The 57,671-nt window shown below is 36.8% G+C and carries 58 protein-coding genes and 9 pseudogenes (2 of these 67 running past the window's edge); 25 read left to right on the plus strand and 42 right to left on the minus strand.

The features are described 5' to 3' along the window. Positions 1-475 carry the 5' portion of a YqeG family HAD IIIA-type phosphatase gene (locus tag MY9_RS12945; RefSeq protein WP_003226126.1) on the minus strand. 44 nt of this gene lie to the left of the window's left edge, so the window shows 475 of its 519 coding nt (coding positions 1-475); it begins with the start codon at positions 473-475; its stop codon lies off the left edge, out of view. A 361-nt stretch (positions 476-836) separates the two neighbouring features. Here MY9_RS12945 and MY9_RS12950 point away from each other — a divergent pair, with 361 nt between their 5' ends. Beyond that, on the plus strand, positions 837-977 hold the full coding sequence (locus tag MY9_RS12950) for a sporulation histidine kinase inhibitor Sda (RefSeq protein ID WP_003226124.1): 141 nt from the start codon (positions 837-839) through the stop codon (positions 975-977). 305 nt (positions 978-1,282) lie between these two features. Here MY9_RS12950 and MY9_RS12960 read toward each other — a convergent pair whose 3' ends face one another. Beyond that, positions 1,283-2,014, minus strand: a complete 732-nt coding sequence (locus MY9_RS12960; protein ID WP_014664678.1) for an SGNH/GDSL hydrolase family protein — start codon at positions 2,012-2,014, stop codon at positions 1,283-1,285. A 432-nt stretch (positions 2,015-2,446) separates the two neighbouring features. Between MY9_RS12960 and MY9_RS12965 the strand changes: the two genes are divergently transcribed. Continuing rightward, positions 2,447-3,073, plus strand: a complete 627-nt coding sequence (locus MY9_RS12965) for a TVP38/TMEM64 family protein (protein ID WP_014664679.1) — start codon at positions 2,447-2,449, stop codon at positions 3,071-3,073. Between the two features lie 159 nt (positions 3,074-3,232). Here the strand turns inward: MY9_RS12965 and MY9_RS21205 are convergent. Next, positions 3,233-3,525, minus strand: a pseudogene (locus MY9_RS21205) (NAD(P)-binding domain-containing protein); the annotation flags it as partial. A gap of 236 nt (positions 3,526-3,761) precedes the next feature. Between MY9_RS21205 and MY9_RS12975 the strand changes: the two are divergent. Further along, entirely contained in the window at positions 3,762-4,484 is a 723-nt protein-coding gene (locus MY9_RS12975; protein WP_041521522.1) for a YqeB family protein, read from the plus strand. A gap of 32 nt (positions 4,485-4,516) precedes the next feature. Here MY9_RS12975 and nucB read toward each other — a convergent pair whose 3' ends face one another. Further along, a complete protein-coding gene (gene nucB / locus MY9_RS12980) occupies positions 4,517-4,927 on the minus strand; it encodes a sporulation-specific Dnase NucB (protein WP_014664682.1) in 411 nt (136 codons plus the stop codon). 196 nt (positions 4,928-5,123) lie between these two features. Here nucB and sigK point away from each other — a divergent pair, with 196 nt between their 5' ends. Then, positions 5,124-5,852, plus strand: a complete 729-nt coding sequence (sigK, locus tag MY9_RS12985; RefSeq protein ID WP_013308023.1) for an RNA polymerase sporulation sigma factor SigK — start codon at positions 5,124-5,126, stop codon at positions 5,850-5,852. A gap of 50 nt (positions 5,853-5,902) precedes the next feature. Here the strand turns inward: sigK and MY9_RS12990 are convergent, their stop codons facing one another. Beyond that, on the minus strand, positions 5,903-7,711 hold the full coding sequence (locus MY9_RS12990; protein ID WP_014664684.1) for an AIPR family protein: 1,809 nt from the start codon (positions 7,709-7,711) through the stop codon (positions 5,903-5,905). Positions 7,712-8,032: 321 nt separating this feature from the next. Here MY9_RS12990 and MY9_RS12995 point away from each other — a divergent pair, with 321 nt between their 5' ends. After that, complete coding sequence (locus MY9_RS12995; protein WP_014664686.1) at positions 8,033-8,395, plus strand: helix-turn-helix domain-containing protein; 363 nt, start codon at positions 8,033-8,035, stop codon at positions 8,393-8,395. Positions 8,396-8,442: 47 nt separating this feature from the next. Further along, complete coding sequence (locus MY9_RS13000; RefSeq protein ID WP_014664687.1) at positions 8,443-9,129, plus strand: hypothetical protein; 687 nt, start codon at positions 8,443-8,445, stop codon at positions 9,127-9,129. Here the strand turns inward: MY9_RS13000 and MY9_RS13005 are convergent. Next, positions 9,124-9,834 (minus strand): hypothetical protein, encoded by a 711-nt coding sequence (locus tag MY9_RS13005; protein WP_014664688.1) that lies wholly within the window; start codon positions 9,832-9,834, stop codon positions 9,124-9,126. The genes MY9_RS13000 and MY9_RS13005 overlap by 6 nt on opposite strands. A 209-nt stretch (positions 9,835-10,043) precedes the next feature. On the opposite strand from MY9_RS13005, the pseudogene MY9_RS13010 reads away from it, so the two are divergent. Then, positions 10,044-10,352: pseudogene (locus MY9_RS13010) on the plus strand (sigma-70 family RNA polymerase sigma factor); the annotation flags it as partial. 102 nt (positions 10,353-10,454) lie between these two features. Here the strand turns inward: MY9_RS13010 and MY9_RS21450 are convergent. After that, positions 10,455-10,559, minus strand: a pseudogene (locus MY9_RS21450) (recombinase family protein); the annotation flags it as partial. Continuing rightward, positions 10,517-10,695: pseudogene (locus MY9_RS21915) on the minus strand (hypothetical protein). The pseudogenes MY9_RS21450 and MY9_RS21915, both read right to left, overlap by 43 nt. Before the next feature lie 185 nt (positions 10,696-10,880). Here MY9_RS21915 and MY9_RS13025 point away from each other — a divergent pair. Then, the gene (locus tag MY9_RS13025) at positions 10,881-12,314 is read left to right on the plus strand and encodes a HEPN domain-containing protein (protein WP_014664691.1); all 1,434 of its coding nucleotides are present in this window, start codon (positions 10,881-10,883) and stop codon (positions 12,312-12,314) included. Positions 12,315-12,412: 98 nt separating this feature from the next. Here the strand turns inward: MY9_RS13025 and MY9_RS13030 are convergent, their stop codons facing one another. Next, positions 12,413-14,380: a hypothetical protein gene (locus MY9_RS13030; RefSeq protein WP_014664692.1), complete on the minus strand. Its 1,968-nt coding sequence runs from the start codon at positions 14,378-14,380 to the stop codon at positions 12,413-12,415. A 315-nt stretch (positions 14,381-14,695) separates the two neighbouring features. Between MY9_RS13030 and rapE the strand changes: the two genes are divergently transcribed. The 3 genes and pseudogenes from rapE (at position 14,696) to MY9_RS22130 (ending at position 16,470) form a co-directional block, all read left to right on the plus strand. Further along, positions 14,696-15,823: a response regulator aspartate phosphatase RapE gene (gene rapE / locus MY9_RS13035; protein ID WP_014664693.1), complete on the plus strand. Its 1,128-nt coding sequence runs from the start codon at positions 14,696-14,698 to the stop codon at positions 15,821-15,823. Further along, positions 15,813-15,947: a phosphatase RapE inhibitor PhrE gene (gene phrE, locus MY9_RS13040; protein ID WP_014114495.1), complete on the plus strand. Its 135-nt coding sequence runs from the start codon at positions 15,813-15,815 to the stop codon at positions 15,945-15,947. The genes rapE and phrE overlap by 11 nt, the downstream gene beginning before the upstream one ends. Positions 15,948-16,056: 109 nt before the next feature. Beyond that, positions 16,057-16,470, plus strand: a pseudogene (locus tag MY9_RS22130) (CDI toxin immunity protein). Between the two features lie 240 nt (positions 16,471-16,710). Here MY9_RS22130 and MY9_RS13050 read toward each other — a convergent pair. Both MY9_RS13050 and MY9_RS13055 read right to left on the minus strand, forming a co-directional pair. Then, a complete protein-coding gene (locus tag MY9_RS13050) occupies positions 16,711-17,727 on the minus strand; it encodes an NAD-dependent epimerase/dehydratase family protein (RefSeq protein ID WP_014664695.1) in 1,017 nt (338 codons plus the stop codon). A 127-nt stretch (positions 17,728-17,854) separates the two neighbouring features. Further along, positions 17,855-18,436, minus strand: coding sequence for a Crp/Fnr family transcriptional regulator (locus tag MY9_RS13055; RefSeq protein ID WP_041521524.1), 582 nt, complete (start codon positions 18,434-18,436; stop codon positions 17,855-17,857). A gap of 403 nt (positions 18,437-18,839) precedes the next feature. Between MY9_RS13055 and MY9_RS22135 the strand changes: the two genes are divergently transcribed. Both MY9_RS22135 and MY9_RS13065 read left to right on the plus strand, forming a co-directional pair. Beyond that, the gene (locus MY9_RS22135; protein ID WP_014664697.1) at positions 18,840-20,765 is read left to right on the plus strand and encodes a ribonuclease YeeF family protein; all 1,926 of its coding nucleotides are present in this window, start codon (positions 18,840-18,842) and stop codon (positions 20,763-20,765) included. Positions 20,766-20,778: 13 nt separating this feature from the next. Then, positions 20,779-21,066, plus strand: a complete 288-nt coding sequence (locus tag MY9_RS13065) for a hypothetical protein (RefSeq protein ID WP_014664698.1) — start codon at positions 20,779-20,781, stop codon at positions 21,064-21,066. A 192-nt stretch (positions 21,067-21,258) separates the two neighbouring features. Here MY9_RS13065 and MY9_RS13070 read toward each other — a convergent pair whose 3' ends face one another. The 3 genes from MY9_RS13070 to MY9_RS13080 all read right to left on the minus strand — a co-directional run bounded on the left by MY9_RS13070 (position 21,259) and on the right by MY9_RS13080 (position 22,352). Then, entirely contained in the window at positions 21,259-21,534 is a 276-nt protein-coding gene (locus MY9_RS13070) for a barstar family protein (RefSeq protein ID WP_014664699.1), read from the minus strand. 73 nt (positions 21,535-21,607) lie between these two features. Beyond that, complete coding sequence (locus tag MY9_RS22140) at positions 21,608-21,850, minus strand: hypothetical protein (protein ID WP_237711706.1); 243 nt, start codon at positions 21,848-21,850, stop codon at positions 21,608-21,610. A 100-nt stretch (positions 21,851-21,950) separates the two neighbouring features. Then, positions 21,951-22,352 (minus strand): hypothetical protein, encoded by a 402-nt coding sequence (locus MY9_RS13080; protein WP_041521389.1) that lies wholly within the window; start codon positions 22,350-22,352, stop codon positions 21,951-21,953. Between the two features lie 346 nt (positions 22,353-22,698). Here MY9_RS13080 and MY9_RS13085 point away from each other — a divergent pair, with 346 nt between their 5' ends. After that, positions 22,699-23,541: a sialate O-acetylesterase gene (locus MY9_RS13085; RefSeq protein ID WP_014664702.1), complete on the plus strand. Its 843-nt coding sequence runs from the start codon at positions 22,699-22,701 to the stop codon at positions 23,539-23,541. Continuing rightward, entirely contained in the window at positions 23,538-24,065 is a 528-nt protein-coding gene (locus MY9_RS13090) for a PadR family transcriptional regulator (protein ID WP_014664703.1), read from the plus strand. The genes MY9_RS13085 and MY9_RS13090 overlap by 4 nt, the downstream gene beginning before the upstream one ends. A gap of 206 nt (positions 24,066-24,271) precedes the next feature. Here MY9_RS13090 and MY9_RS13095 read toward each other — a convergent pair whose 3' ends face one another. Continuing rightward, positions 24,272-24,808 (minus strand): ATP-binding protein, encoded by a 537-nt coding sequence (locus tag MY9_RS13095; RefSeq protein WP_014664704.1) that lies wholly within the window; start codon positions 24,806-24,808, stop codon positions 24,272-24,274. A 269-nt stretch (positions 24,809-25,077) separates the two neighbouring features. On the opposite strand from MY9_RS13095, the pseudogene MY9_RS13100 reads away from it, so the two are divergent. Together MY9_RS13100 and MY9_RS21930 are read left to right on the plus strand one after the other, a co-directional pair. Continuing rightward, positions 25,078-25,337, plus strand: a pseudogene (locus MY9_RS13100) (ImmA/IrrE family metallo-endopeptidase); the annotation flags it as partial. 600 nt (positions 25,338-25,937) lie between these two features. Continuing rightward, positions 25,938-26,135 (plus strand): annotated as a pseudogene (locus MY9_RS21930) (DUF255 domain-containing protein); the annotation flags it as partial. Positions 26,136-26,594: 459 nt separating this feature from the next. On the opposite strand, the gene MY9_RS13105 reads toward MY9_RS21930, so the two are convergent. From MY9_RS13105 to bltR, 10 genes and pseudogenes are all read right to left on the minus strand, one after another. Then, positions 26,595-27,371: a sulfite exporter TauE/SafE family protein gene (locus MY9_RS13105; protein WP_014664706.1), complete on the minus strand. Its 777-nt coding sequence runs from the start codon at positions 27,369-27,371 to the stop codon at positions 26,595-26,597. Between the two features lie 59 nt (positions 27,372-27,430). Beyond that, complete coding sequence (locus MY9_RS13110; RefSeq protein WP_014664707.1) at positions 27,431-27,658, minus strand: sulfurtransferase TusA family protein; 228 nt, start codon at positions 27,656-27,658, stop codon at positions 27,431-27,433. 33 nt (positions 27,659-27,691) lie between these two features. Then, a pseudogene (locus tag MY9_RS13115) lies at positions 27,692-28,850 on the minus strand (MBL fold metallo-hydrolase). Then, positions 28,822-29,391 (minus strand): sulfurtransferase TusA family protein, encoded by a 570-nt coding sequence (locus MY9_RS13120; protein ID WP_014664709.1) that lies wholly within the window; start codon positions 29,389-29,391, stop codon positions 28,822-28,824. Before MY9_RS13120 ends, MY9_RS13115 begins: the two are co-directional and overlap by 29 nt. A 65-nt stretch (positions 29,392-29,456) precedes the next feature. Next, positions 29,457-29,831 carry a rhodanese-like domain-containing protein gene (locus MY9_RS13125; protein ID WP_014664710.1) on the minus strand — a complete coding sequence of 125 codons (375 nt, stop codon included), beginning with the start codon at positions 29,829-29,831 and terminating at the stop codon, positions 29,457-29,459. Positions 29,832-29,872: 41 nt separating this feature from the next. Next, a complete protein-coding gene (locus MY9_RS13130) occupies positions 29,873-30,355 on the minus strand; it encodes a DsrE/DsrF/DrsH-like family protein (RefSeq protein ID WP_014664711.1) in 483 nt (160 codons plus the stop codon). Between the two features lie 153 nt (positions 30,356-30,508). Then, entirely contained in the window at positions 30,509-30,769 is a 261-nt protein-coding gene (locus MY9_RS13135) for a metal-sensitive transcriptional regulator (RefSeq protein ID WP_003237170.1), read from the minus strand. Between the two features lie 21 nt (positions 30,770-30,790). After that, the gene (locus MY9_RS21935) at positions 30,791-31,108 is read right to left on the minus strand and encodes a sulfurtransferase (RefSeq protein ID WP_081483632.1); all 318 of its coding nucleotides are present in this window, start codon (positions 31,106-31,108) and stop codon (positions 30,791-30,793) included. A 360-nt stretch (positions 31,109-31,468) separates the two neighbouring features. Then, a complete protein-coding gene (locus tag MY9_RS13140) occupies positions 31,469-32,029 on the minus strand; it encodes a cupin domain-containing protein (protein WP_014664712.1) in 561 nt (186 codons plus the stop codon). Between the two features lie 355 nt (positions 32,030-32,384). Then, entirely contained in the window at positions 32,385-33,206 is an 822-nt protein-coding gene (gene bltR, locus MY9_RS13150; protein ID WP_014664713.1) for a multidrug efflux transcriptional regulator BltR, read from the minus strand. Positions 33,207-33,320: 114 nt separating this feature from the next. On the opposite strand from bltR, the gene blt reads away from it, so the two are divergent. Together blt and bltD are read left to right on the plus strand one after the other, a co-directional pair. Further along, on the plus strand, positions 33,321-34,523 hold the full coding sequence (gene blt, locus MY9_RS13155; protein ID WP_014664714.1) for a multidrug efflux MFS transporter Blt: 1,203 nt from the start codon (positions 33,321-33,323) through the stop codon (positions 34,521-34,523). 200 nt (positions 34,524-34,723) lie between these two features. Further along, positions 34,724-35,182, plus strand: coding sequence for a spermine/spermidine acetyltransferase (gene bltD / locus MY9_RS13160; RefSeq protein WP_014664715.1), 459 nt, complete (start codon positions 34,724-34,726; stop codon positions 35,180-35,182). A 201-nt stretch (positions 35,183-35,383) separates the two neighbouring features. Here the strand turns inward: bltD and MY9_RS13165 are convergent, their stop codons facing one another. The 6 genes from MY9_RS13165 to MY9_RS13190 form a co-directional block, all read right to left on the minus strand. After that, the gene (locus MY9_RS13165; RefSeq protein ID WP_014664716.1) at positions 35,384-35,848 is read right to left on the minus strand and encodes a (2Fe-2S)-binding protein; all 465 of its coding nucleotides are present in this window, start codon (positions 35,846-35,848) and stop codon (positions 35,384-35,386) included. Continuing rightward, positions 35,841-36,683 carry an FAD binding domain-containing protein gene (locus tag MY9_RS13170; RefSeq protein WP_014664717.1) on the minus strand — a complete coding sequence of 281 codons (843 nt, stop codon included), beginning with the start codon at positions 36,681-36,683 and terminating at the stop codon, positions 35,841-35,843. The genes MY9_RS13165 and MY9_RS13170 overlap by 8 nt, the downstream gene beginning before the upstream one ends. After that, on the minus strand, positions 36,670-39,000 hold the full coding sequence (locus MY9_RS13175; RefSeq protein ID WP_014664718.1) for a xanthine dehydrogenase family protein molybdopterin-binding subunit: 2,331 nt from the start codon (positions 38,998-39,000) through the stop codon (positions 36,670-36,672). Before MY9_RS13175 ends, MY9_RS13170 begins: the two co-directional genes overlap by 14 nt. A 5-nt stretch (positions 39,001-39,005) precedes the next feature. Next, complete coding sequence (locus tag MY9_RS13180; protein ID WP_014664719.1) at positions 39,006-39,626, minus strand: NTP transferase domain-containing protein; 621 nt, start codon at positions 39,624-39,626, stop codon at positions 39,006-39,008. After that, positions 39,623-40,657, minus strand: coding sequence for an XdhC family protein (locus tag MY9_RS13185; protein ID WP_014664720.1), 1,035 nt, complete (start codon positions 40,655-40,657; stop codon positions 39,623-39,625). Before MY9_RS13185 ends, MY9_RS13180 begins: the two co-directional genes overlap by 4 nt. A gap of 67 nt (positions 40,658-40,724) precedes the next feature. Beyond that, the gene (locus tag MY9_RS13190) at positions 40,725-41,693 is read right to left on the minus strand and encodes an FUSC family protein (RefSeq protein WP_050982303.1); all 969 of its coding nucleotides are present in this window, start codon (positions 41,691-41,693) and stop codon (positions 40,725-40,727) included. A 270-nt stretch (positions 41,694-41,963) separates the two neighbouring features. Here MY9_RS13190 and MY9_RS13195 point away from each other — a divergent pair, with 270 nt between their 5' ends. Beyond that, positions 41,964-42,830, plus strand: coding sequence for a DUF1259 domain-containing protein (locus MY9_RS13195; protein ID WP_014664722.1), 867 nt, complete (start codon positions 41,964-41,966; stop codon positions 42,828-42,830). 278 nt (positions 42,831-43,108) lie between these two features. Here MY9_RS13195 and MY9_RS13200 read toward each other — a convergent pair whose 3' ends face one another. The 8 genes and pseudogenes from MY9_RS13200 to aadK form a co-directional block, all read right to left on the minus strand. Next, the gene (locus tag MY9_RS13200; RefSeq protein ID WP_014664723.1) at positions 43,109-44,146 is read right to left on the minus strand and encodes a flavin-containing monooxygenase; all 1,038 of its coding nucleotides are present in this window, start codon (positions 44,144-44,146) and stop codon (positions 43,109-43,111) included. Positions 44,147-44,233: 87 nt separating this feature from the next. Beyond that, positions 44,234-45,169 carry a cation diffusion facilitator family transporter gene (locus MY9_RS13205; protein WP_014664724.1) on the minus strand — a complete coding sequence of 312 codons (936 nt, stop codon included), beginning with the start codon at positions 45,167-45,169 and terminating at the stop codon, positions 44,234-44,236. Between the two features lie 534 nt (positions 45,170-45,703). Then, positions 45,704-46,117, minus strand: a pseudogene (locus MY9_RS13210) (substrate-binding domain-containing protein); the annotation flags it as partial. A 227-nt stretch (positions 46,118-46,344) separates the two neighbouring features. Further along, positions 46,345-46,911: a cysteine hydrolase family protein gene (locus tag MY9_RS13220; RefSeq protein ID WP_014664728.1), complete on the minus strand. Its 567-nt coding sequence runs from the start codon at positions 46,909-46,911 to the stop codon at positions 46,345-46,347. A 228-nt stretch (positions 46,912-47,139) separates the two neighbouring features. Continuing rightward, a complete protein-coding gene (locus tag MY9_RS13225) occupies positions 47,140-47,511 on the minus strand; it encodes a YrdB family protein (RefSeq protein ID WP_081483681.1) in 372 nt (123 codons plus the stop codon). A 45-nt stretch (positions 47,512-47,556) separates the two neighbouring features. After that, positions 47,557-47,712, minus strand: a complete 156-nt coding sequence (locus tag MY9_RS21790; RefSeq protein ID WP_014664730.1) for a hypothetical protein — start codon at positions 47,710-47,712, stop codon at positions 47,557-47,559. A gap of 411 nt (positions 47,713-48,123) precedes the next feature. Beyond that, positions 48,124-48,627: a DinB family protein gene (locus MY9_RS13230; RefSeq protein WP_014664731.1), complete on the minus strand. Its 504-nt coding sequence runs from the start codon at positions 48,625-48,627 to the stop codon at positions 48,124-48,126. Between the two features lie 280 nt (positions 48,628-48,907). Continuing rightward, positions 48,908-49,762 (minus strand): aminoglycoside 6-adenylyltransferase AadK, encoded by an 855-nt coding sequence (gene aadK, locus MY9_RS13235; protein WP_014664734.1) that lies wholly within the window; start codon positions 49,760-49,762, stop codon positions 48,908-48,910. A 306-nt stretch (positions 49,763-50,068) separates the two neighbouring features. Between aadK and gltR the strand changes: the two genes are divergently transcribed. The 5 genes from gltR (at position 50,069) to MY9_RS13260 (ending at position 55,534) form a co-directional block, all read left to right on the plus strand. Continuing rightward, positions 50,069-50,950, plus strand: a complete 882-nt coding sequence (gltR, locus tag MY9_RS13240; RefSeq protein ID WP_014664735.1) for a glutamate biosynthesis transcriptional regulator GltR — start codon at positions 50,069-50,071, stop codon at positions 50,948-50,950. Between the two features lie 100 nt (positions 50,951-51,050). Beyond that, positions 51,051-52,094 carry a nitronate monooxygenase gene (locus tag MY9_RS13245; protein ID WP_014664736.1) on the plus strand — a complete coding sequence of 348 codons (1,044 nt, stop codon included), beginning with the start codon at positions 51,051-51,053 and terminating at the stop codon, positions 52,092-52,094. A gap of 332 nt (positions 52,095-52,426) precedes the next feature. After that, complete coding sequence (murI, locus tag MY9_RS13250; protein WP_014664737.1) at positions 52,427-53,224, plus strand: glutamate racemase; 798 nt, start codon at positions 52,427-52,429, stop codon at positions 53,222-53,224. Between the two features lie 400 nt (positions 53,225-53,624). Beyond that, positions 53,625-54,332 carry a YrpD family protein gene (locus tag MY9_RS13255; RefSeq protein ID WP_041521391.1) on the plus strand — a complete coding sequence of 236 codons (708 nt, stop codon included), beginning with the start codon at positions 53,625-53,627 and terminating at the stop codon, positions 54,330-54,332. A 500-nt stretch (positions 54,333-54,832) separates the two neighbouring features. Beyond that, entirely contained in the window at positions 54,833-55,534 is a 702-nt protein-coding gene (locus MY9_RS13260; protein WP_038829685.1) for a FadR/GntR family transcriptional regulator, read from the plus strand. 86 nt (positions 55,535-55,620) lie between these two features. On the opposite strand, the gene MY9_RS21615 is transcribed toward MY9_RS13260, so the two are convergent. The 3 genes from MY9_RS21615 to MY9_RS13270 all read right to left on the minus strand — a co-directional run. Next, positions 55,621-55,770, minus strand: coding sequence for a GapA-binding peptide SR1P (locus MY9_RS21615; protein ID WP_014664741.1), 150 nt, complete (start codon positions 55,768-55,770; stop codon positions 55,621-55,623). A 239-nt stretch (positions 55,771-56,009) separates the two neighbouring features. After that, positions 56,010-57,350: an MFS transporter gene (locus MY9_RS13265; protein ID WP_014664742.1), complete on the minus strand. Its 1,341-nt coding sequence runs from the start codon at positions 57,348-57,350 to the stop codon at positions 56,010-56,012. A 189-nt stretch (positions 57,351-57,539) separates the two neighbouring features. Next, positions 57,540-57,671 carry the final stretch of an SDR family NAD(P)-dependent oxidoreductase gene (locus MY9_RS13270; protein WP_014664743.1) on the minus strand. It continues 627 nt past the right edge of the window, so only the last 132 of its 759 coding nucleotides appear in the window; the start codon falls outside the window, past its right edge; it ends in the stop codon at positions 57,540-57,542.

Below are 57,671 nucleotides of genomic sequence, written 5' to 3' on the forward strand. Positions count from 1 at the left end.
GTATTCTGCGTTCAACCTGGCGATTAAAGCGCGTAATGAATCCGTCAGAGGAAGCGACAGGCACGACCAAAATCGTATGGTAGCCGTTTCGGTTTCCCCCGAGTACATCGGTCAGCAGCTGGTCTCCGATGACCACGCAGTCCTCTTTTTTCAGCTCCATATTGCGCACCGCTCTATTAAAGGCTTTACCCATCGGTTTTCTTGCTTTATAGATGAATGGGATTCCAAGCGGTTCAGAGAAAAGTTTCACTCTTCTTTCATTATTATTAGAGACGATTGTCACTTTAATGCCGTGTTCCTTCATTTCTTCAAACCACTCGATCAAGCGCGGCGTCGCGTTCGGCCTGTCCCATTCAACAAGCGTATTATCCAGATCAGTAATAATCCCTTTTACATTTCGTTCCTTTAATTTTTCAGGTGTAATATGAAAAATATTTTTTACAAACTCGTCAGGTAAAAAAAACTTTTTTAACAAAACCCGCACCCTTCCCTTTTCTTTCTCCTTAATATGATTGTCGAAAAAAATCGAACTTGCGCCTAAAGAAAAACTGAGCAAAAAAATTTCGACAAAAATTGGGTTTCTTCACCAGGTGTGGATAAATTTACACACACTATCCACTCTTATTACATCACTCTTTAGACAAATTATAAACACGATACTCACAAGTTATCCACTTTTTGGTGTGGATAACAGAACGATTGTTCTTATATTCATTTCATGGTAGATTAAAGATAACTTCAACCTCAGATAAACGCAACTTATCATTGTATGCGTTAAGATCATGAATGATTCCAACTTTTAAGGAGGTGCCTCTCCCATTAATTGGGTTCCTAGCATGAGAAAACTGTCTGATGAATTACTAATAGAATCTTATTTCAAAGCCACCGAGATGAATTTAAACCGTGACTTTATCGAGTTAATTGAAAACGAAATAAAAAGAAGATCGCTCGGACATATTATTTCCGTATCTTCTTAATAGGAATTTGTCTATTTTTTCCGGGCGTATTTCCTTTTTTTACTCAGATGACTGATATTATATCACTTCGGCTGCGCGCTTTACTACTATTTTCAGCAAAAAACACCCCTAAAAAGAGGTGTTTTAAAGGGCCGGTTATTATGCTAACCAGTATATGCCGCCCACAACCAGGAGAACAACAACTAAAACAACAATAAAAGCGTATCCATATGCTCTGCCTGCGCCATACATGTGAAGCGCCTCCTTAATAAGGTTTTATAACAGCCTATGTAGGAGAAATAAATCGGACTAGGCGGTTGTCCGGCTCAACGCTGCAGAATCTGCCCATCTTGTATTCCTTCATATACGATCCTTGCCCCTTTAGGTGTCATATGATTGCCTGAAGGATCTATAAGACCGGATTGGATAAGCGCTTCATCAGTTGCTTTTCCGCCGTCTGCTTCTATAAAATGCTTCCAGTTATCTACAAGAGGGACATTCAGGCGCTTCGACACATCTCTTGTAATATCGTTGTATGAGTCGTGCCATTTCCTTGCTCCGCCTTTTGGTTCAAAAGCAGCTGCTTTATATCTGGAATAGTAAAACAGATGATGCTTCCCATTACCTTCTATAATCGGAATACACGTCATTAAGATTGGCTTGATCCCGTGTTTTCTGCTTTCTTCAATAAAATAAACCAGATTTTCTCTAAAACGCTGCTTCGACACTCTCGGTTTTCCCTCAGTCAGTATGGCGGCGTCATTTGTGCCGAACATAATAAACAAATACTTCGGTTTTTGATCCAGCACATCTGTCTGAAACCGAAGACGGGCATCCTCTGTCGTCTGTCCTCCGATTCCCGCATTGAGTATATCAAGGTTACCGCGTTCAGCTGTTTTAAGTATATTGACCCACTGCTGTGCTTTTGGATAATCGCGATAATCCCAATTAGAGCCACGCGTATTGCTGTCACCAAATGCTACAACGTCTTCGTATCCCATTCCCTCGCACCCTGCTGTAACGAACAACAGAAGGAAAAGGATGATAAAATGTTTCATCTTTACACCCCCAAAAGCCTCACCTTAATGTTATACCTCTGTTTCCCTTCGTTCAACGAAGAGTTTTTTTGCTAACACTGTTTTTTCCTATAGTTAACGTGTCCCCCTCAGTGAATATCATTCTGCTTTCATTGCGGCGCAGCAGATGACTTTTTATTTTTAAATTCCCTTCTCTCTAATCTGAAAAACACACAAACCAAAGGAAATAAATAGGCTAAGATACAGCTTATCCCTTAAGGTTATGGTTACCCTTTCTATCTTCCCTATGTTAAGAAAACAGAGAGATAGACGGACAGCCTTTTTTATGAACTAAAAAGAATTGTGTTCTTAACCTGGTTTTCAGTTGAACGGCTGAAATGACACCAGTTATACTAATTTAGATGACGGAGATTTTGGCTCCTGACATCATCTAAGTTGGGAGTGACATAGACTATGTTAAAAAAGGGAATAGGTATACTTGTGATTATCGCTATCATTGCAGTCGGTTTTTTTCAAAAAGAAGCTTGGCTTGATGCAATCAAAGCAGGGGGGATATTTTCCGTTTTATTTAGTATGCTGCTGATTGCTGTCGATGTTTTTTTCCCAATAGTGCCGTTTGCTTTAGTTGCAGCTTTAAATGGCGCTGTGTTCGGGACGGCAAATGGAATTTGGATTACACTGACCGGCTCAATGCTTGGTACAATATTGCTGTTTTTTCTCGCCAGGTACAGTTTTAGGGATTGGGCCAGAAGAAAAGTTCAGGCATATCCTGCCATACAAAGCTACGAGGCTTCCTTCAACAAAAATGCTTTTACCGCTGTTTTATTAGGAAGGCTGATACCGGTCATACCTTCCCTTATAATGAACGTGATCTGCGGACTGAGTCAGGTTCGCTGGCATGTTTTTTTCTTTGCATCTTTCATAGGGAAAATCCCCAATATTGTTGTTGTCACCATTGCAGGTGCCAACTTCACCAGCAATAAATTATTGTCTATCAGCATTTACGGTGCGTATATTCTGATCATCATGCTGGTCATATATAAAAAGTTCCCTCATCTTCTGAAGGTGCCAAACAAATAAGGAGGCTTGTTCGCCCCCTTACTTTTTTTCCGTCGCATGGCCTCCAAATTTTGAAGGGCAGCGACATGCGACCACAGGAGTTGCGGTCTGCAGGATCAAGAGTGGTTTCCGCCGTCCGTTTCCCTTCACCTATGGATCATTTTTCAAAAATGTCCGCTTCCCGCTTCCGACGGCGGTGTCCCGAAAAAGCAGTTCTACAATCTCCCATGCTTTATGATCACCCCCCACCATAAAACAGGCTCCATGCCATGCGCCTTCATTCCGCCCGCCGTACCGGCATCGAGATAATGGATACCGCTTCTTTCATTTAATTGTAGCGGTAGATCGATTCTTTTTAATGATAATCATATCGCCTTTTCTTAATAAAGGTCAAACATCACGCAAAACTGCATCATCTCTATGAATTGCTTTCCTATGTTTATTTTCCCTAAGCCGATTAATCCGATTTTCATGCCTGTTCTTCCTGATTGTCAAAAGCCTTTACTTTTTATGTTCCCTTTGTATTTGATACGCAGGAAAACAAATGAAACTACATCTTCTGCCCATTTTAATATGTTTTTCATGACCTGCTGTACCTGCCAGTTCCATTTCAGAACCCTCTTTAAATCCATAATTTTTACTTTATCCTTGATTTACCATCTCGTTGAGTTAAAATATGGGAAGAGAATTTTCAGTAAAAGAAGGTGTCATGTTGCAGAATCAATCTCATACTCTTATTGGTGTTACGAAAACCGCTGTATTCTTTTTATACGCTGCACTTGCAATCATCGGTTTTACCATCGGGTATTTTATCCCGCAGATTGCGAAATGGGCATTATCCCTCCCGTGGATTCCTTTTGAAGGACCGCTTCGGCTCATCACCTCTTTTCAGGGATCAACAGCTGCATTTATCACTGCTCTTCTCGGTATGACTGCAGGGATTTGGTTCGCTCATTCTGTTATTGCAATGCTGCTGTCTGTCAAGATTACAGATCACACAGTGGAATTCATGAAAGGAAAAAAAGTGCAATCAATTCATTCCGGTGACATCGCTCTTGTATTTATGGATCACAAACAGCTTGTCCTCCTAGGAACAGCCGGATATGAATTGGTACGGGAAGAAATTGATGAAAAACCAGTAAACGTTGAGAAGGCCTTTAAACAGCATCATTACGAATGGGCAGCAGATGGTGATCCGTTTACAGATCAATTTCGCCGATGGATTCCTGATGCACCTGACCTATCGCAAGGCGCCCATGCCTTATTAAAAGCTCGTCACAAAGCGCTGGAGGACGAACAAAAAGACGATATTGAAGAATTCCGTCTCGATCTGGCACAGCTGGGCATTGTTGTACGGGACGAAGGCACACGCCAATATTGGCGAAAAGCAGAAACATATCCCCCGAACATTCAGCACGGCGAAGGGTTGTAACAACAGAGGCTCAAGAAAGAGCCTCTTCTTTACTACTGCACAATAAACAGCACTCTGGTGCCGTCAGGATAGCTGCTCATTTGATTCCCTACCCATGAGCCGGCCCCGCGATTATCAGAAGGCGTCACATATCGGACATCAGCTCCTGCGCCGCCTTCCTCGCAGACCGCCATCGGCCACTCATCCCGATCATAGCCCGGCTTCGTCGGAATACCCTTTAATGATTCCTCCCGCCTTTTGTCTGCTCCATCTCTATCTATGGTGCAAATCTCAGAATGTCCCTCTGCAATCGCATCTCTAATATGATCGCCTGTTTCCGGATAACGAGACAGCGGAAAATATAACACTTTGTCATACAAAGAAGCGCCTTGGATCTGCTGCGGAACCATTACACAAAGAAAAACTGCTGCAGCAATAAACAGGCCTGCCATCCATTTTTTCATTCCCATCCCCCCATACATTTGTTCATTTCAATGTATGGGCGCATGATAAAAATTATTGTTAACATTTGAAGTTAATATGCTGTTTACAAAAGCCCAGGCTCCCATGCGAGAAATTTCCCGGTACAGACACAGACAGCCTCCCGCCCACATACATTTACATATAGGCTTTTGCCTACATACTTTTGTGGAGGTGACGATGGTGACAGGTGTTTTCGCAGCGCTCGGCTTTGTTGTTAAAGAGCTTGTCTTTTTAGTATCTTACGTGAAAAACAATGCCTTTCCACAACCGCTCTCAAGCAGCGAGGAAAAAAAATACTTAGAGCTTATGGCTAAAGGGGATGAACATGCCAGAAACATGCTGATTGAGCATAATCTTCGCTTGGTCGCCCATATTGTGAAAAAATTTGAAAATACAGGTGAGGATGCAGAGGACTTAATCTCCATCGGAACGATCGGGCTGATAAAAGGAATTGAAAGCTATTCCGCGGGTAAAGGGACAAAGCTGGCGACGTATGCTGCGAGGTGTATTGAAAATGAAATCCTCATGCATTTGCGCGCATTGAAAAAAACAAAAAAAGATGTGTCCCTTCACGATCCGATCGGGCAGGATAAAGAAGGGAATGAAATAAGCCTGATTGATGTTTTGAAATCAGAAAACGAAGATGTGATAGACACGATCCAGCTCAATATGGAGCTTGAAAAAGTGAAACAATACATTGACATTTTAGATGACCGTGAAAAGGAAGTGATTGTCGGGCGGTTTGGACTTGATTTGAAGAAGGAAAAAACGCAGCGTGAGATTGCCAAAGAACTCGGGATCTCGCGCAGCTATGTATCGCGGATTGAAAAGCGGGCGCTGATGAAGATGTTTCATGAGTTTTATCGGGCAGAGAAGGAAAAGCGGAAGAAGGCGAAGGGGAAATAAGATCGGAAAAGGCCAGGATATTTTAAAATTCTGGCCTTTTAAAGATAGAGTTAAACTGGTGAAGTAACTTTTTTTAGTGTGTCCACATTCTTTTTAAATTCTTCGTATATTGGTTTATTAACAGCTTTTGTAGCTGAAACTAAGCGTATAAACTCTTGGGTTGCATCTTTTAACACATCGGCTTTTTTAAGGTTTCCGTTTACTACTTGTGATGTTCCTTCATCTGTAAAAGAAATGCAAGCTTCCAATATATTTGACCATATGCTTTCATAATGAGACAAAGACTTTCTTGCTTCATTGTTGAAGCTCAAATCAAAGAGATTAACAATTTTTTCATCTAATATGAGATCCATACTGGCAGATATTATTGACATTATGATATATATTGAACCACTATGCGATAAATTGTTTAATAAGATTATCTCATTCTCAAGTAGTTGGTTAGAACTCTTTTTCATTCTTAATTTTTTTTTATAAGATAACAATGCCTGATAAAGTGAAAAAACAAACATTATATGGCTAGCAGACGTATCGTCATTAAATATCTTAGAATATAGTTCATTCCGCTCCCATATTTCTGATTTTTTGTGTGTAGCACTAACAGGATCACCATGAAAAGCCATTAAAGCTTGCGCAACGCGATCAAAAGCTAGTAAATTTCTGTGTCTAGGTATAGCATCACTGTCCCCACCCCTTCGTCCTCCTAAATAGGTAACATCATATACTTCAAACTCAGATCTTAATTTCTTTTGAATTTCATCGTTACTTCGGAAGTCAGAAGGGATTACATCGTTTTGACTATTATTAAATTTTATGATATTTTCTACAACATTTTTATTTTCACAGGCAATAAACCTAACAGGGACTTTAGCTTCCTTGCCAGGAACCTCACCACTATTTCCAATAGCTCCCGTAGTTTGAGCACCGTTAACAATAGACAATCCCTTAATATTTATTGTTTGTATAACTTCCCCTTTTCTAGACTGACGTCTACCTATTCTCATACTATTTACCAAAGCTGTAATTCCATTATTATATACTAAGAAGTTACCTGGTGTTTCTTTTACGGATTTTTTAATATTATGGTTAATATTCGCAGAAGACTTTCTACTTCCTAGATAACCCCTTACATTTGCAGAGTATAAGTCATCACTGTATTCACTATATATCTTATAAATCCAACTTGCAGGAACATTGCAACTATAAACCTCCCACTCAGAAGATTTCTCGTGATATCCTCCTGTAGTCCTTATCTTAAATTCATCTGTAACAAGAATATTGTTTTCTGAAGATCTATACAACCTTTCTAATTTGTTCAAACCAATTTCACTTGCTTCAACTTTAATTTCTTGCATTAGTTCATTTTCTATCATAAACGTATTCATATGTCCTTTTGCACTTAATTCGACGGTTTTAAGTTCTTCAGAAATATTCTCTGATTCTGGACAGTTATGAATATACCAAATCTCAAATTTATTAATGATCCCTTCTTTAATTGCATCTCTAACTTCAAGTGCTCTGGGCTTAATAATGTCAGGTAAGTTTTCATCTGAAGCTAACAGTAACCAATTAAATGCAGTATTTAAATCTGCAGCTTTATTTCCTTTAGCAGTTTTGACCCCTTCTTTTTCTGTATAAAAACTTTGCGCTAATACAACAACTCCTAATTCTCTATCTAAATATATTACATCACATTTTTTGTCGTTAGGACCATCTGTTATAGACTCTGCCGCCACACTATGGATATCCTCTACGGAAAATTTCAACTGTAGACCAAACATTGCAAGAGCTTCCGATCCATAAATCTTCAAATCATCTCTACTATTAAAAGCATGTAAAAAAGCATATTTTTCTCCCAAGTTATTTTCCCCCTATATGTATATATTATGTGTTAAACACACTCTTTTTCACTTACTTAATATCGACAATAAAGAATCAAAATTGAACTTTGTGGGAGAGATGTCGAATTTCTTCTTGCAAAAACTTGTTTTTGGATGAAAATAAAACTTAAAGCTGACTCTTCTTGTTAAGAAAAACAACCCACCTTAAAGCTTCTAGATTCAATCTTATTGCCAAAACAACAAAACCAATATTTATTTTTTGCTATTTAAGCAAAACACGTTTTTCAAAATCAGAAAAATGGTAAAATTTATTTGCTATATTGGAGAGTAGGTGTTTAAATGCCTAATAAAAAAATTGGAAATGTAATAAGGTCACTTAGGGAGAAGAGAAACCTAACACAAAAAGAATTAGCAAGTAGGATTGGATTAAATAACAGCGTTCTTTCAAGAATTGAATCTGGAAATAGGCCTGTTAACGATACAGAAATTAACTTGTTTGCTGATTTTTTTCAAGTTACTACAGATTATCTCCTTGGAAGAACTGAACATGCCAAAAAGTTAGACATAAAATGTGAAATTAGAAATATGGAACTTTTCGATTTAAAACAATGGGATGTTCTAACTAAAGAAGATATTCTTGAAATACAACAACACTTTGAGTGGGTTAAACAAAGAGCAAAAGATAGAAAAAACAATCTTTAATTTAGAAATAAAAAAGACTAAATGACTTTTATACTGGAGTGTTTTTCATGCCTAAAGCCTTTTTAGCCTGTATCGTTCATAAGTTCATGGAAGAAGAATCTTATGTATACCCCACACAGGCAGAATTGTTAAATGAAATTGTAGAAGGAGATCTTTATACGGAGATACACTTAGAAGAAAAAAGTTTCTATAATGGTTTCGCAAAATATAGATGTCATCATGATTTCAAGCAAAATAAAATGGGGAAAGTTTTTGGAAAGACATTCAATTATTATTTTGAGCCATTAAACTTTAATACATATTTTTCATCAAATGACAACCTAGCTTTCATTTCGACAAAAACTGAAGCTTCTTTAGATTTTATGAAATACTTAAATTCATCTAAATATTTTAAGATGGAGCCTATCCAAATTGACTTTTCTAAGATATATCCTCTTATTCTTGAAGTCGCCGGTGCCTGGATTGCAGATATACAAAAAGTTCATCTAAGAACTGCCGGATATTTTGGACCTAATGTTCATAAAAGTGATGAATTTAAAGCTGCCGCGAATGAGGGAAATGTTTCCTCTGTGAACATTAAATTCTGCAGTGCAATTGATAATGAAGAATATCAAATAACAATCTCGAAAAAAGGGTCAATAACTTTATATGATTCTTTTAAAAGTCACTTTGAAGAGTTGAGACTAGTACTTGAAGTTTATAATAGACTGTTAAATCCCCATCAGATTTTATGATGGGGAAATTGTTAAATATTTTTTTGAATAAGTATTCAACTTGTGTAAAGAAGTAGCTGTGAATTTGAATGAATCCTTTGTGATTATAACATTATCCTCATTTGTTTTAAAACTTATATTAAAATCCTTAATGTTTTTATTATTAACTTTTTTTAAATAATACCCATAATAAGGGTTAACTTCTTTAAACTTAATATCAACTGCATATAATGAATTATCTGGTTTTAAAACAGCGCTTATCTCATCTAATAGAGTACCAATCTCATTTTGAATAATTTTCTTTGATCTTCTATAGGATATATCAAGATCATCCATAAAAAAATTCAGTTTATTATGATATTCATCTAAACTGACTTCAAAATGAATTGTATTAACTTTATATCTTCTCCTTGTATTAGAGAGTAAAGACATTTTACAATATGCATCTTTCAACAAGATTAAATCAAGTTTTTCGAAAATATCTCTCGAAAAGTCTCCGGTAAACTCTATATCCATATTCCAAGAACAGTCAGGATTTTTAAAATCAAAATAAATTTTTTGACAAAAAATAAAGAGCTTTTCAGATTTACTATAACTAAGTTGGAGAGCAAATAACATCCATCCTAAAATTGTAGTTCCATTTGCAAAAAATGAATTCGGACTAGCAAAAAGGTTAATGGAAATTAAACTTATGGTCACAATCCACACTAATAATAATAGCCACATCGATAAGCCCTCCTTTCGATCAATTATAGAACAAATTATTTGATTTGTCTCCCTTTACAAGAACATTAGTTCGTTTTTTTTATAATCAAATATCATGTAAATAATCTTATTTTTTTCAAGTAATAATTCTAAAGCAAAAAAGCACCATTAATTATACATCAAACTTTTGTGTTATACCGGAAAGTGAGAAAAACGGATAACCTGTGAGTGGCATTGAAATAAGCCTGATTGATGTCTTGAAATCAGAAAACGAAGATGTGATAGACACGATCCAGCTCAATATGGAGCTTGAAAAAGTGAAACAATACATTGACATTTTAGATGACCGTGAAAAGGAAGTGATTGTCGGGCGGTTTGGACTTGATTTGAAGAAGGAAAAAACGCAGCGTGAGATTGCGAAAGAGCTCGGGATCTCGCGGAGTTATGTGTCGCGGATTGAGAAACGGGCGCTGATGAAGATGTTTCATGAGTTTTATAGGGCGGAGAAGGAGAAGCGGAAGAAGGCGAAGGGGAAATAATGCAGAAGAGGCCGGATCTCATGTTCCGGCTTTCTCTATTTTACTAAAGTTTCTATTAAAAGAAATAGAAAAAGAGTTATGAACATCATTTTTGTTATCACTGATAAGCTCTCCTGAAAATCCTTCATCGGCATACTTCAACACATCCTTAGTCCCTGCTTTCTTTATGCAGGCTTCGATCTGGCTGTCGATGCTCGATCCCTTGATCGCTTGTTCCTCGGTCGATACCCTTACATATATTGCTATCACCCTGGATCTCCTTCCTATAAAGTTTTATTAAATAATGATAGCAATCGTTAATGCATTTGTCAGCTTGCGGTCCCTCGATGATTATTACCTTCATAAAATGCATCCCCCCTTGGGTATGCTATGTAAAAGGTGTTTGTCCAAATGCTGGATTTAAAACACATTAGTTAATATTCTTGGAATGAGTTTAGATATTCTAAATTTTATTGTTATTAGCTTGTAATTAATGGGCTGATTTGAAATAATTTCATAGTAATTTTAACTTTATTAGGAGGGGAAAAAATGAAAGCCAAATTCACCACAACCGGGTCTTGGAGTATAGGAAATTCTAGGTCAGACTATCGAGGAGATCTTTACTTAAATCAAAGCGAAGGAGGAATTGTATTAAATATTCACATCCCCAATAAAAAAAATGCTCCTATGAGCTATTTTAAATTCCCTCTTGATATTCCCTTTATTTCTGGAACAACAAACGATGGTGCTAAAATAACTTTAATAGATTGTTCACGAATTTCAACAAAAAGCATAATTGGATCGGAAGAAATTTATGTATATCAAGCTAAGTTTATGCTACAGGGAGTAAATTTCAAAAAAGAAGACGAAATACTATTTTCTAAAGTAAAGATTAATATCCCAGGAATCATTCAATGGGGTAACGTATCTAATTACGTTAGTTCTTCTATGGAAAGTACAAACGTTTTAATTGGCTTAGAGCAAGTTAACGCCATTAAAATTTATAGTTGTGACGAATATACTTTATCATATGATTTGTCTTTCAGTTTTCCAAGCACTAGTTTAATGAGAGAAGAGATTATACTAAATCAAACCCCATACCTTGTTATTGAATCTAAATTATCGATTAAACCATTAAAATGGTTTGTGAACATAGCTCTAAAAATGAAAAGAATTATTGAAATAGCTATGGGGAGACCATTAGGTTTTAAAACAATGTTTGCTGAATCTCCAGAGTTTTTTTGGGAATTTGGCGAGGGACAAAAACACTTAAGACCTATCGAAGTAACTCACGCTTTAACATTAGATAAAAGCAAGAGACAATATATAGATACTACTGTTACGGAAACTGACTTTCTATTTAACCTAGAAGAGCTTTCTAGAGAAGCAAATTTTTCTTGTTGGCAAGAAATAGCATTAGTGATGGAACCTATAATTGAATTATACATAGACGACTTATACAATAAAGAATTGTCAATCAGCCGCCATTTCTTAAACATGATTCAAGCTTTAGAAACATATCATTCTCGAAGGATTTGTAGTGGAAGTTTGGGAGAATATAAAAAAAGAGTTGAAAGAATTACATCAGATAGAAAGGATGATAAAGCTGAGGCTATAGATTTTCTATTGGGGTTCAGTAAAAACTGGAACAATAAAAAGCAAGTCCCTTTAAGATATAGAATAGCAGACTTAATATTAGCAGATTTTAAATTCTTTTTCTATACAGGTGAAATACACAGACTTGATTTCCCAAAAATAATTACATACACAAGAAATTATTACACCCATTATAGCCTCAGTTTAGAGAATAAGGCTCTTAAAGATGAAGATTTGGTAAATGCGTATTATTTTCTCAAAAATATTCTAGAATTTTATTTACTGAAAGAACTCGGTTTTAATGAAGATTTTATACACAATCGTATTAGAAAAAGAATAGAACCAATTAGAATTGGTATTGAGACAAAAGCAACAAATAAAAATTAGATGTACTTTATATAAATAGAGCAAAAACCATACCTACATAATTTGGTATGGTTTCCCAATGATGATATAGTATCAGTTAATGTATATGCGTTAAAAACTTATGTTTCTAAATAGAATTTCCGAATCAAAGATTTGTCAGTTTTGTTTAATTTAACACCCATGTGTACAGTTTTATTGACTTTAACATTCCTAGTAACATTAAATAATCCTAAAGATAAACTTCTCTCTTTGTACAATTCCTCATATATTTTTATTTGTGGTGGCGAATTTAGAAATTCAATCATTTTCTGGGCTGTTAATTCTCCTTTATACACATCAAACTTTTCACTTTCTATGTTCATTGACGCTCCCTTCCCAAAGTAATCGAGTCTAGGCGGCGTTCTATCTACAAACATTGTAAATGAAGATTCATCTACAATATGCACACCATTAACATACATAGGTCGTCCTATCATGGATGTTGTTAATAAAATTTTATGTATTTTTTTAGGTGTGAAGCTATCTTTTAAATTTAACTGTTCTTTAACTAAATGCAAGTTGACTTCATAAAAGTAAGCTATTCGATTTATCTGAAAAGTTTCATTGTATAATTTGTTTAAATGGTTCGCATGTTGTCTTGTTGTAAAGGGTTGTACATGCGCCTTGCACTCTACGAAAAATAACTCATTATCTAAAACAAATGCTATATCGCATTCATATTCTGTATTATCATCTCTTTTATAAAGCCTCGAACATTTTATATTGCTTAATTCCAGACCTTTTATAGTCCTTTCTTCGAAATTGGGACCTTTAAAGTCCATATTTAAATTTTCATTTAGAAAATTTGAAGCTAATGCTCTGGCAACATCGGCTTGAGATGTTAATGATGGTATAACTATAAGTTGATCGTTAACTTCAATAAATGGACAATCAATTAAATCTAAAGATTTTTTGTTAAATGTAAAATAGTTTATAATTTTTATTGAATTTTCTCGAGAAAACCCATTTTTCTCAAAAAATCTTTTCCAATTTTCTTTTGATTTACTAAGACAAACTTTATCTAAGTTTAATGTTGATAAGTGCTTTCTTCGTTTCAAATATTTTTTACTTTCATCTATTATTAATTGATATGCATAGATCCAATATTTAAGTTCTATTCCATCAATTTTCACATCTAGACGAGGCGAGCCAAAATATAAAACTGAAAACAAATGATTGAGATAGTTAGTAACCTCTGATAATTGTCTATCGAAATCATCTTTTTTTCCTAGGTACGTATTTTGTATTTCATTTATTTGATTCAATTGCCAACTCTCACGCAAATTAATAAATCGTTCATTAGAAATTAAATTATTTAATTCGAAGTCCTTATCAGATATTTCAAATAATGGTTTTCCATCTGCTTCTTTAGTTATTGTGACATCAGAGTACTTCCAATACTCCAAAATATCATTTAACTGCTCCCACATTTGACTAAAGATTATATGTTTTTGAGAAGCTTTAATTATTTTCGGTGAAATGTTTCTTTTGTATCCTTCAAACTCATAATTCTGAAACATGAAGTATTTTAAAATTAGTCCTGTCGAACCAATAGTAGCCTCATATAGAGCTGTTTTCAATTCAAAGTCGTTAATATTAGAAAAATCTATAAACCTGTTTTTGGTATTCTCTTTTGAATCAACTAAAATTTCATTAAGATATAGTTCTAAGGAGATTAAATATGAAACAACTTTATACTTTTCATCTATATTTTCAAATGTGTTAAAAAATTTAGTTCTTTCTTCTGCAACTTGATTAAAGAGGTTCTCAAATATAAAAATATTCTTTTTGATGTTATTGATTTTATACTGCTGGTCAGCATTGCAGTAAGAAGCAATGTGTTCGATTGTATCTTCAAACAATTCCCTGTGACTCTTACTGTTAAATAAGTTTACAGATAAACCTGACGACTTTAGTACTGTTAATGCTCCATCTATCCCCTTCATTTTCAAAGTATTATCAATAAACTCAATGAATTTCTTTTTCCCTTTTTTCACCTCATTTTCAGCTTTATAAAAATTAAACCTATCTAAATTTTTGAAGAACATACTATAACTCCCCGTTCTACTTAGAATTTCAAAATATAACAAACTTCACGGTTATTTTTAATAACACAATAATTATATAACAAAATTCTTATGAAATTTCAGTTAGATATTAAACCAGAACGCAAACAGAATTCACGCTTTTTTTAAAGCTCTTTTTCTGATCTAAATTCATTCCCTGTGTTAAAAGATCCTAATTCGAAAAAGTTATTGAGGTCTCACCGAAAATTTAAATTGCGGTGTCCTATTGCCTTTTTCTGCGAACGAAAACTTGTTAATATTTACATTACTAGTAGAGTTAAGGGAAGGGTGAATATCTTGATATCAATCACATCAGCTGAAGTGGGAATGAAGATTAATGAATGGCATAGGCATATTCAAAAATTCAACGTAACTGATGCTGAAATGTTAAAAGCTGAAATCGAACGTGATATAGAGGTTATGGAAGAAGATCAAGACTTGCTTATTTATTATCAACTAATGGCCTTTCGACATAAAATCATGCTGGAGTATACGCTGCCATCTGATGAGAATCGAATGGAACTTTCAGAATATTTAAAGAAAATCGAAGGACATAAGAAGAAGCTAGACAATATGCGAGCGTATTATTATAACTTCTTCCGCGGGATGTATGAGTTTAGAAACGGTAAATACACAAAGGCCATTACATATTACAAAAAAGCTGAACGCAAAATTCCAACGATCTCCGACAAGATTGAAAAAGCTGAGTTTTATTTTAAGTTATCCGAAGTCTATTATCATATGAAAATGACTCACATCTCAATGCACTACGCTGAACTTTCATACAATATCTATAAAAAACATGAGCTTTATTCTGTTCGGCGTATTCAGTGCCATTTTGTCATTGCCGGTAACTACGATGATCTTGAAAACCATGAAAAAGCTCTCCCCCACCTACAAGAAGCTTTAAAAGGTGCCGAGCTGCTTAAAAGTAAAAATACTCACATCTATGCCACTGCATTTTTCAATCTCGGCAACTGCTATCACAAAATGGACAACTTAAATAAGGCTGCACGTTACATCGAACAAGCTTTGATTCAATACAGAAAAATAAACTCTGACGTACTTCCGCAAACTTATCATGACCTAGCGTTGATTTATTTTAAACAAGGCAAAAAAGAACAAGCAATGGATTGCTTCCGCAAAGGAATCAGAAGTGCTGTAGATTTTAAAGACGAACTTTTTATGAACTTATTTGAAGCATTAGACGTTCTTTATATAAGAAATGGCGATACACCTAAACTCCTCAACATTTTTTCTCGTTTAGAGAACGGCAAAGGATACCCTTATCTGGAAGAGCTGGCATTGTTAGGAGGCAACCTTTTCGATTATAATGGAAAAATAGAGGATAGTATCATCTGTTTCAAGAAGATGGTATATGCTCAAAAGCAAATATCGAAAGGGGAATGCATGTATGAAATCTAAATTGTTTATCAGTTTATCCGCCGTTTTAATTGGACTTGCCTTTTTCGGATCTATGTCTAATGGCGAAATGAAGGAAGCATCCCGGAATGTAACTCTCGCACCTACTCATGAATTCCTTGTTTAATTCGATAAACAACATTAGTTCTGATTCCCTTTAGCCGTTGCATAACGGCTTTTTCTTATTTCTAATACTGAAAAAATTCATCATACATAAAGCTTTTGAGGTGAAAATTTTGGACTTATTTGATGAATGCTTAGAAGCTCTAGGGAAAAACAAAGAAATCTTATCAGAAGAATTAACGGCAAATTATTATGAACTGCTTTCAAACAGTTTTCCCTTTACATCTTGGGGACGAATCAAGTGAGAAGAAGTTTGTTGTCATCAATCTATAGATTACGAGGAAGAGATTTACGATTGGCTAGCTAAACACCATTTTAAAGATAGGAACATTATTATTCTTTGGGGTTACGGAGAACAGCCAGCATTAAAAACCAGTCTTGAGCATGCATTAAACGTAATTGATGATGTAACTGCCGTTGGATCAGATACTTTTATGTTTAGTGAATCTGGCTACGTTATCGAATTTTTTCATGATGGCGATGTTACAATTGGAAAGTCCCCTTTCTTGGAAACGATTAGTAAATAGGTAAAATGATAGGATTCAGCAAAAACACCATTCTTTTCTTTTTGTATATTTCTACAAAAAGAAAAGAATGGTGTTTTTTTCGTTATATAGATACAAATTCGTCTTAACTTAATGACCATGTGGTGGAACCCTTTATTAGTTTATGGGCCTGTTACTAATGTGAGTTAGAAGTATGCCCAGAATTGGCGGTAAGTCTACTTGACCTTTGGTTTTATTGTCCAGTTAAGTGTAGCCGATTCATTATAAGGATTTTTTTCTTAGGCTAGTAAAAAACCGTTTAAAATACTCTTCTAATGCAACTTCACCCAACTTAGACTTAAAATTCAAATCCTGTCTTGATGTAGTAAGGTCATAGTGTCTATTTATTCCACCATAATATAATTCCACCTGACTTCTAAGTAATGATGGCTGAGTATTCTTTTCCTTTGCTTCAAATTCAAGTTTATCAGCTAAATGTAACAACTGTTCTTTAGTATATTTTTGTGGTATCTCAAGATTAGGGTTAAATTTTTTTGCAATTTTAATGATATCAGCTGAAGTTACAGGCTCTTCATTAGCCAAGATATATCTTGTACCCCTTACACCTTTTTCCGCTGCAGCAATCATACCTTTCACAACATCAGTTACATCTATTGGCGTCATTTCACTTATATAGTTAACTTTCATCTTTCCTAAAAGAATACTCTCGAAGGCCAGTATGGTTGGAGTTTTCTTTAAAAACTCTCCACCAACCATTGCACCAGGAAGAACGCTAACCATATCCAAATCATATTTTTCTGCCAGCTCCCAAGCTGTTCTTTCAGCTCGTGCTTTTGAATCAAAGTATGCATTTCCATGACTGTTTTCAAGCCATGTAGTTTCATCAATTTTACCCTTTAAGTTTGTCTTGTCCAATGACAATGCTGCTACGGAGCTTACATATACTATTTTTCTTACATTTGCTTCTTTAGCAGCCTCCATTATATTTTGAGTTGCCTCAACATTAGGAATAATTATCTCTTTTTCAGAATCTTGTGCCCAATGTTTAAATACAGCAGCTACTTGATATAAGGTATTCACTCCATCAAGTGCTTTATGAAGTGAGTCTTTATCCCTCAAATCGGCGTAGACGATCTCACAATCAAGGCCTATAAATGGTTCTTTGTCATTTAAATCTCGTACACCTGCTCTAACAGTTTCTCCTCTTTTTAATAATTCCCTTACCAAGTTGTTACCCAAATGACCATTTGCACCTGTTACCAAGGAAAGATTCTTCATAAATAAAACCTCCTAAATCAGTGATTACACTAGTCATCATAATGCGATAATAGCCTGTTGTAATTGACATATGTAAATTGCAATAAAAAAACACCAAATACTTTTATTTGATGTTTTCTAAAAACGTTTATTCTATTTTCATACTTCTCTTAATTCTACTAAGTGAGCTTGCTCTAATTCCGATATAAGAAGCAATATATGATTGATTTATTCTACTTTCTAAAGAAGAATATTCTCTTTTAAACTCCATGTACCTTTCCAGTGCATCTTTCATAAGTAACGCCTGTTCTCGATTTAGCGTATCAACAAGAATCTTCTGAATATAATTAGTGAATATAACCTTCATTTGATTAGTTTTCTTCATACCTTGGTATATGGAATTATACGGAATAACTACGCAAATGCTGTCTTGCAGGCTTTCTACACTAAATCTAGCTTCTTCAACTCTTAATAAACCCTCTGCACAGGCAAATTCCGTTTCAGCTGCAAAACATTTTGTCACATCATTCCCTGCAGCATCTATATAATATCCTCTCATAATTCCTTTATGAATATAATACAGTGAAGAAACTCTTTGCCCCTGACTTAAAACAATTGTACCCTTTGGTACCATCTTTATATCAGCTGTTGAATTGAATAAGTATTTTAAATCTTCTTCCAACTCCAACTTCAAACCAGCTTCAATATAATCACTCGGCTTATTAAGCATAATTATCACCTCTCTAAACATATAAGGCATATCCTTTATCCACAATTTCACTATTATAGCATTTAACCATGTCAAGCAATATAATAGATTCAATTAAAATTCAATACAATCAACGATTAGCACTTATTGGGGTAGCAACACACATCCATCAACTTAAGAAATTACTCTTACCCAAAACGAAAAAATGAATTTAATTTTCATAAATCACTATCAAGAGATAAAAATTTCGTTTTGGGGGTACTTCAAAATGATTAGCTTGATGGGCATGTGGTCAAACCCCAAAAACCAGATCAAAAGACACAGATCGAATGATTCATTTCCACCCTTTGATCCACATAACACTTAGTTTCATCATTCTTCCATGGTAATATTTTGTTATATGATTAAATGAAAGGGTATGATTATGAAAGTCTTTGAAGCTAAAACACTTATGTCTGAAGCTACAGACCGCGCCAAAGAATATAAAGAACTAAGGACGCAAATGGTCAACTTGAGAAAAGCTTTACAAAGCGTTGCTGAACTTGACGACAGCGAATTCTCAGGTAAAGGCGCTAATAACATTAAAGCATTCTATCACGATCATGTTGGTGTAACTGATCAATGGATCGACTACATTGACATGAAGATCGCGTTTTTTAATAGCATTGCCGGGGCTGTCGAGGACAAAGGTCTCTCTGATGCTTATATTGAAGAATCTTTTTTAGAACATGAACTGGCTAACGCCCATAAAAAATCAAAGTCCATCATGTCTGAACAGAAAAAAGCCATGAAAGATATTCTAAACGATATCGACGACATCCTCCCGCTCGACTTGTTTTCAACAGAAACCTTCAAGGATGAGCTTGCAGATGCCAATGATAAACGCAAAAAAACAATTGAAAAACTAGGTGACCTTGACGAAGATTTACTGACAGAATATGCTATGTCAGAACCAAATGAACAATTCATCAAGTCAGACTTCCAAAAGCTCCAAGAAGCAACGGGCAAAGGCAAAAACGCTACACCCATTCACTACAACGCCAAGGCGTACCGTGAGAGTGATATACATAAGAAAAAAGGCGATATTGAGAAGCGTACAGAGGCTTATTTGACCATTAAAAAGAAAGAAGAAAAAGAACGGGAAATCAAAGAATTACAGAAGAAGCTCAATACGTTGGTTGATGATCCTGACGAGTATCTAAAAGTTGCTAAAGAGATTGGATACGACAACCTCACCACTGAACAACAGGAGTATGTTAAATCCCTCGAGTTTTGGGATAATCCTCTTCGAGCGACCAAGGATATTTTGAAAGAACAGATTGACGGTGTATATGAAGGTTTATTAGCCGGTATAGATGATACAGAGAAGACGGTTAAAGAATATTTAGCCCCTATAGATGTAGCGGGTAAAAAATATCTAGGTCCAGTATATGAATACTATAAAGGCAAACAAATGGCATATTATGATTTTTCGAAGGAAACTGGTGAAGGACTTTTAGGAATTGCAAAATTCGGGATCGATCTCGGTTTAGATCCAAGAGGAACGATAAAGTCCGTTTTTGAATTCGACTATAAAAAAGCCTGGGATTCTACTTGGGATGAGGTAAAAGAAAGCTGGGACAAAAACTTTGTACACGGAGATATGTATTCACAATCGCACTACACCACATATTTCACTTTAAATGTAGCCAGCTTATTCATATCAGGCGGCAGTGGTGCTGTTACAAAGAGTGGATCCGTCGTTTCAAAAGTCGGGAAAGTCGCAGAGAAGGGAATCAGCAGGTCGGGTAAAAAAGGGATAAACAGTGCCGGGAATGTTGGTAAATCTGCATCAAAAAAAGTAGTAAAAGACACCAAAGACTTTGGGAAACTTTTTAAAAAAGGTTTAGAGTCAATACCAAATCCTTTTGCTAAAGAACTTCTGTTAGCTAGTGATGTTCCTATAAATGTGCTAAACTTACAAAAATCTGGACAAGATACAATTCAACAAATTAAAAAGTCTTTTGATGTTGATCATGGTTCTAAGGGGAATGCTAATAGTAGTAAGATAACCAGTGAAGCTAAATCAGTATCGAATATGAAAGAATTTTTTAATGATGGATTTGGAAAAACTATTAAAAACAATGTTACAAAAACAAAAAATCAATTCCAAGGCCAGTCAATCTATGAAGTTAATAAAAAATTGGATAATCCGTTTCTGAAAAAAGGCGATAGATTTTATTTAGATAATTTGCACAAGGATCATTTAGAAGTTTTCGATAAAAGAGGAAATTTAAGAGTAGTGTTGAATTTGGATGGAACATTGAACGAAGTTAAGACTAAGAATGCCATTGGAAGAAAATTAAAATAGGTGGTTATGATAGATGAAAAATATTGATAAAATCTTTAGTGCTTTAAAAGAATTAAATGAAAAATATAATAGTACATTAATTTCAACAGAAGAACTTTTAGAAGAAGAGGAAAATATTAAAGAACTTCCGCAAATAGATGAAAGAATGAATAAAATTTTAGCTAACTTAAGTCAAATTGAAGATAAAGAAAAACTAACTTCTGAATTACTACAGTTACATTTAGTAATAGGTGATATAGAATGGCAGTTTGACCAAATACATGAGATGGTTAGACAGGTAATCGAAAATATTGAGGATTAATATTATAAAAAAGGCCCTCTTTTCAAGAGGGCCTTTTTTATTTCAAGAACTCTTCAAGTTTCGCTTTAGTTTTTGACTCTTAAAGTCTGAATAAATATTATTAATAAAAATAAAATACCTCAGCAGCATTCTTAAACCCAAGTAAAGCCGTTAAGGTACTCATTTCAAATTCACAAAACTAAAAAAGAAAGTCTATTCTACTATTATTTTAAACTCATCCTCTAATTCCTCTTGAGCCTCTTGTAAAACTTCTAGTACATCATCAGCATATGAACCTAAAAACTTTCTACTCAACTCAAAATTTCTCCAGACTAAAGTTAACGGCAACTCTATCCACCCAGTAAGGCAATCCCATAAGGCGTCTAAATTTTTCCCATAGTAGTCTGGGAAGTCTAATTTATCTTTTAATGCATCATGTAATTCTTCTTTATTTTCAAAGTCTTTCCCCTCTACAATTATTTTTCCCATTGAAAACTATGTCCTCCATTATTTTAACTTAACAAACGTTTTATCGTTTTATAATGATCTGTTGTTTTATATATTAATCCATCATTCGAATAGAGTAATCTGTCATTCCCTCTGTAACCTGTTTTTCTCTGTTTTTGTATATATCTCCCCCGATAATTTTACCCGGAGCTACTTTTGATAAATCACCTTTTTTGCTTTCCGATCCTAATTTTTTTGCTTCTCCTTTAGTTATGTAATTATCAGGAAACCGGCCATTTTTCGCCACAAAATCGGAAACTTCAGTAAACCTATTAAGTACCTGAAACCTTTGCGTCAACTCAATGTCCTGAATAGATAAACCGTCAGCGACCTTCTTGTTGGGGCATGGGGAGTCTTTGGTCTTTTCATGTAGTGTATATTCCTATTTCACTTCACTATTATTGGACAGTACCATAATCAAAATCAATATCTTTCTTGTCTAAATCCCCCTTAACATTTTTAGCATAGGTCATGGTTAAATGTACGCTTTTATCTATCCACCAAGTTCCATCATCAGTATTCGTATCCCAAGTAACATCTATATCTCTGCCGAAATTCTCAAAAAACACCAAATCCCCAACAGCTACTGTTTTTCCGTGGATCTTGTAATATATTAGAACAATTTTCTTATCAAATATACCTGTCCCGTGCTTTACGATTGTTAAACTATAAGGCTTATTAGGACATTTCTCTTCAAGTATAACTTCAGGATTTAAAAATATAACATAACAAATGAATAGAATTGGTACAATCGCTAACCTTTTTAATAATTTTTTATTGATATTTAACCCCTTCAACATAGCCCTCCCTTTTTAACAATCCATTTCATTTGGGATACACCTCCATCATTGAACGTATTTCCTATGAAAAATGCAAAATAGAGAGTGATACATATTATACATGACTAATATGTATCACTTCTTTAGTTCTTGTTCAAGAATCGCGCCCGATTGGGGGAGATCGTTATTGAACTAAGGCCTCCCGATAGTTGGATAAGAAAAATACATCCACCAAATGTTCAATGTTAGTTTGTTTTTCATACATACTAATAATAAAAGTAAAACATTATTAAAACTTTACAAGATAAACTGAATTGACTATAGTCTAATTAGACTAAAATATTGATGTAAAGAAGTGAAAAATAAGATGATAAAGTCTTTTTTAATGTTGGGGCAGTCGAATATGGCGGGCCGTGGATTTTTGAATGAAGTAGACCCTATCTATAATGAAAAAATAAAAATGCTGCGCAATGGACAGTGGCAGATGATGACAGAACCGATTAATTACGACCGTCCGGTTTCCGGCGTTGGCCTGGCGGCATCTTTTGCAGATGCATGGTCGAAAGCTCATCCCGATGAAGAAATTGGCTTGATTCCTTGTGCGGAAGGTGGCAGTTCATTGAATGACTGGCATCCGGAAGGCATCCTTTTTCAGCATGCTTTGTCCGAAGCCCGCTTCGCCCTCCGTTCCAGTCAAATTTGCGGAATCCTTTGGCATCAAGGTGAGAGTGACAGTTATCGTTCACTACATGAAACTTATTACGAGAAATTAAGTCTTATCATCGAGACGCTAAGAAACGAGTTGAAACTTGATGAGGTACCGTTGATAATTGGAGGGCTTGGTGACTTTCTTGGGAAGACCGGTTTTGGACAGCACGCGACTGAGTTTCGACAGGTTAATGAACAATTGCTGCGTTTTGCTAATGAACAACAAAATTGTTATTTTGTTACTGCAGCAGGTTTGACTGCGAATCCTGATGGCATTCATTTAGACGCAGCTTCACAACGCAAATTCGGTTACCGCTATTTCGAGGCTTTTTCAAAAAAGCACCATATCCTGAAACCCATTTCGGGAGAGGAGCAATCACTGAAAGTGAATGGTGACTATTCTAAAACAGAACAGATTTACCTTCATAGTATGGATTTGGCTTCGGGTAAAATCACGTACGCGGAATTTGAGGCGCGGCTGGCGAAGGTGATGAAACCATGATTCCCTTACTTATCCTTGGCTTGTTAATCCAAAACCCCGGAGCTCACGGCTATGAACTTCTGGCCTTAATGGAAAAGCGTCATTACAAATACATTGTTAACTTCACGAAAGGTTCATTTTATTACAATCTGCAGCAACTTGAAGAAAAGTGCTTTATTGAACAGATTCAGCAGAAACCCTCAACCACCGGGCGTGAAATCCGTAACTACAAAGTTACAGATTCGGGAAGGGCAGAATTCGAAAAATTAATGATCAAATACGGCACCAAATCGGAATATGTGAACCTGCAATTTTATGGGGCTTTACTCTTTGCCGATGAATTCGACAAAAATAAATTACTGGATCTGATCCAATCACAAATCGATCAGACTAAAACTCGAATCGAGCTCCTTGATGAATACCTGTCCATCACTCAAGAAATTCCCGGCACAATCGATTACTTTCGCCGTATGAACGAAAATTCCCGTTCACATCACTTGGTTAATTTAGAATGGTTCGAAAAATTGAAAGCAGAAATAGAGTGAACTATTTAATAAAAAATGTAATGTTAAATATATAAGGATATTGGTTACCTAAATATAAAACCTGTGTCATAGATATCTACCAACAACTTTGATACAGGTTTTATACTTCTTCTTTAATTAAACCAGCAATAGAGTCAACACTTGCCCCCCAAGAAGAACAAGTGAATCTGCTGCGTGTTCTTCTTTTTCAATCGCTATTCCTTAGTTTAATTAGAACTCAGATAATCCAAGACACGGTCAACTCTTTCATTGACTGAGCAGTCGCCTTCAATCTTTAACACTGGACAAGATAAATCTGCCATCCAATGTTCATGCAAAGCTCTACTTCTAACTTCCATTCCAGCATTATCATATAAAGAAGCCCACTCTAAAAATGTTTTTGATTGTTCATATTTACTGCCACCGGCTAACACTTCGTTTCCATAACGCTGAAATTCCCTGTGCCTTAGTCTCTCAAGCCGTATATCTTGTGGAATCCATAAGAAGACGACAAGGTCAAAATAACTTTTTAGATTATCGCCCCAGCCACACACTGCACCAGAAAGAATCCATTTTTCATTGATTGTTAAGTCTTTTTCAAGCAACCTTTTTCTTTCAGGAATTTCTCTTTTTTTAGTGAATTTATCTAACCAATAGTAATTATCAGTATCAAGATGCGTATGAGGCAAACGCTTTGATAATGCAGCACCCAATGTAGAAGTTCCGACACCAGAGGCTCCCAATATGTGAATATTTTTTTTCATACATCCCCCTCCTTATTAAGCAACCAAACTCCCTGTTTGTTGCATAAGGTACTTACTATTATTTTGACATAAATCCCTAAAGACCTTTACTTTTCGAGGGAAATCCAGATGCGTGTTAAAATCATCATACTTACGAAAACAGCCATTATTAAACAGATTCATATTCCATCTCCTTAGACGCATTTTCCTATGAAAAAAAGTCTTGATTTTCCTATAATATTTAAATGAATCCAATTTTTAGATTGTCGTCTTTAAGGAGGTTTTTCATCTTGAGGTATACAAACAGTCATTTAGAGAATTGGATCGAAAGCTTATATGGAAGATTGATATGACAGAGTCTGAACAAATTAATTTTGAACGGATTGCCGAAGCTTTAGACATCAGGCTTTCATTTAAACCTGTTACAAGCTTCGCACTTAAACACAGCGGAACTTATAACATATGCTTGGACAGCCGAAATGTATCGCGGATTGAAAAGCGGGCGCTGATGAAGATGTTTCATGAGTTTTATCGGGCAGAGAAGGAAAAAGCGGAAGAAGGCGAAGGGAACATCATTTTTGTCATCACTGATATGCTCTCCGAGAAAGACAGTCTGGATCATAGCAGATGATTTGGCTTATGGGGCCTTACTGACACCCTCCCTTAAGCAGTTCAAAGCCGGACGTTCTAACAGCTCTCCAGAAAAGCATTCATTGTCAAACTTCAGAGCATCCTCGTTCCTGCTTTCTTCATGCAGGCTCCGGTCTGGCTGTCGATGCTCGCCCTCTTGATCGCTTGTGCTTACACGACACCCTTACAACATTTCCATTTTCAATAATAGCCATCGTTAATAACATTGTTCAGCTTGCGGACCCTCTTATGATTATCACCTCATAGAATGTGCATCCCCCCTTGGCAATGCTATGTAACAGCTGTTTGTCCTAATGAGATGATCTTCACTAGGTAGGATAAATAAAAAAACACCAAATGGGTTGTTGGTAAGTTATATTGACTCCATCTGAAGTACCCTTTAAGTAGTTGCTTTAATCACAAATAGATTAGAAGTCCACAGAACAATGCTATAAAGATATAGCTTGCGGTATACCAAATAAAGAAAATCATACTCGATAATAAATCATAAAGAAAGAAGGTGATCCCATGCCCGCACAATAGACCCAATGCTGAGAAGTCTCCTTACTTACTTCAACATGCTCACAACCGTGTAAACTGGTTCCCTTGGGGAGAAGAAGCATTTGAAAAAGCGAAACGAGAAAACAAACCTTTCTCGTATCTATTGAGTATAACTAGCAGGGCAGCTACACAAACTTGCCATTGGTGCCATGTCATGATATTCAAATATAATAACTCTAAAGCAAACAAAGATACCCATATAGTTTGGCATCTTCTTTTTAGTTCGAATCCCTCAACAAAAGTGGTATATTATCAGTTACAAAAGCACGCCGTTTCAAGCATTTGAAATCATGCCATACAGCCTATTATACAAAATAGACATAATTTATATTAACTCAATAATACCCATTAAACCAATCGGGATTAAAACGTTTTAAAAAAATGATCAAAGGTGAAGTTATGGTTTTTTTATTTTCTTAACGTTGTCCTAATTCCACTGGACGCCACTAAGTCAAATGCATTTCAAGGTACTATAGTCAAGACTTGTCCAAGTCACCATTATCAAAATGAATTTCATCAAATACTTGAAACATTTATTGAACATGACCAAGTGTCATAACATTAATAAGAAACCAACGAGTGATGAATCTTTTAATCTTTCATTTTACCCGCTGACTCATATCAGCTCTAACCAAATTTTAATAGCTGTCGCACTTATTAATAGCGCTAAAATCCATTGCAGGAATTTTGTATTTACTTTTTGCCCAACTGATGCGCCAATAGGAGAAGCAATTAAACTGGCAATCATAAGAACCAGAGCTGGTACAAAAAGAACCTGGCCCGTGATTACTTTTCCAACTGTTGCGCCAATAGATGAAAGAAATGTAATCGCAAGAGATGAAGCGACTGTGATTCTAACAGGAATATTTAAAATTGATAACATAAAGGGGACCAGGATAAAGGCGCCGCCAGCTCCTAAAACACCCGATACACCACCAATGATAAACGCTAGGGACGAAGCCAACCATTTATTAAATATCACTTCTTTGTCTTCGCTTTGTTCTTGTCCTTTTTTAGGTATAAACATTAAAATAACTGCTAAAATAGCCAGAATACCGTATATAAAGTTAATTCCTTTTTCAGATATATAATGAGAAAAGTAACTCCCTAATACACTCCCTAAAAGGATGCTGCTTCCCATGTAAATAATTAATGCTTTATTTAGAAGACCACTCTTACGATAAGCCCAAACACCACCGAGTGTCGCAAAGAAAACTTGAATAGCCCCTATACCTGACACTTCATGGGCAGTTAATGACATCACTCCCACTAAAGAAGGAATGTACAATAGCATTGGATAATTAATAACTGCTCCGCCAATACCAATCATTCCGGAAATAAAGGCACCAATAAACCCTATAGTGAAAAGAGTTGTGATAAAGGCAATATCCACTTTGGTTTCCTCCTTTCAAAGGAAAAGGGTATCTTTTTATTCGATACCCTTTCCATTCATTAGCCTTTTTTAATCCAGAATTTCAATACATCGCCTTCATCAGTTTGCTCTAAAAGGTCATGCCCGCCTGATTTAGACCAAGCTGCAAGATCACTTTTAGCTCCCTTATCTGTTACATGCACTTCTAATATTTGACCTGATTCCAGTTCATTCATCGCTTTTTTTGTCCTGACGATTGGCATTGGGCATGCCAGGCCTTTTGCGTCTAATACTTTATCTGATTTCATGTTCATCTCTCCTCTTTTTAACAGAAACTTGTGTTACCGTATTGCACAGCGGTTTGGACCAATCTCCATTTCACGCTGTTTTTCTTCATCTGGGCTGATTTTCCCCATGTTTGTTTCTCGAATCTCTTGGTATGCATTTGGCTGCGGAGGCAAATGATCTGTTACTAGGTGTCTAAATTCTGTTTCATCCGCAATGTTCAAACCATGGTTCTCGCTAAATAACGTGCTTAGTTTTTTACCAACACTTCCATCCTCATTTAGCTCGTCAATGATCATAAAGTGTGCAGGTAATACAATTAAATCCTTTGATAACGACTTGTAACGGCTATAAAGCGTTGTTCTTAAATCTCCTACCCAATCTTCTGCCATACCGGCTAAGTCTGGTCTGCCAATTGAATCAATAAACAAAATATCACCTGAAAGAAGATACAGATCATCGACAATGAAAGAAGTGGACCCAATCGTGTGCCCCGGAGAATAAATCGCTTGAATTTTAATCTTTGTATTTCCAATGATCATGTCATTTCCTTCTTCCAACGGCTGATAATCGAATGCCACTTCTTCAGCATCTTTAGGCGGTAACCAGTAGGTTGCTTTTGTTTTTTCAGCAATGACTCTGCCGCCTGAAATATGGTCCGCGTGAAGATGTGTATCAAATACGTGAGTAATCTCCGCACCCTTCTCTTTCGCAAAGTCTATAAAAATATCCGCCATACGTGTCGCATCAATAATCGCTGCTTTACCATTGGAAATGACCATGTATGACAGGCAGCCTTTACCGATTCGAACAAACTGATACATCTCACCGCCATCTTTCAAATCCCCGACTTTTACCGGCTCTAAATGTTCGCTCCATGCTTTCATTCCACCCTTAAGATAGGATACAGAATGACCTGCTTCAGAAAGCATTTCGGATACCATGACGGATGAACCTTCTTTTGCACAAACGACCAGCACTTCTTTATCAGAAGGAATTTTCTCCAAGATACCTTCTACGCCATCTAAAAGATCGAAATACGGTACATTTAAATAGTCAAAACAATGTCCTTCGATCTTCCAATCGTTAAAGTCATTTTCATTACGCACATCCAGAATAAATAAAGATTCTTTGTTAAAGATTTTTTGTGTGACTTCTTTTGCGGTAAGTGCTTGAACGGTCATGTTTACATACCTCCTTTTTCTGTTTTACCAGTCCAATCCCGCATACCGGGGACAACATTAATAACCTTTTTAAAACCTTGTTTTTTCATGGTGTGAGCTGCCATTTCACTTCTTCTTCCTGAATGGCAAATAATATAAATTTCATCATTTTTGTTTAATTCGTTAGAGCGCTTTTCCACTTCACCTAGAGGGATATGCACAACTCCAGGAATATGAGCATTTTCATACTCCTCTATCTCTCGTACATCTAAAATGTTAAGAGACTCGTCACTATCCACTTTCTGTTTGAAAGCTTCTAATGAAATCTCAGGAATTGAAGCTGCATTTTCTGCTGAAAGCTCTCCTCCTTTTCGAAGAAAATGACGAAGTATTTCCCCCTCTGCTTCAGTACCTAGATATTCATGACCTGTACTATTTGCCCACGCTTCCAGATCTGCTGTAGAACCTTTATCTGTCGCTTGAATTTCCAATACTTCACCAGCTTTTAAATCCTTCATACTCTTCTTCGTTTTTACGATAGGCATTGGACACGCCAAACCTTTAGCGTCTAGTACAATATTTGCTTTCATCATTTTTTCCTCCTTTTCTCATATAGGGGTGGGGGTATATAAATATGCAAAAAGGTTCTCCCTAGAAGTTAATACCATGTATTCATACCCCCTTTTATATTTGTGATGTTTTTAAATCCTTGTTTCTTCAATATGTTACTTGCCTTTAAACTTCTCATTCCGCTTTGACAGATAACAAAAACTTCTTTGTCTTTCGAAAGCTGATTAGTTAGATGAGGCAAGTTAGTCAAGGGAATATTTTTGAACCCTTTAATATGCCTTGTACGAAACTCATAAGGTGTTCGCACATCTATAAACTGTATGTCTTTATTTTTCAGCTCTGACTTTAAATCAGCAGTTGTTATTTGTTTAACACCTTGCAATGAAAAAAAACGTCGAAATACGAACACGAACCATAGTAAAAATAAAATGAGTAAGATATTGAACATTACGCCACTATCCATAGTGTTATAACCTCCCTTCATTTATTTAGCAATGAGTAACATTAGATAAATAAGTTGACACTGCCTTCCTCAGCATCTGCCAAATAAGCTGCTACACCAGCATAGTCGATATCATCTAATAGTTCTTTTTCCTGTAAACCAAGAAGATCCATTGTCATCGTACAGGCTACGAGCTTTACCCCCTGTTCTTGAGTCATCTCAATTAACTGAGGCAATGTTAATGCATTATGCTTTTTCATCACATTTTTAATCATTTTAGGGCCCATACCTGCAAAATTCATTTTAGATAAGCTCATCTTATCAGCACCACGAGGCATCATCTTTCCAAACATTTTTTCAAGAAACCCTTTTTTCACTGGAACAGGTTCTTCTTTACGCAAAGCGTTTAATCCCCAAAAAGTATGGAAGATCGTCACTTCATGATCGTAGGCAGCTGCACCATTTGCAATAATATAGGCTGCCATTGCTTTATCATAATCCCCGCTAAATAAAACAATTGTTGTGCGTTTTGTTTGTTCTGTCATGTTTATTCCCCCAACTAATTACCCCCATGGGTATATTAAAATCGAAAAATTTTTTCGAGAGATCTGCTATTATTCAACTCTTTAAAATACCGGTAGGGGTATAATATAACGTATATAAAAATTCGTCAACCTTAAATAGAGGTTGATGAATTTTTATCGGCTCTTTACCAACAAGTCGACTGCTTCTTTTACTAAGTTTTGTGTGTCTTCGCCTTTTTCTAAACTTTCACGAACACAATGTTCAAGGTTTGTGCTCACAATTAAACCCATCGCTCGATCGATAGCATTACGGGAAGCTGCTAATTGGGTCACAACCTCTCTACAATCTTTTCCTTGTTCCATCATAGTCAATACACCTTTAATTTGTCCTTCTATCCGTCGTAAGCGGTTTTTAATCTTTTGATCATACTCCATATATCAATGAAATCCTTTCTTTCATTTATTTTCACATTTACATGCTGCCAGCTCATAACTGTTTACATGGATACCTTTGCGCTTTAGAAAACGCACTCCTAAATTTAATTCCACCCGATCACGAGCTATTATGTGTATTTTATCACGTGGGATCTCTAAATAAAAACGTTTTAGATACGCATATGGGATGTTTAAAATAATATCATCCGAAAAATTGGGTACATCGTTATAATGTCGAATATCTAATATTGTCATGTCCGTAGCCTTTAATTTATCTTTATGGATACAAGAGATTCCGGTTATAGGATAATAACGTCTATACGTTGCAATGATAATCACAAAAATAAGCAGGAATGCAATAACTAAATAATTGATACGAGTTACACCACCTTATTAACTCTTTGTTATTCACAAAACAATAATATACCCCCATAGGTATATAGTCAAGTGTGAAAGTTACTTTCTTTGAGTTGATAGATTCATTTCGATAATGCCAATTCTGCTAAAAGTGACTCGAATAAAGAAATAAGCCGATTTTATTAAATCGACTTTATTTTATCAATTACTTTTAAAATTAGCACAAGACTGCTTGGATATTACATTGGGTTTCATTTACATAAAAACAATTCTTAGGTACTGGTTCCCTATGTTTCATGCTGGATGTGACTCCAATTACATAGAATTCTGTGAATATCTATGCTAACCTTCCGCAGCCACTGCATCTGCTTTAGTTTCATGAACTGTACCAAATGGATGGTTAGGAGGAGCATAAATGGAGTAAAGTTTTAATGGCGTATTCCCTGTATTCATCACGTTGTGCCAAGTGCCGGCAGGTACAACAATGGCAGAATCATCATAAACATTTCTTTGAAAGTTCAAATGATCTTTGCTCTTTCCCATTTTGACGATCCCACGCCCCTGCTCAATCCGTAAGAACTGATCGACGTTAGGATGGATTTCCAAACCAATATCTTCTCCAATACCAAGACTCATCAAAGTAACTTGAAAATGCTTTCCTGTCCATAAAGCCGTACGGAACGTATTGTTTTGTTTTGTGGCTCTATTGATATTTACAACAAATGGTTTTGGTCCATAATCCTTCAAGAGAAGGTTTCTATCTTCATATGAAGAGCGCAAATCGGCACATCTGTGTACGCGCTCCATCTCATTTGGAATAATCCAATAAACAGATCTTCCATCGTTATACATCGGTACAGTCACATAATAATAACATTGAGGCGGAAAAGGGTTAAAGTACATTTTTGATCCCCACAATTATAAATTTTTGTGATAGTATCCTATGCATTTATTAAGGAAGTGTGCTAAATCAAGAAAACTCATCTTAAACACAAAAATAGAATGTTCGATCGCCGTTTGATTCACGGATGAATAATTTATCACCGACTTTTTCATCATTTTATGGATGTTGAATTTCACTAGCCTAGAATTTTTAAAACTTTACAAATAATTATGCCAGCGAATAAAGACAGACATTGCTATTTATTCAATGGTGCAGCTTTTGAAGTAGGGCTGTGGGCTCGCTTTTATGTAACCAGTTTATATTCTTCTTGGGCACACAAAAATAACAATTTTTCCATATCAACATCTCGTAATCTTACACCTCCTTAACTTGAAGGAGGATTTTGGCGTATGTATTTTCATACCCGTCAACTACCATCTCATCCAGCATATATTCCTCATATGCATTTTCCCCTATTTGCATTCCATTCTTTTCAATGAACTCAATGATTCTGCGATACGCCTCTTCAGTGTTTCCACCTATTTCATATCCAACTGCATAAAGGCCTTTTGGCCGCACATGATAATTTATGTTCTCTATCCCATCTTTTACTTTTATATAAAAGTAACTGTAATTGTAGAAGTCTTTTTGTAATATTTGTTCCCGTGCAAAGATCCCGCCTATCGGATATCCTTCATCTAATTCATATTGTTGAACTTCATGAATGAGTTCTGAAATGGCAGCCACATATTTTCGTTCTCGTAAGTTTAATGTGTTTCGGCTTAACATGAATGTTTCTTCATGTAAATATTCAAAAGAAATTGAGGAAAAATCAGTCTCAAGTGCTTGTTCAGTAAGCGCCACTTTTGTATGTAAGATCGTTTGCAACTGTTTAAGCTCATTTATTTTTTTATCAATCTCAACAGATTTTTCTTTTAGAACATGCAGGATCTTGTCTGGTGTTTTCCCTTTTATTAGACACTTTATTTCTTTTAACGGAACGCCAAGCTCTTTAAATAGTCTGATGACTTGAAAAATCTCAAATTGATGATAGGAATAATATCTATACCCATTTTCTTTTTTTATTTCCGGTGAGAATAGACCAATCTCATCATAATGAAATAAGGTTTGTTTTTTTACACGGCAGAGCTTTGAAAACTCCCCTGTTGTGAAATACTTCCTAACATCTTCGCCCATAAAAACCTCCTTGACTATACGGTAACCATATACCTTATGATTTGATTGTACTTGAAAAAAGCTTCAAGTGAAAAGGATAGGTAAAAGGGTTCAATTGAGTAAAGGGGAATTTAAATGAAAAAATCAATAAGTGAGCAAAAAACGATTTTCATTATACTATTGAGCAACATCTTCGTAGCATTTCTTGGTATCGGTTTAATTATTCCGGTTATGCCTTCTTTTATGAAAATCATGCATTTATCCGGCAGCACTATGGGTTATCTTGTTGCGGCTTTTGCCATTTCTCAGTTAGTTGCGTCACCTTTTGCAGGTAGGTGGGTTGACCGTTTCGGCAGAAAAAAAATGATTATTCTCGGGTTGCTTATATTCAGTTTATCAGAGCTGATTTTCGGATTAGGGACCCATGTTTCAATCTTTTATGTTTCAAGGATATTGGGTGGCATAAGTGCGGCTTTTATCATGACCGCGGTAACAGCATATGTAGCTGATATGACAACCCTAAAGGAAAGGTCAAAAGCTATGGGGTATGTTTCTGCTGCAATTAGCACAGGCTTTATTATTGGACCTGGTGCGGGAGGATTTATTGCCGGCTTTGGCATCCGCATGCCGTTTTTCTTCGCCTCCGCCATCGCGTTAATAGCAGCTGTCACTTCCGTTTTTATACTAAAAGAGTCATTGTCGATAGAAGAACGCCATCAACTCTCATCTCATACAAAGGAATCAAATTTCATTAAAGACTTGAAGAGGTCCATTCATCCTGTCTATTTCATTGCATTTATTATCGTCTTTGTAATGGCTTTTGGTTTATCAGCTTATGAAACGGTATTCAGCTTGTTTTCTGATCATAAATTTGGCTTCACACCAAAAGATATTGCAACCATTATTACGATTAGTTCCATTGTGGCGGTAGTTATTCAAGTTTTACTTTTCGGGAAATTGGTCAACAAACTTGGAGAGAAAAGAATCATTCAGCTATGCTTAATAACCGGAGCGATCTTGGCTTTCGTGTCTACTGTTATGTCAGGATTTTTAACTGTTTTGCTTGTAACTTGTTTTATTTTTCTGGCGTTCGATTTGCTACGTCCGGCCTTAACTGCTCATTTATCCAATATGGCCGGTAACCAGCAGGGTTTCGTAGCAGGCATGAACTCCACATACACCAGCCTGGGAAATATATTTGGCCCCGCTCTAGGCGGTATCCTATTTGATCTTAACATTCATTTCCCTTTCCTATTTGCAGGTTTCGTTATGGTGATCGGCCTTGGTCTTACAATGGTTTGGAAAGAAAATAAGAATGATGCTGCAGCTTTGAATTAATTCATTCTCTATAAAGTCAAGTCATTTGGCTGCAGGGAATGCCCCTGGTTAGGCACAATAAGATAAGGTACTTAATTTGATAGGCTACATGTTGCTTGACGTGAATATAGTTATGCAGAGTTTTAGCAATATCAATTCCATCTGCCATCACCTTAAGCCGCAGCCTAACCGGGGGATAAGAAAAATAAGGAGAATGTAGTATGAGTATAAAAATAAAAGCAGTAACTGATGATAATCGTGCTGCCATTCTTGATCTGCATGTCAGCCAGAATCAACTATCATATATTGAATCAACAAAAGTATGTTTAGAGGATGCAAAAGAATGCCCCTATTATAAACCTGTCGGGCTTTACTCTGAAGGAGATCTAGTCGGTTTTGCAATGTATGGATTGTTTCCCGAGTATGATGAAGATAATAAAAATGGACGAGTTTGGCTTGACCGATTTTTTATCGACGAACACTATCAAGGAAAAGGATTAGGGAAGAAAATGCTTAAAGCTCTCATTCAGCACCTTGCTGAGCTATATAAATGTAAGAGAATTTATTTAAGTATATTTGAAAATAATATTCATGCTCTTCGCCTTTATCAAAGGTTTGGTTTTCACTTTAATGGTGAACTCGATTTTAATGGCGAAAAGGTAATGGTAAAAGAGCTATAGATACCCAAGCCTCCTTCGTTTGCTGAGAAACGTTTCTTCATTACAGGAAGCTGACTCATCATTGGCTATATGCATTATCTCTAGGATAAGGCCATGTTATACCTTAAAAAGCCTGGATGAAACATTCAGTTCATCTCAGGCTTTAAGGATCTCATTAGAAGAAAAAATCTTACGTAATATTTGGTAATCAGTTATGCCGGGCTAATGATTCCCTTTCTCTGTATGTAAAACAGATTTAACTGCTTCTTCAATCTCCCTATAACCAGTACATCTGCAAATATTGGACTGCAGCCAATCTTTTATCGTTTCATCGCCAGCGTTCGGCTCAGTATTCACTAAAGCATGACAATTCATTAGAAAACCCGGGGTACAATAGCCACATTGAAACGCAAATTTCTCAATAAAAGCCTTTTGGATTGGCGTATTTATAAGTCCTTCAATTGTAGTAATATCCTTACCTTCACCTTCTACTGCAAGCATCAAACAAGATTTCATCGGTACTCCATCTATTAATATCGTACAGGCGCCACAATCGCCATTTAAGCAGCCTGGCTTTGAACCAGTTAATCCAAGACGAAGACGAAGGGCATATAACAAAGTATCGGCTGGTCTGACAGTAATCCGTCTTTCCTTGCCATTTATTTTTAATGTAATAGGGTTAGACATTTGGGCCTCCTTCTAATTCATGTAAGGCATCCAAGATTGCATGTTGCAAGACAAATATTCGATATTCACTTGAGCCTTCTACATCATCAAGAATGGGTTTGGGCAGATACTGTAAAGACCTGCGCACTCTGTCTTCTAATGAATAGCTTTTATCGTTGAACATTTTCTCCATTTCAATAGAACGAAAAGGAAATGGACATACGCCGCTAAAGGCCATTCTAACCTCTTCATCTTTTTTCAGTGCACAAACTGTCACCAATGGATACCCAACATTCCACTGTTGTCTTCTTTTTATACTTATAAATGGCAATTCTATATACGTTCGATCTATAAGGATATGAAATAAAAAATCCCCTTTTTGTAATTGTATTTCCCTGTTAAATACTTTATTAATAGGATGGTAACGAAGCCCTGCTCTCCCTGCGACTCCTACCAAACTATCGGAAATTAACAACGGCAAGACTGCCTCACGGTAATAGATGTTCCCGCAAATATTTCCACCCAGGCTGATTTTATTTCGAGCCGTCCGGTCCGCGATTTCACTTACTGTTTTACTCAATAACGGAAACGGATTTTCTTCCTCCACTTTCGTTAATGACACACCTGCTCCCATCACTAGATAATTTTCATGAAAACGGATGGTATGAAATTCCGGAAGTGCGTTAATATCTATAGCTGCATCCGTATAGATGAGATTCAACCTTCCTAGTGTTATGATTTCTGTGCCGCCGGAATAATACATTGGTGTTTTCTTTTCGGCCGCAAGAGAGTGAAACAGGCGGGTTGTTTCTTGAATGGTCTTCGGTTTAAAATAGTCGAAATCAAACGGTATCATCTTTCCACCCCTCTTGCGTCCTCCATAAATGTTCAGGAATCAGAGGAAGTTGATTCAATTGGACACCTAAAGCAGTGGAAAGGCAATTTCCCAATGCTGCCGGCATCCCCAACAGGCCATGTTCCCCGCCGCCGCGCGCTCCATAAGGCGCAATCACATGCGGGGTTTCAACAAATTCAATGATATATTCAGGCTGCTCTCCATAGTGAAGGGGGCGGTATGTTCTAAGCTGAGGATTTAATACTCTGCCGTATGGATCAAACACAAAGGTTTCTCTTCCTCCAAATGCGATTCCCATACTCATCGCCCCCATCACTTGACCCCTTGCAGCTTTTTCATTCAGTACAGTTCCTATATCCACAACAGAATAGGCCTTCGTAATTCGATACGTATAATCCCGTTTATCCAACTCAACTTCAATTCCCTGAGCGCCTACAGCCCACTCGGGTCCCGGCTTTCCTTTTCCTGTTTCTTGGTCTAAATTCGTCATCCGGGTTAATGTGTAGTTGCCGCTCGCAATGATTTGGCCGCCAATGGTATTTCCATTTGGAAATGTATATCCGTAAGCAATGTCTTTTATTTCAACATTCACATTAGGATTATCTAAAAAATAAACCTTTCCATCAGCCACCTCTAATTCCTCAACAGGAACTCTTAACACACAAGATGCCACGTCCTTAAGCTTTCGAATGGCTTCCTCCGCTGCATTCAGTACAGCTCTTCCTCCCATTAAAGTCCCTCTGCTGCCTACAGTTTTCCAATGCTCAGGTGTTGTTTGAGTATCGATAAGCATTTTTACATGAATTTTGCTTATGTCCATTTTCATTCGTTCCGCTAAGATTTGGGCTAACACTGTTTTTGTCCCTGTTCCAATTTCCACTACCCCTGACATCAAATTAATGCTTCCGTCAGGATTAAAGGTTAAAATAACCCCGGACGTTGCATTTGTATCAAATGTTGACGTTTTCCAAATACAGCTGATCCCCTTTGCCCGTATCTTCCGATCACCGATTTCAATTCTCTGTCCCTCATCCCAATTCATTAATTCCTTCAATCTTTCAATACATTTTGGTACATTTCCAACCGTGCTTGAATTGAGAAGAACTTGAGTAGGTGTAGTATCACCAGGACGAATGGCATTTTTATAGCGAAGTTCTAATGGATCCATGTTTAGCTTTTCTGCCAATACATCCATTGTTCGCTCAAAGGCAAATAAAACTTCAGCATGACTATAGCCTCTAAATGCACTGGGATATGGATGATTCGTATACATACAATATGAATCACACCATATATGGTCGATCGCGTATGGACCCGTACAATCAACCACTCCAGCTCGACTGACGTCAACTCCTTTATCAGAGTATGCTCCGCCGTCAAATAAAAACTGAATGTCTGCCGCCTTTAAGATGCCATCTTTTGTTGCTCCTAATTTTACGATGGCATCCAATCCGATATGAACAGGAGATGTGATCATATCCTCTTCTCTTGAATTAAATAATTTTACGGGCTGGCCACCAACTGCTTTTGATGCTAAAAATGCAATAACCTCTAACTGAACTGCTGCTTTTCCCCCGTACGCCCCTCCTACTAAAGGGGTTTTGACGATAACCTTTCCAGGTTCAATTCCAAAATACCACTCCATTAATTTTTTAATGGCAAAAGGAGCTTGAGAGGATGTGGTGATGATAATCTCTCCATCCGCTCGAATTTCAGCAATCGAGCATCTTGTTTCCATAGCAGCGTGATCAGAAGGATTAAAGGAAATTTGAAACTCTGCTACCACATCACTTTCCCTAAACCCGTCTTCTATATTTCCTTTTCTGATTTTATCTAGGTTTGCGATATTTGTCTTCGGAACCGGGTATACACCTTCCTTCTTCTCATAGCGGTCCAAATGTTCATGGACGAGAGGAGCATTCTTCTGGAAGGCCGCACGGGGGGAATTTACGACAGGAAGAGGTTCATATAACACTTTGATGGCATCCGCCGCCTTTTGAGCTATGATTGGATTTTCCGCAACAACTACAGCAACTGGCTCACCATGGTATCTAACTTTTTTATAAGCAATCGGCGACCTGTCTTTAATTTCTTCACCTACAAGCGGAAAAGGTTCATCACCCAATATCGCTTTCACTCCAGGAATCTTCCAAGCTTCTGAAAAGTCTATAGAAGCAATATTCGCATGAGCATACGGACTAACCAACATTTTTGCGTGTAATGTCCCTGTTTCTTGAAAATCATTTGTATATTTCGCCTTTCCTGTCACTTTTTCAAGGGCCTCTTTTCGTATAACACTTTTCCCGATATACTCCAACTCATTCACTCCCCGAATTTATTCAGTAGTAAATTGTAATCTTCAACTGTATCTACGTCATAAAAAAGCAAAGGGTCTTGGAAGTTAATCATTTTTCCCATATTTAAAATACGTTCACGGATGACATACCGAGCGCCTTGATCTCCCTTTAACTGATGTAACACTGGAAAACATTGATTTGAAAATAAGATAGGGGGCATAGGCAGATGTTGATTTTCAGCAGCTATAAATGAATAGTGGTGCTCTCTTTGATAGGAATCAATTAACGTATTGATGATATCTGTGGTGACAAATGGCTGATCTGCAAGAAGAATGATAACGGCATCAGCCTCATACTCTACTGCTCTTTTTAAACCACATTGTATGGAGTGGCCCTGGCCCTTACCCGCTTGCTCACATTCCACCTGACTCCATTTATTTGACATAGGATATAAAAAGAAAAAAGCCGAAAGCCAATGCAGTGAATCTCCCTTTCTCGTAATAACGAAAATATGATCTAATTTAGATAACAAGGCATTTTTAAGAGCCATACTTCCTAGGGAGACTCCATTAAGAAATAAACTTCGCTTATCTGTTCCCATACGTCTGCTTGTACCAGCTGCCAAGTATATGGCTGCTGTTTTCATGAGGTAGACCTTTGTTTTCGCATGTTTTTAATCATCTCGCCAACAATACTTATAGCAATTTCCTCGGGGCCTTGTGCCCCAATGGGAAGTCCAATGGGGGAATGAATATCTTCTGGAATCTGAGCCCCGCCTAATAGTCGTTCCGTTCGCCTCCTAGGGCCTAATACACCTTTATAAAACACATCCATATTTTTAAATTTATGTAAAATGATCTGATCTTTTTGAAAGCTGTGTGTCATTATGACGATAAAATCCCTTTCTGTAATGCTCAGACCCTCCATTACTTCTTCCAGTACTCCTACAATCAAATCGTCGGCTTTAGGAAAATGGCCGTTATGACATAAAGAAGGACGCCAATCAATCACTGTGACATGAAAGCCTATACCAGCTGCCAAAGAAACTAATGGCTTCGCATCTTCCCCTGCTCCAAAGACATATAAACAAGGTTTTGGAACCATCTGATGGATAAAAAATAAATCAGACGTATATTCATCTCTTTTGATTCCCTTTTCTGTATCATAAAGGGGATTCTGATTTCTCAGTTTTTGAATACAGCCTAGCTCCTTAACATCCCCGGTTCCAAACACGCTGCCATCTTCAACGATATACATATCTTCCCTTGGCTCTAACCTTTTAGTGAATCGTTTCATTCGAGTAACAGACTTTTTTATATCTAAGCATTTCTTTACTGTCCTAAGATTTCTTTCTAATTCCCCTTTTACAGGCTCGAGTAAAACCGTCAAAACACCATTACAGCCAACTCCCTGTCCCCACGATAAATCGTCCTCTTCACTCATATCAAAATGAACAATCAAGGGCTCTCCTGTAGTCCAAACTTGCTCTGCCCTTTCAACAAGATCCTCTTCTAAACAACCGGCAGATAACATGCCAACTCTTGTTTTGTCCCCTAAAATTAACATGGAGGCCCCTTCTTTTTTATAAGCGGACCCCTCTACTTTAATTATGGTAGCCAATACCATAGCATTCTTAGAATTGGCGACTGCATCCAAAATCCGGTGTATATCATCCATTTTATTCCCCCGCTTTTACCTCATTACATCTACATCTGTATATCCATATTCTTTTTTTAAAAAAATATTATAGGTTTTTCAGCAATTTCGTCGTTTCTAAAAAAAAAGAGTCTTTATAGACCTTATGATTAGGCGGTGGATACAACATCAGTTTTGAACGAAGAGATTCCAATAGCATGTTCTGTTCGTTCTGTTTCCAATCGTTTATTTGCCCCTGTTGTATTCCTTTAAATTCCTCAAAAAATTCACTTAACATTTTTAAATCATTGCTCAACTCCATTTTGTCACTTGAAGATAAAGTCCCTTCTTTTTCCCATTCTTTTAACGATTTCGCGATATTTGATACATACTCATATCCTGCATTCATCTTTTGCATCTGCATTTGATATCTTGAGAGAATGATTTTATGCTTTTTTCTGATAGGGTTGAATTTTACGCTCTGAGAAGCCGTTTGTAACATTTCTTTTGTCGCATGCAGCTCCTGTAGGAGATGGTTCATTTTATACTCCATTAAGTTCCCTTTTCCTTGTCCCCACTCTAATTGAACCCATTTGGACAGTTCTAAAAGTATGTCAGAAAGCTGATGAGCTAATGTTTGAAAAGATCCGGCTGCCTTTTTTGTAAAGTCTGGCGGAAAAAGTAACACATGAATCAAAATAGCGATAATGACTCCAATAATCGTATCGATGATCCGATCTATCACATAATCTTTAGATGTTCTTTCAAACGTAAATACTAATAAAATAGTGAGGGCAACCTGATGTAAAACCGTTTCATCTAATCTTAACCACTTTGCAATGTAGGTCCCGCCTAGCATTAAAAGACCCAATATCCAACCATTCATATGTAAATGACTAACAAGATAGGCTGTTAACATGACCCCGATTGCCGTTCCCACAATCCTGTGAAAAGAAAATCGAATCGACTTATCGATGGTCGTTTGCAAACATAATATAACAGATAGAGGTGCTAAATACGGGTGTTTAGAGCCCACTAGTTTTGCCGCTTCCCAAGAAACAGCAGATGCAATAGCCATTTTCCAGACTAAGGATGTTTTGTTTTCAATTTTTTTCTTCCCCACATACTCTTCCTCCTTTCAGCGAACCTTTTCCAATAGGTTTCTTTACTCAAAGGATTTTATACTGTCATATTAAAAAAGCTATTTTTGAATTTAGAGGAATATTGATCATTTTGAAACTTAATTAACAATTGAATTACTCCTATATGGACTCATGCCGTGTTACATTTTTTCCATCTCCACATATCTTTAAAGTAAGGTGTAAATATATTCAGGAGGAGATATTCAGTGGAAGAAATGGGCATGGAGCCATCCCAACTTTGCAGGGAATTTGCAAGGATTCTCAATTCAACACCTAGTGTCGTAAATGGTGTATGTACGGCTACAAGATTTCGAAACAACATTCATCCAGTGGTACTTGGAAGAAGAGCAGAAGCATTTCCTTTTATTCCTCAAGCTTTTTCATTTGAAAGCATGGATCGGAATGGCAGAGCTTTATGTCTAGGTGAGACTGTTTTACTTCAAGAAGAAGTAAATCCGTTTATGAGTGAGTTACGCGAATTTGGTATTATTGTAACTGCCGTTCATAACCATTGGCTGTTTGATAAGCCACGTCTGATGTTTATGCATTTTGAATCAATAGACGAACCTCTCACATTTGCAAGAAAAGTCAGGGAGGCTATGAAAGTTCTTATCAAGAGAACAGTCCGTGCGGAAGCAAAAGTTGATGGTGAAATGATTCAACAGCATGGTCTTTGTGACGAATTCAACGATATTTTAGGTGGAACCATGCATACTTTTGAAAATGGAATTTGCACAGTGATGAGATCACGAACGAATATAAAACCAAAAGTACTGGGAAGACCGGGAAGATCATTTTTACTCATTCCTCAGTTGTTTTCATTTGAATCAATGACAAAAGATGGCCGCGCTCTTTGCAGTGGTGAAACCGTGATTCTTCAAAAAGAAATCAATCCATTTATTAGTGTGCTTCGGGAACATGATCTGATTGTCACGTCACTTCATAATCACTGGTTGTTTGATAAACCAAGACTGATGTATATTCATTTCGAATCAATCGATAAACCTATCAACTTCGCATTAAAAGTAAGAGATGCTTTAAAAGTTCTTACTGATAAAGAAGTTAGAGGTTAACATGATTTTTGCAAAAAAAGCGATTTGAAAAATCGCTTTTTACATATACTAAAGAGTCTCTTAATAAAGAGGAAGTGTATTACAACAGGCATTATCAGTCATTCTTCAGTTCATCCTACGATTTGGGAAGCAACCTTACGTGCTGCACATGTAGCACGAGAAGATTGCAAGTCAAGAGATACAACAGCGATACCTTTGCGGCTTTACACCGTAACATAACGACACTTACTCACACAAAAAATAGAGCAGTAAACTTGTGAGTTACTGCTCTACTCAATTTATTCACCGTTCATTTGTTTTACAATGTATTCAGCATCATTTCCAACACCTTGAAGCAATGCTGAACCTCGCCTATGCTGCCAAGGCAAACCAATAAAGTACAATCCCTCTATAGGTGAAACACCTCTATGATGTATGATTCGATTTTCTTTATTCAAAACACCTTTTATTTTTATCCAACTAAGGGGATTCCTAAAACCTGTAGCCCAAATAATATTATTTACTTCTAATGAAGATGCATCATTAAAAACGATTTCATTTTCCTTTCCCCCTATGACTCTTGTTTTTAAGATGACCTCCCTCTGTTTTATGGCATGTTTTAATTCGAACCCAAATATTGGATCTCCTTTCTTTTGAATGAATTTTCCTAATATTGATGTATGACTTGCATGTAAAACTCCTAATTTATCAAACCACCAAAAGATGCTTCTTTTTCCAATCAATAAAGGGAAATAAACTGGTTTATTGCTGCAAGCTAAATATGTAACTCTTTCTTTGGATAATTCAACAGCTATCTGAGCACCACTATTCCCCCCACCAACTACTAGTACATTTCCATCTACCAATTGTTTTGAATTCTTATATTGTGACGAGTGTAATTGATGAATATTACTGGCTAAATCCTTTGATATTGATGGAATATGAGGGGTATGAAAAGGACCTGTAGCAATGACAAGATTCTTCGCTTGATATTCTTCCTTATTGGTTTTTATTAAGAAATGATTCTTTGATTTTAGGACACTTATTACTTCTGTCCGTAATTGGATTGGGATTTCAAATTTTTCAACATATTTCTTTAGATAAGCAACAATTTCATTTTTTGAAGGAAATCCATGCTTTTCTCCTTCAAGATGCATTCCAGGCAATGAGCTATACATTCGAGAAGTAAATAAAACCAATGAGTCATATCGATCTTTCCAGCTCTCCCCAACCTCATGGCTTTTATCCAAGATGAGAAACTTTTGGCCGGTCTGCTTAAGATAATACCCTATTGAGATTCCTGCTTGACCAGCCCCGATTACGATAGTGTCGTACATATTAAGCCCTCCATCAATTTTATATTGTCAGTAGACAAAATCTGCAAAATGCTATTGATCTCCTCACTATATAATGAGAGAAAAAATTTAATGGTGATGGTGGTCAAGAGGCTTCTCAATTTTGGCCTGACAAAGGATCGTATTATCGTGATGATTCGCTTCGGTTTCCATTTGTATGGTTACATGCGTAATGCCTTTATGCTCAAGCTTATGTTCAATTTTGCGTAAAATATTTTCACTTTCTGAAATGGTCAGTTGATCGGCAACAACAGCGTGGCAGGAAAGAGCATTTAATCCACTTGTGATAGACCATATGTGTAAATCATGAATGTCTTGAATTCCCTCTGTCTCTTTAATTGTATGAATAATGTCAGTGACATCGATATTTTCTGGTGTTCCTTCCATTAATACGTGAATAGCATCTTTAGTCACATTGTAACCGCTTCTTAAAACAAGAATAGCCACAATGACGCTCGCCAATGGGTCTGCCCAGCCCCACCCAAAGAAGATGATAAGTACGGCAGCTAAAATGGCGCCTACAGAGCCGAGCATATCGCTTAGCACATGTAAATAAGCTCCTCTTATGTTCAGGTTACCCTCTGTGTCTCCGCCTCTCAGCATAATCCATGCAACCAATACATTCACAATTAACCCGATAATACTAATCGTAAGCATGCCAGTTGTAGCAACTTCCGGTGGATGAGAGAAACGTTCGATTGCTTCATAAATGATGTAAAGGGAAATAAGAATTAATGCAACCCCGTTTATCACCGCGGCGAGAATCTCAAATCGTTTATATCCGAATGTCTTATTGTGACTTGCCTTCTTTTCAGCTAATCTAAAAGCAATCAGGGCAACCATTAATGAGATTGAATCACTCAGCATATGGCCTGCATCTGATAAAAGCGCCAGACTATTTGTTAGAAATCCGCCTATAGCTTCTATCATCATATAACCTGTAATGATGATAAAAGAGAACAATAAAACTTTTTTATTGGCTCCTTCGGTATGATTATGACCCATAAAAATCTCCTCCTTAACGAAAGTTTGTTGATACATATGTAGTTATGATGTTACATCTGTTATTGAGCATTCTAACGTGATGCAAAATAATTATATGAATGTATGCTCATATATGAATATAAGTTTTTTACATTGAAATGTCAAAATATTTTTTATGAAAATTCCAGATTAGTCTTTAATCTTCCCCATATCGCTTCACAAGAATCATCGTTAGCATATAAAAAGAGGAGCAAACTCAAGGTTTACTCCTCTAACTTGGTGATGCTATGTTTGTCTCGGGTACCTTACACGCACACAGCATTGGGAGCATGTATGGATGCTTTTAAGAGATTCAATACATAAATAAAAACATACCAAAATCAATTTGGTATGTTTTCTTCTTGATATAGATCCTCTGCAAATGATCCTTCTCAATTTCTCTTACTTCTAATTTTATGTGTATCAAATATAGAACAAGCAAATCAATTAGAAGCGTTAAAAGGCCATCTATAAAAAGAGATCATCTAACTCCGTGGAACTCTTCTGCCATGTTCATTACGTCGTCTTGCCTTCGAAAAGCTGTACGGGCAAATACGTTTCAAGTGGTAAATCATCAAATTCGCCTTCAATTTGTTTTTCTAAAATCTCAATGGCTGTTTTGGAAATTAATTCAATCGGCTGTTGGATTGTAGTCAATTCCGGCAGAATAGCCTGAATGGTTTCTGTACCGTCATAACCAATCACTTTTAATTGACCTGGAACGTCTTTTCCACGTTTTTTGGCTTCTGTAATGACTCCGGCAGCCATGATATCATCACTGGCAAAAATTCCGTCAACTGCAGGCTGTTCATCGAATAGTTTTGAAATGATGTTCTGGTAGTCTTCATGAAATGACACTTCATATGTAATAGGCTGTCTTCCATGTTCACGCATCACATCTTCATATGCTTTTCTCCTGAGATTTGCAGGCGCTACAGAAGGGGTTTAATTGTCCCAGCCATCCCATATATCTTAATGAATGAGCCAATCAAGGCGAAGGGCTGGCTATTTGTGCCTGTGTACTGTGGAAATGCGGTTTGGACAGAAATTGTGCTGCCTGAGGTTAATAGTTCCGTTGAGCAAATAAAGCGGGAATTCGAATCAGAGCGCCCTTCCTATTGGAAAGGCGCCTGCCGCTTTATTATTAAATGTTTTCATCAGTGAGTTTTTATAACATCATTTATTAATTGATCAGTTGTTACTATTGTGGCAAATTCATCATGCAATGTAGCTAGAGATATATTATGAATAGTCGCCGCATCATAATATGTACCATTTTGGTCTCTCATTCCGAAGGCTGCTGTTGCATCTGAAATCAGGTATGTATCAAACCCCAAATTACCACTCATTCTTGTGGTTGTTGATACACAGTGAGGCGTGGTTAAACCAGTTATTACCACAGTTGTTATTCCATTTAATTTTAAGTATTCTTCTAAATTCGTACCAATAAAGCTGCTATTTACTTTCTTGGTTATAATGACTTCTTCATCCATAGGCTTAACTATTTCCTTTATAACAAACCCTTCATTCTTTGGATGGAATAAAGAATGAGGTTTATCAGAAGTGTGTTGTATGTATATGACTGTCCATCCTTTTTTTCTCCATAATTTTAGTATTTTACTAATGTTTTCTTCCGCCTCTACGTTATTTCGTTCCCCCCATTTTTTATCATCGAAGGCTTTTTGTACATCCACAATGATTAAAGCTTTTTTCTTTTCTTCCACAAGATACCCTCCTACGCAGAATTTCTATTTATTACTACATTTTAAATACAAATTTTACTTTTGTACAATTGTTTAATGGTGAATTTCATGAGCGCCTTCCTTATTGGAAAATGCGTTCTAAACTGCAACTGTGTCCAAGCTATTAACCGCCAATAATCTATTCTGCGAACCACTGAATCGACAGAGAATAATAAAAAGCACTCTCATAAGGAGTGCTGAAATGAAAGACTATTGATTTAGAAGCCATTTGATACGCTCAGCTGAAATGATGTAGTGCAGTATGATAAGACATAAAAAGATAATGCCAACTGGTTTGAAGTGACTAAAATAAAGCGCTGCAACAGCCATTGCAAAGATCAATAATTCAATAACTAACCTTGTTATCCCGTTTACAGGTATTACAGTTTGTCCACTTCGACTAGGATCATGAGGTACTGCAAATACAGACCAGACAATCATAACTGCAATAGGTAAAACCAAAGTTAAAACATATTTAAAATAACCATCAAAGCTTATCCAAGCAAACACTCCTATGGAGATTAGTGCAGCGATTTCAAGGATGAATCTTAAAAGTAAATTAGCCTGATTCAGTTTTTCCAACTCCTCTATTAAAAACACCCCCGTAGGAGATGCTCTTTCTCTCCTTTATTTCAGCGTATAAAAACTTTTCTGTTCTTCCTCTTTAGATTCAATTGTGGTTTTCGGCGAGGTTACCTCCATTTTTGAAGAGATGATACCGACTGCTGCAGTTACCAATGCTCCGATTAATAGAACGATGATAAGTATAATGAAATATGACAACTTTCCCCCTCCTATCCAGTTAATTATCCAAATAATCAGGAGGTTGTCTACGATTTGCAGAATTTGTCGAACGAAGTAATGACTATGTTGACCTCGCTTCTCGCTGGGAGGCTTTACTCTTTGTATGAATTTAGGTGGTGATGCGGTAATAACCTGCCTTCCAACATCATATCGGGCAGTTAAAAAAAGACATGGATTTTGTTAGAGGAATCTATAGAGATATGTATATCTAGAAGATTTGACAGCATGAAAAATCATACCTAAATCATTGGTATGAAAGGTCATTGTTATTTGAAGTGTTTGGAAAATATTGTTGATAAACTCACAAAAAAAGAACATGTTTTGATAAGAGAATGATCAAAACATCTTCTTATATGTTGTCATAGCGTAACTTTTTTATAAAAAGTTTGATTACATTTTCGGGGCTTCCAAACCAAATTTTGTCCATTCTTCTTTTGCTGGACCATAAATACCTGGAACAGTTAAACCTGCTTGTCTCATGAGAACAGTCATTTGTCCTCGATGGTGATTTTGATGTTGAATCAAAAACATCAAAAGTGAACCGTTGGGCATTTGTTGTCCAATAAAGTTGATATTTTCTTGAAGTGTATGGTCAGTCCATTGGGTTTTTAATGCCTGTACAAATGCATTACTGGCTTGATGATAGCTGTCAGCAATAAACTGAGCAGAAGTTGGAACAGGATAATCTTCAGCTGGGGCTTGGAACGTTAAGTCTGTGTTTGAGGTAATGATGCGAATGGCAGCAACGGTATGCCAAGCAATACGGCCTAGAGTCCAATTTTGTGAAGTTATTTCTTGTTTAAGTGATTCATCAGTCAGACTATTTAATAGTTTCTGTGTAGCATCTGCTTCGAACTCCCAAGATTTCAAAAAATGCTCTAAGGTTTGAAACACAAAAATCCTCCTTTTTATTCTTTTGTTTTTTCTATATCTATAGGTTTATTATAATGCACCATTTCGTTAAAAAGAACAAAAATTTTACAAGCGTGCTGCCTAGTAAATGAATCACTGAAAATCTCCATGCTTACACTAACATGCTGATAAGCTCGTGAAGCCATTTAAGAATAGAAGAGTATAGGATGAGTGAAATAAAAACAGGAACTGATGATAATCATACTGCAATTCTACATATCAGCCAGAATCAAATATCATATGAAGACGATCTCTATTCTTATCACTTTACTGAGCAATAAATACCTTTCGTATACTTAGTGATACCTTCATCGTAATCAGGATACTTATATGCAAGACTTTCTGATACAGCTTTTGAATACTTTCTAAATAATGCATAGCAAGTAAATAAAGACTTCCACATTTCTTGATACCCACTCATAGAATAGGTAGACATGAGTTCTTCCCATTCTTTATTTGAAAGGTAACGTTTCATAAACTTATAGTTCTTCCCCATACTAAATGAATACCCTTGCTGGGATGCGATATGCCAAGCCATCATTCTCAATAGATTAGGACGGACGATTTCATTTAAATGATCAATGGCAAAAAGGATTTCATTTCTTGCTAATCCTTTGACTACGTAAGTCGAAACCATCCAGAACTCATTACAGCAATCATCAAATTCCCTTGCAGTCGGTTTTTTCGTCCAATATTGGCGGTCATTTGGGGTCACTTCATAGCTGATGAACGTATCCTTATCGAGCAAGACCTTAACCAAACCATCGTTATTAGCAAAATAATCTTCTGCTTCACGAATTGGAATAAGGGTTAGATCTACTTTGTTGCCATCCTCAAAAAGAATAATGTATGAAAACCAATTACCTAATTCGGGAGGGAAAAGCTCCATATCTTCGGGTTTTTGCATCATAATACGCTTCCCAAAGATTTCAAGCCACTGATCATTTTCTTTAAAAGATTCTATATCAGTTACAAAATAAGAAATGTCATAATCTTGGAAGTTGTCGGGGCGAATATGTTTGTTTGTACGTGACCCTTCTAAAGTGACCAATCGGATTCTCTCATCGTTCAAAGCAAAGTCTAAAAACATATCCATCATTTCCTGTTCACTTCGCATTGCATGTATTCCTCCGTTTCAGACTTTTCTTTATACAGCCTAACATCTAACTCTAAAACCGAATATTGATTTTATTATGAAATAAAGAATTTTCATTATCAATGGTTGTCAGTTCCATCTTCCAATTTTATGTAAGGTGTCATCCATATATTTTTGTGCACGTCATTTACAACCTTATGTATATGACCCACTCACGAAATGATTTAGTCTTCTAAGCTTTAGTTTACATGAAGTTCTCCTATCATATATAATTCGAAATTAAGATGAAAGACATCTTAAAAACAGATATCAGCTATGGAGGATTATATGAATATTCAGTTGTTACAGGTTTTTCTCACTACTGCTCGTGAAGGCAGTATTTCCAAGGCTGCCCAGACTTTAAATTATGCACAATCGAACGTAACGAATAAAATACAACAGCTAGAAAACGATTTACAGACAACATTATTCTATCGCCATAGTCGAGGAATCACACTTACTCCCTCTGGGCAAATTCTTGTTTCTTACTCAGAAAAAATTCTACATACAATTGAAGAAGCTAGAGCAGCCATGGGCGAATCATCTGCGCCTTCTGGACCTCTGCGTATTGGCTCAATGGAAACAACGGCTGCCGTTTGGCTTCCGCAACTCCTTGCACATTATCATAACCTCTATCCAAATGTTGATTTTAACCTGGTAACCGGTCCAACGGAACAGCAAATACAAGCAGTTTTGCATTACGAGTTAGATGGCGCTTTTATTTCCGGGCCTATTGAACACCCTGATTTAGTTCAAGAAAAGATATTGGATGAAGAGCTGGTTCTTGTTACAAGTGCTTCACACCCTGAGATTTCTTCCATTCAGGATGTTCAAACACAAACAATGCTGGTATTGCGTGAAGGTTGTTCTTACAGAGCAAAGCTCAATCATATCCTGCAAGAAGAAGGTTTATTACCCCTAAAATTAATGGAATTTGGCATTCTTGAAGCGATCATTGGCTGTGTGAGCGCCGGCTTGGGTATTTCGCTGCTGCCTCGTTCAATCATTGCTTCGCACGAAAAACAAGGCCGCATCCGCAGCCACACGATCTCTGACAAATATTCCTTAGTATCAACCATGTTTATCAGGCGAAAAGACACTTTCATTACCCCTGCTTTAACTGCTTTTTTAACGAATATGAGGGACCATTTTCAGAAAAACATTGGTTGACAAAAAGAAGGAAAACGATATATTTAAGCGAATACGAGTTTTTGAGAAAAATGAGAAATGACACTTTTTCAAAAGTCATGTCTTAACGGGGGGATTCGGTATGAATGAATTTATGAAGAAGTTTTCCTTAACAAAACCGATTATTCAAGCTCCAATGGCTGGCGGCATTACAAAGCCTCGACTGGCCTCTGCTGTTTCAAATCAAGGGGCTCTTGGTAGTTTAGCATCGGGGTACCTTAAGCCAGAACTGCTAGAACAACAAATAAAAGAAATGTTTGAGCTGACAGACGCTCCTTTTCAAATTAATGTGTTTGTTCCGCTGGGTCTAGAAATGCCGCCAGAAGACCAGGTTAAAAAGTGGAAAGCAAACATACCGTTAGCGAATCAAGTAAATCAATTCACACCTGTGCAAGAAGAGTGGGATGATTTCTATCAAAAAATTGATATGATTTTAAGATACAAGGTAAAGGCTTGCTCATTCACTTTTGATCTGCCTCCGGAAGACGCAGTCAAGGAGCTAAAAACTGCTGGATGCTGTTTAATTGGAACCGCTTCAACAGTGGAAGAAGCATTGTTAATGGAGGAACGGGGAATGGATATCGTCGTCCTTCAAGGAAGCGAAGCCGGTGGACATCGCGGAGCATTTTTACCTTCCAAAGGTGAATCTGCCATAGGTTTAATGGCTCTGATTCCACAAGCGGCAGATGCATTGAGTGTACCTGTCATAGCTGCTGGGGGAATTATAGACCACAGAGGAGTAAAAGCAGCTTTAACCCTTGGAGCCCAAGGCGTTCAAATTGGGTCTGCCTTTTTAATTTGTCACGAGAGCAGCGCACATCCAGTGCATAAACAGAAAATACGAGAGGCAAACGAAGCAGATACAAAGCTTACGAAACTATTTTCAGGTAAAGAGGCCAGAGGAATCGTAAATAAATGGATGGAAGAAAAAGAACAGTATGAGACACAAACCCTTCCGTATCCTTATCAAAATACACTAACAAAGGCAATGAGACAGCAGGCTTCACTTCAAAACAACCATGATCAGATGTCTTTATGGGCAGGTCAAGGGATACGATCATTAACTGAGGAAATGTCGGTTAAGCAGCTTTTACATAAGCTTTGCCCAGAGGATATAAAAATATAGGTGCAGCTCATTCTTTGGATAGAGCCAACAAGCAAACTCCGACAAGGCAGTTTGCTTTTTTTTGTGATTTCGCACCCTGAACCGTAAAATCATCCAGAATCTAGCCCAGAATCCGAAAACTTGACTGGTTGGTGCGATCTTGATGTTTTCGCCACATTTACATCACCAAGTTTTCACTATTGGTCTTCTCTCTCTTCTCAAGAGTTGCTGCCTATTCAAAAAATCGATAGCTCCCATATTTAACTCGAATATTAAAATCAGCCTTTTTCATTTGATTCAAATGATATGAAGTCATATGATAAAAAAAGATTAGATAGAAAGCGTGAAAAGTTATGAAAATAGGTTTCTTTGATTCTGGAATAGGTGGAATGACTGTATTGTATGAGGCCATAAAAGTTCTTCCTTATGAAGATTACATTTTTTATGCAGACACTTTACATGTTCCATACGGTGAAAAATCAAAGATAGAAGTGAAAGAATATATTTTTAATGCAGTTGAATTTCTAGCCAGTCAAAATATCAAAGTTCTTGTTATTGCATGTAATACAGCTACTAGCATAGCTATAGAAGATCTTCGGAGAAACTTCGACTTTCCGATAATCGGAATAGAGCCTGCTGTAAAACCTGCTATAAAAAACTGTGAGGAGGAAAGGAAAAGAGTTCTCGTAGTTGCTACTCATTTGACGCTTAAAGAAGAGAAATTTCATCATCTAGTAAAAGAAGTTGATCATCATGACCTCGTTGATTGCCTAGCTCTTCCAGGACTGGTTGAATTTGCTGAGAACTTTGATTTTAATGAAGACAAGATCATTAAATATCTAAAGAATGAACTATCTTCTTTTGATTTGAAACAATACGGAACCATTGTGTTAGGATGCACTCATTTTCCGTTTTTCAAAAACAGTTTTGAAAAACTGTTTGGAAAAAAAGTTGATATTATTTCAGGCAGCGTCGGTACTGCAAAACAGTTGAAGAAAATACTTGCAGAGCGTAACCAGCTTGGTAAAGGATCGGGCTCAATCACCTTTTTCAATTCAGGCCATAAATTCGATGACCACGAAATCGTATTAAAGTACAAAACATTGTTTGAAATATTAGATGAAAATCAAAGGAGTCATGTTGGACATTGAATGTAAGGGCTCCTGGTTATAAACAATGCAAATTATGGGTTTTCAGTAAATGTACAAAATGATAGAGGCAGTCTTCTGAAGGGAAATATGAACTAAGAAGTGGGCTTCAAAAGCCCACTTCAATACCCTCTTTTTATGTTTATATTTTTCCCTCCCTCTCTTATCTCTCCCCCTTTTTCTATATTGATTTCTTTTAAGCACAAGCATCCGGAAATATATAGTTAATTTTGCACTTCATAGGACATTATTTGAGATTACGATTCAACCGTTTGCCAGATCTATAAAGTCATAATGTGTAAATTCTGTGTCTATATGCATATTTATTATGGAATTTTTTTCATAATGTTTTATAATACAAGATGATAGCGTTTTCTAATTATAATGATAGGGGGAAACAATGATGATGAAAAAAGGACTGCTTGCGGGTGTGCTTACGGCAACCGTGCTTTTTGGCACATGTGCAGTAGATGTGCCGGGTATGATTAGCCCAAAAACCGCAGAAGCTGCATCACAGCTAACTGATGGAATCGGCGGGAGGGCTTACTTGAACAGCACCGGTGCCATTCTTGTTACGAAAATCCAGCTTCCTAGCTCCGTTCAAGTTTCAAATGGGACAGCCTACATCTACTCTGGCTTTAGCGGAGGCACAGAATCCGATATCGGGCTTCAGTACAGTGAAAAATATAATGTATGGAAACCATATATGAAAGTTGGTTCAAAAGGACAGGATCAGGTTCAGTACCTCGAAGGTGGAAGCCAATTCACGAATACGAAAGGTTTCCGTCCAGGCAGCACCGTACAACTTACCATCTACAAAAATCTTAACGGCAATACCCGCGCTACCTACTGGGGCACGAACAATGCGGGATACAATGGCCGTCTCATTTCAGAAATCAGCAAAACAAATGTCGGCTCCATCTCGAAGTGGAAAGCGCTCGCTACAGTTGCAACAACAGGTTCACGCCAATCTATCAAATCAAATTTTTCAACATCTTTTACAAACATCACCATCGACAACAAAGCTATAACACCTGTGATTGATACTCAAGATTTCGCTAAAGTAACAGTCTCAGGCAACAGTGTCAGTTTGTCCGTTGTGAAAAACTAAAACATGTCGAGCAACCAGTGCGGCAATTGGCTTAAAAGGGGCTTTAAAAGGCCCTTTTTTCATTTCAATTTAACAGTTAGCTTTGGTAAGCAGCCCGACCGGTAGCCAAGTCAGCTAACTGTTTGTACAGCAAAACTGCTTCAACTTATTAAGGTCGAAGGCGGTTCTTTTTTAAACGAATCACTTGTCTGTATTCTCCTTCTTTTCAGCTACATACTACGTGATAAGCGCGGAAAAAATTAAGGTTCCCCTTTACATTCTCTTCATTTGTTTTTTACATTTGTCTACTATGCATACCGCTCTCTTAAGGGATAAAAGTCATTGGACGGGCATCTCTTCTAATCAATCTTCTTTTGCTTTAATTCTCCTCTGATTTCCGTAGTATTAGTAAGCACAGAGGCTTTTAGTTCCCGATTACAGGAACATTTTGAGGAATAATTATTTTGCCCTTCAAATCTGAAAGGTATATAATAAATATACTTGTATGACAATTGAAAGGAATGATTTTTATTAAATTCAATCCTGTTTCCAATAAAAAATTATACATACAAATTTATAATCAGATCCTTTCGGAAATTCAGTTAGGTTCTTTTAAAGTAGGTGATAAACTGCCTTCAGAAAGGGAATTATGTGAGCAGTTTGGTGTCAGCCGCGCGCCGGTTAGGCAGGCTTTGAGTGCCTTGGAAATGAATGGGGTCATTTATTCTCGCCAGGGAGAAGGCGTGTTTGTTAAGAATACCACAATAACCAATGGGATTTCTGCTTCCATGGAGTCAGCATCTCCGGAAGATATTGTGGAGGCAAGAATGCACATTGAGCCTTTAATTATAAAATTTGCGGCTTTGAGAGCGACTGACGATGATATTCAGGAGCTTAGGAAGACAATAAAAAAAATGGAAGAAGAAACGATGTCTGGTGTGTACGTTCCTGAAACTGACGAACAATTGCATATGGGGATTGCGAAAGCATCACATAATGATTTATTTATTACCTTCATGTCCGCTATCACGAATGCTATGAAGCAGCAGGAAATGTGGCGGTTTATCCGTGACCGAACCGTTACTCGTTCAGAATACCGCGAAGTGAATTTTCAGGAACATAAACTGATTATTAAAGCAATTGAAGACCGTAACGAAAAAGAAGCTGTTGAGCGAATGACTGCCCACATGCAGAACTTATATGAACGATATTGGAAAAGCTAAACTCTGTTAGAACAAGTCCTTTATTAAAAAAAATCTGGCGTATAGTGGCTACAATATGACCTCCATTTCTATACGCCTTTACCTACCTATTCTCCTTTTTGGTCTTCTGGTCCTAAACATCTTTGACAAATACCATATAAGACTTTAACACCTTCAGAACTATAAACTGTATCGATCACTTTTTCACACACCTGGCATACAATCGTATCTTGTTGCACTTTTGATTTCTGTACCATGGCTTTATTGCCTCCAATCATTTTTATTTCACAAATGCCCTCATCAAATCAAGGCTTGATGGCCGCTTCCCCACAACGTCTGTGACCACAGCCCGAAATGACAGTATTCATTCCTGGATCATCCTTTCGCTGATTAACCCTAAATTTTATGGACACTTTGCAAGATTTTGAGTTTTCTATATTCAAAAAATGACTGTCGTTATGAACATCACCCATTGGCTCTTAATCACAAACCTTTTTCAACTAGACTTTTCAATGCTGGATTTATATGTGTCATTTTTTACTTTAAGCGCTTTTCCAGACTGTTTCACCAGAAATACAAGAATTAGAGAAGCTAGAATCATGCTTAAGCCTAAGAAAATCATACTTATATTAAAAGAACCTGTCATATCCTTAATATAACCGACAATGTATGGACCGAAAAATCCGCCAAGATTTCCGATACTGTTGATTAATGCTATCGCACCACCCGCTGCAGCTCCTGTTAAGAAAGAAGGCGGAATTGCCCAAAAAGGAGAATAGGCACCAAAAGCGCCGCATAACGCAATTGTTAAAAATACAAATGCTAATATAACACTTGAATTTGCTACATAGCTGCTAATGACCATTGCAACAGCACTGACAGTTAAACAAGCAGCTACGTGCCAGAGTCTTTCGTTTTTCTTGTCAGAATGATTTCCAACGAAAATCATAACCACCATAGCGCAGAAATACATAACGCCTAACAGCCAGCCCATCCCCTGTGTGCTTAGGGAAATCGTTTCAGATAATCCTTGTGAGATCGTCGGCAAGAACATATTAATGCCGTAATATCCAATCATCCAGCAAAAATAGCCGATCGATAGAATTAACACATCCCGATCTTTTAAGGCTTGAGCAAATGTATAGTGCTTTACCTGTTCTTTTTCCATCCTTTCTTTTGTTGTTACGTTAATAAGCCACCGCTTTTCATCTTTATTCAGCCATTTCACATCTTCGATTTTGTCATCTAGGTAAAAAAATGCAATTACACCAAGTATAAGCGCAGGAATCGCTTCTAAAATAAACAGCCACTGCCATCCAGATATATCAAGCCATTCAATTCCTAAGAGAAATGTAGAAAGCGGAGAACCCAATGCATTCGCCCCGGGGATGGCCAGCATAAATCCAGCAATTGCTTTAGCATGGTGTTTCGTTTGATAAAATCCACTCAAATAAAAGACCATACATGGATAAAAACTAGCTTCCGCAGCACCTAATAAAAACCGCGCAGTATAAAACTGCCATGGTTCTTGTACAAAAGCCATTAATATCGCGATGATGGCCCACGTGATCATAATCCGGCTGATCCATTTTCTCGCCCCGATTTTTGTCATGATAGCACTACCCGGAACTTCTAAAATGAAATAACCAAGAAAGAAGATCCCTGCTCCCAGTCCAAATACAGCATTTGAAAACCCTAGATCCTCATTCATCTGGAGAGCTGCAAAACCGATATTAACTCGGTCTAAAATCGCGATAATAAAACATAAGAATAAAAATGGAATTAACCGGATTGTTACTTTACGAGTGGTTGAACGCTCTAATGCTAATTGATCCAAAAAGACTCCCCCTTAACCCTAGTTTTGTCCTTCTAGGTGCTGCCCTGTCCAAAGATAAAAGAATCACATTTTCTTCAAAAACAAAAGTTCTCCTCTCTTTGTTAAACGCTTACATTTTTCTCTTGTTTTGTTTCGTCTTTGATAGAAGAGGGTCAGGCATGTTTAACATACCTGCTCTGCATAGATCCACTAGTCCATGTGTGAACCGCCATTAATATCAATTTCTTCTCCTGTGATGTAGGCTGCTTCCTTAGTAGCCAAAAACGTAATTGCGGCGGCAATTTCTTCTGTTTCACCCGGGCGACCCATGGGGATATTATC

Origin of the sequence: Bacillus sp. JS (genome assembly GCF_000259365.1) — a bacterium.
In the GTDB taxonomy this organism is placed as follows: Bacteria; Bacillota; Bacilli; order Bacillales; family Bacillaceae; genus Bacillus; species Bacillus stercoris.

Bases quoted from the DNA above. Each gene is read 5' to 3' on its own strand.
- MY9_RS13095 (WP_014664704.1), bottom strand. From the start codon at position 24,808: ATGAAAAAAAATATTCACATATTGGGAGCCTCTGGTGTCGGAACTTCT.
- MY9_RS12950 (WP_003226124.1), top strand. From the start codon at position 837: ATGAGAAAACTGTCTGATGAATTACTAATAGAATCTTATTTCAAAGCC.
- nucB (WP_014664682.1), bottom strand. From the start codon at position 4,927: ATGAAAAAATGGATGGCAGGCCTGTTTATTGCTGCAGCAGTTTTTCTT.
- MY9_RS13185 (WP_014664720.1), bottom strand. From the start codon at position 40,657: ATGGATGATATACACCGGATTTTGGATGCAGTCGCCAATTCTAAGAAT.
- MY9_RS13080 (WP_041521389.1), bottom strand. From the start codon at position 22,352: ATGTTGAAGGGGTTAAATATCAATAAAAAATTATTAAAAAGGTTAGCG.
- MY9_RS12995 (WP_014664686.1), top strand. From the start codon at position 8,033: ATGCCTAATAAAAAAATTGGAAATGTAATAAGGTCACTTAGGGAGAAG.
- MY9_RS13065 (WP_014664698.1), top strand. From the start codon at position 20,779: ATGAAAAATATTGATAAAATCTTTAGTGCTTTAAAAGAATTAAATGAA.
- MY9_RS13245 (WP_014664736.1), top strand. From the start codon at position 51,051: ATGAATGAATTTATGAAGAAGTTTTCCTTAACAAAACCGATTATTCAA.
- MY9_RS13200 (WP_014664723.1), bottom strand. From the start codon at position 44,146: ATGTACGACACTATCGTAATCGGGGCTGGTCAAGCAGGAATCTCAATA.
- gltR (WP_014664735.1), top strand. From the start codon at position 50,069: ATGAATATTCAGTTGTTACAGGTTTTTCTCACTACTGCTCGTGAAGGC.
- bltR (WP_014664713.1), bottom strand. From the start codon at position 33,206: ATGGGCGAAGATGTTAGGAAGTATTTCACAACAGGGGAGTTTTCAAAG.
- MY9_RS13205 (WP_014664724.1), bottom strand. From the start codon at position 45,169: ATGGGTCATAATCATACCGAAGGAGCCAATAAAAAAGTTTTATTGTTC.
- MY9_RS21615 (WP_014664741.1), bottom strand. From the start codon at position 55,770: ATGGTACAGAAATCAAAAGTGCAACAAGATACGATTGTATGCCAGGTG.
- aadK (WP_014664734.1), bottom strand. From the start codon at position 49,762: ATGCGAAGTGAACAGGAAATGATGGATATGTTTTTAGACTTTGCTTTG.
- MY9_RS13085 (WP_014664702.1), top strand. From the start codon at position 22,699: ATGATAAAGTCTTTTTTAATGTTGGGGCAGTCGAATATGGCGGGCCGT.
- MY9_RS13050 (WP_014664695.1), bottom strand. From the start codon at position 17,727: ATGAAGAATCTTTCCTTGGTAACAGGTGCAAATGGTCATTTGGGTAAC.
- sigK (WP_013308023.1), top strand. From the start codon at position 5,124: ATGGTGACAGGTGTTTTCGCAGCGCTCGGCTTTGTTGTTAAAGAGCTT.
- MY9_RS12975 (WP_041521522.1), top strand. From the start codon at position 3,762: ATGTTGCAGAATCAATCTCATACTCTTATTGGTGTTACGAAAACCGCT.
- MY9_RS13180 (WP_014664719.1), bottom strand. From the start codon at position 39,626: ATGAAAACAGCAGCCATATACTTGGCAGCTGGTACAAGCAGACGTATG.
- MY9_RS13130 (WP_014664711.1), bottom strand. From the start codon at position 30,355: ATGACAGAACAAACAAAACGCACAACAATTGTTTTATTTAGCGGGGAT.
- MY9_RS13165 (WP_014664716.1), bottom strand. From the start codon at position 35,848: ATGTCTAACCCTATTACATTAAAAATAAATGGCAAGGAAAGACGGATT.
- MY9_RS12965 (WP_014664679.1), top strand. From the start codon at position 2,447: ATGTTAAAAAAGGGAATAGGTATACTTGTGATTATCGCTATCATTGCA.
- MY9_RS13135 (WP_003237170.1), bottom strand. From the start codon at position 30,769: ATGGAGTATGATCAAAAGATTAAAAACCGCTTACGACGGATAGAAGGA.
- MY9_RS13030 (WP_014664692.1), bottom strand. From the start codon at position 14,380: ATGTTCTTCAAAAATTTAGATAGGTTTAATTTTTATAAAGCTGAAAAT.
- phrE (WP_014114495.1), top strand. From the start codon at position 15,813: ATGAAATCTAAATTGTTTATCAGTTTATCCGCCGTTTTAATTGGACTT.
- MY9_RS13140 (WP_014664712.1), bottom strand. From the start codon at position 32,029: ATGTACTTTAACCCTTTTCCGCCTCAATGTTATTATTATGTGACTGTA.
- MY9_RS13170 (WP_014664717.1), bottom strand. From the start codon at position 36,683: ATGATACCGTTTGATTTCGACTATTTTAAACCGAAGACCATTCAAGAA.
- blt (WP_014664714.1), top strand. From the start codon at position 33,321: ATGAAAAAATCAATAAGTGAGCAAAAAACGATTTTCATTATACTATTG.
- MY9_RS13260 (WP_038829685.1), top strand. From the start codon at position 54,833: ATGATTTTTATTAAATTCAATCCTGTTTCCAATAAAAAATTATACATA.
- MY9_RS13255 (WP_041521391.1), top strand. From the start codon at position 53,625: ATGATGAAAAAAGGACTGCTTGCGGGTGTGCTTACGGCAACCGTGCTT.
- MY9_RS13005 (WP_014664688.1), bottom strand. From the start codon at position 9,834: ATGTGGCTATTATTATTAGTGTGGATTGTGACCATAAGTTTAATTTCC.
- MY9_RS22135 (WP_014664697.1), top strand. From the start codon at position 18,840: ATGAAAGTCTTTGAAGCTAAAACACTTATGTCTGAAGCTACAGACCGC.
- MY9_RS13120 (WP_014664709.1), bottom strand. From the start codon at position 29,391: ATGATGAAAGCAAATATTGTACTAGACGCTAAAGGTTTGGCGTGTCCA.
- MY9_RS13190 (WP_050982303.1), bottom strand. From the start codon at position 41,693: ATGGCTATTGCATCTGCTGTTTCTTGGGAAGCGGCAAAACTAGTGGGC.
- MY9_RS13000 (WP_014664687.1), top strand. From the start codon at position 8,443: ATGCCTAAAGCCTTTTTAGCCTGTATCGTTCATAAGTTCATGGAAGAA.
- MY9_RS13125 (WP_014664710.1), bottom strand. From the start codon at position 29,831: ATGGATAGTGGCGTAATGTTCAATATCTTACTCATTTTATTTTTACTA.
- MY9_RS13025 (WP_014664691.1), top strand. From the start codon at position 10,881: ATGAAAGCCAAATTCACCACAACCGGGTCTTGGAGTATAGGAAATTCT.
- bltD (WP_014664715.1), top strand. From the start codon at position 34,724: ATGAGTATAAAAATAAAAGCAGTAACTGATGATAATCGTGCTGCCATT.
- MY9_RS12960 (WP_014664678.1), bottom strand. From the start codon at position 2,014: ATGAAACATTTTATCATCCTTTTCCTTCTGTTGTTCGTTACAGCAGGG.
- MY9_RS13090 (WP_014664703.1), top strand. From the start codon at position 23,538: ATGATTCCCTTACTTATCCTTGGCTTGTTAATCCAAAACCCCGGAGCT.
- murI (WP_014664737.1), top strand. From the start codon at position 52,427: ATGAAAATAGGTTTCTTTGATTCTGGAATAGGTGGAATGACTGTATTG.
- MY9_RS13110 (WP_014664707.1), bottom strand. From the start codon at position 27,658: ATGAAATCAGATAAAGTATTAGACGCAAAAGGCCTGGCATGCCCAATG.
- MY9_RS13070 (WP_014664699.1), bottom strand. From the start codon at position 21,534: ATGGGAAAAATAATTGTAGAGGGGAAAGACTTTGAAAATAAAGAAGAA.
- MY9_RS13055 (WP_041521524.1), bottom strand. From the start codon at position 18,436: ATGCTTAATAAGCCGAGTGATTATATTGAAGCTGGTTTGAAGTTGGAG.